53 protein-coding genes (1 of these 53 only partly in view) are annotated in these 55,567 nt (G+C 66.6%); 17 read left to right on the forward strand and 36 right to left on the reverse strand.

The annotated features are described in order from the left end of the window. The 6 genes from V5F77_RS03680 to V5F77_RS03705 all read right to left on the reverse strand — a co-directional run. Window positions 1-65, reverse strand: the 5' end (the start) of a protein-coding gene (locus tag V5F77_RS03680) for an LLM class flavin-dependent oxidoreductase (RefSeq protein ID WP_429003966.1). It extends 1,279 nt beyond the left edge of the window; only the first 65 of its 1,344 coding nucleotides appear in the window; the start codon lies at window positions 63-65; its stop codon lies beyond the left edge, outside the window. Between the two features lie 101 nt (window positions 66-166). Continuing rightward, window positions 167-448 carry a hypothetical protein gene (locus V5F77_RS03685; protein WP_429003967.1) on the reverse strand — a complete coding sequence of 94 codons (282 nt, stop codon included), beginning with the start codon at window positions 446-448 and terminating at the stop codon, window positions 167-169. Between the two features lie 3 nt (window positions 449-451). Beyond that, entirely contained in the window at window positions 452-1,222 is a 771-nt protein-coding gene (locus tag V5F77_RS03690; protein WP_429003968.1) for an ABC transporter substrate-binding protein, read from the reverse strand. 48 nt (window positions 1,223-1,270) lie between these two features. Beyond that, entirely contained in the window at window positions 1,271-2,101 is an 831-nt protein-coding gene (locus V5F77_RS03695) for an ABC transporter permease (protein ID WP_429003969.1), read from the reverse strand. 166 nt (window positions 2,102-2,267) lie between these two features. Next, window positions 2,268-3,095: an ABC transporter ATP-binding protein gene (locus V5F77_RS03700; protein ID WP_429003970.1), complete on the reverse strand. Its 828-nt coding sequence runs from the start codon at window positions 3,093-3,095 to the stop codon at window positions 2,268-2,270. Window positions 3,096-3,227: 132 nt separating this feature from the next. Next, entirely contained in the window at window positions 3,228-3,902 is a 675-nt protein-coding gene (locus V5F77_RS03705; RefSeq protein WP_429003971.1) for a GntR family transcriptional regulator, read from the reverse strand. 599 nt (window positions 3,903-4,501) lie between these two features. On the opposite strand from V5F77_RS03705, the gene V5F77_RS03710 reads away from it, so the two are divergent. Beyond that, entirely contained in the window at window positions 4,502-5,140 is a 639-nt protein-coding gene (locus V5F77_RS03710; RefSeq protein ID WP_429003972.1) for a MarC family protein, read from the forward strand. Window positions 5,141-5,266: 126 nt separating this feature from the next. Further along, window positions 5,267-6,271, forward strand: a complete 1,005-nt coding sequence (gene speB / locus V5F77_RS03715) for an agmatinase (RefSeq protein WP_429003973.1) — start codon at window positions 5,267-5,269, stop codon at window positions 6,269-6,271. Window positions 6,272-6,315: 44 nt separating this feature from the next. On the opposite strand, the gene V5F77_RS03720 is transcribed toward speB, so the two are convergent. The 7 genes from V5F77_RS03720 to V5F77_RS03750 form a co-directional block, all read right to left on the reverse strand. Further along, a complete protein-coding gene (locus V5F77_RS03720; protein WP_429003974.1) occupies window positions 6,316-7,644 on the reverse strand; it encodes an LLM class flavin-dependent oxidoreductase in 1,329 nt (442 codons plus the stop codon). 185 nt (window positions 7,645-7,829) lie between these two features. Further along, window positions 7,830-9,053, reverse strand: coding sequence for an ABC transporter substrate-binding protein (locus V5F77_RS03725; protein WP_429003975.1), 1,224 nt, complete (start codon window positions 9,051-9,053; stop codon window positions 7,830-7,832). After that, the gene (locus V5F77_RS03730) at window positions 9,050-9,634 is read right to left on the reverse strand and encodes a carboxymuconolactone decarboxylase family protein (protein WP_429003976.1); all 585 of its coding nucleotides are present in this window, start codon (window positions 9,632-9,634) and stop codon (window positions 9,050-9,052) included. The genes V5F77_RS03725 and V5F77_RS03730 overlap by 4 nt, the downstream gene beginning before the upstream one ends. Further along, window positions 9,634-10,554, reverse strand: a complete 921-nt coding sequence (locus V5F77_RS03735) for a branched-chain amino acid ABC transporter permease (RefSeq protein WP_429003977.1) — start codon at window positions 10,552-10,554, stop codon at window positions 9,634-9,636. The genes V5F77_RS03730 and V5F77_RS03735 overlap by 1 nt, the downstream gene beginning before the upstream one ends. Next, complete coding sequence (locus V5F77_RS03740; RefSeq protein ID WP_429003978.1) at window positions 10,551-11,411, reverse strand: branched-chain amino acid ABC transporter permease; 861 nt, start codon at window positions 11,409-11,411, stop codon at window positions 10,551-10,553. The genes V5F77_RS03735 and V5F77_RS03740 overlap by 4 nt, the downstream gene beginning before the upstream one ends. 1 nt (window position 11,412) lies before the next feature. Beyond that, window positions 11,413-12,147 carry a branched-chain amino acid ABC transporter ATP-binding protein gene (locus tag V5F77_RS03745; RefSeq protein WP_429004039.1) on the reverse strand — a complete coding sequence of 245 codons (735 nt, stop codon included), beginning with the start codon at window positions 12,145-12,147 and terminating at the stop codon, window positions 11,413-11,415. Beyond that, window positions 12,147-12,914, reverse strand: coding sequence for an ABC transporter ATP-binding protein (locus tag V5F77_RS03750; RefSeq protein WP_429003979.1), 768 nt, complete (start codon window positions 12,912-12,914; stop codon window positions 12,147-12,149). Before V5F77_RS03750 ends, V5F77_RS03745 begins: the two co-directional genes overlap by 1 nt. Window positions 12,915-13,133: 219 nt before the next feature. Here V5F77_RS03750 and V5F77_RS03755 point away from each other — a divergent pair, with 219 nt between their 5' ends. Both V5F77_RS03755 and V5F77_RS03760 read left to right on the forward strand, forming a co-directional pair. Beyond that, a complete protein-coding gene (locus tag V5F77_RS03755; RefSeq protein WP_429003980.1) occupies window positions 13,134-14,021 on the forward strand; it encodes a LysR substrate-binding domain-containing protein in 888 nt (295 codons plus the stop codon). 137 nt (window positions 14,022-14,158) lie between these two features. Next, window positions 14,159-14,554, forward strand: a complete 396-nt coding sequence (locus V5F77_RS03760) for a DUF983 domain-containing protein (RefSeq protein WP_429003981.1) — start codon at window positions 14,159-14,161, stop codon at window positions 14,552-14,554. A 27-nt stretch (window positions 14,555-14,581) separates the two neighbouring features. Here the strand turns inward: V5F77_RS03760 and V5F77_RS03765 are convergent, their stop codons facing one another. Further along, entirely contained in the window at window positions 14,582-15,076 is a 495-nt protein-coding gene (locus V5F77_RS03765) for a cupin domain-containing protein (RefSeq protein ID WP_429003982.1), read from the reverse strand. Between the two features lie 71 nt (window positions 15,077-15,147). Here V5F77_RS03765 and V5F77_RS03770 point away from each other — a divergent pair, with 71 nt between their 5' ends. Beyond that, window positions 15,148-15,744, forward strand: coding sequence for a TetR family transcriptional regulator (locus V5F77_RS03770; protein ID WP_429003983.1), 597 nt, complete (start codon window positions 15,148-15,150; stop codon window positions 15,742-15,744). Between the two features lie 36 nt (window positions 15,745-15,780). On the opposite strand, the gene V5F77_RS03775 is transcribed toward V5F77_RS03770, so the two are convergent. From V5F77_RS03775 to V5F77_RS03820, 10 genes are all read right to left on the reverse strand, one after another. Continuing rightward, on the reverse strand, window positions 15,781-16,881 hold the full coding sequence (locus V5F77_RS03775; RefSeq protein ID WP_429003984.1) for a 5-(carboxyamino)imidazole ribonucleotide synthase: 1,101 nt from the start codon (window positions 16,879-16,881) through the stop codon (window positions 15,781-15,783). Window positions 16,882-16,884: 3 nt separating this feature from the next. Beyond that, window positions 16,885-17,367, reverse strand: a complete 483-nt coding sequence (purE, locus tag V5F77_RS03780) for a 5-(carboxyamino)imidazole ribonucleotide mutase (RefSeq protein ID WP_429003985.1) — start codon at window positions 17,365-17,367, stop codon at window positions 16,885-16,887. Window positions 17,368-17,462: 95 nt separating this feature from the next. After that, window positions 17,463-18,389, reverse strand: a complete 927-nt coding sequence (locus V5F77_RS03785; RefSeq protein WP_429004040.1) for a lipid A biosynthesis lauroyl acyltransferase — start codon at window positions 18,387-18,389, stop codon at window positions 17,463-17,465. A gap of 33 nt (window positions 18,390-18,422) precedes the next feature. Further along, window positions 18,423-19,445: a zinc-binding dehydrogenase gene (locus tag V5F77_RS03790; protein ID WP_429003986.1), complete on the reverse strand. Its 1,023-nt coding sequence runs from the start codon at window positions 19,443-19,445 to the stop codon at window positions 18,423-18,425. 14 nt (window positions 19,446-19,459) lie between these two features. After that, window positions 19,460-20,224 carry an SDR family oxidoreductase gene (locus tag V5F77_RS03795; protein ID WP_429003987.1) on the reverse strand — a complete coding sequence of 255 codons (765 nt, stop codon included), beginning with the start codon at window positions 20,222-20,224 and terminating at the stop codon, window positions 19,460-19,462. Between the two features lie 40 nt (window positions 20,225-20,264). Next, entirely contained in the window at window positions 20,265-21,548 is a 1,284-nt protein-coding gene (locus tag V5F77_RS03800) for a beta-ketoacyl-ACP synthase (protein ID WP_429003988.1), read from the reverse strand. A gap of 195 nt (window positions 21,549-21,743) precedes the next feature. Next, window positions 21,744-22,940 carry a beta-ketoacyl-ACP synthase gene (locus V5F77_RS03805; protein WP_429003989.1) on the reverse strand — a complete coding sequence of 399 codons (1,197 nt, stop codon included), beginning with the start codon at window positions 22,938-22,940 and terminating at the stop codon, window positions 21,744-21,746. After that, window positions 22,933-23,406, reverse strand: coding sequence for a 3-hydroxyacyl-ACP dehydratase FabZ family protein (locus V5F77_RS03810; protein WP_429003990.1), 474 nt, complete (start codon window positions 23,404-23,406; stop codon window positions 22,933-22,935). The genes V5F77_RS03805 and V5F77_RS03810 overlap by 8 nt, the downstream gene beginning before the upstream one ends. A gap of 15 nt (window positions 23,407-23,421) precedes the next feature. Then, window positions 23,422-23,703 (reverse strand): acyl carrier protein, encoded by a 282-nt coding sequence (locus V5F77_RS03815; RefSeq protein WP_348844761.1) that lies wholly within the window; start codon window positions 23,701-23,703, stop codon window positions 23,422-23,424. 181 nt (window positions 23,704-23,884) lie between these two features. Continuing rightward, the gene (locus V5F77_RS03820; RefSeq protein ID WP_429003991.1) at window positions 23,885-25,492 is read right to left on the reverse strand and encodes an acyl-CoA dehydrogenase family protein; all 1,608 of its coding nucleotides are present in this window, start codon (window positions 25,490-25,492) and stop codon (window positions 23,885-23,887) included. 84 nt (window positions 25,493-25,576) lie between these two features. Here V5F77_RS03820 and V5F77_RS03825 point away from each other — a divergent pair, with 84 nt between their 5' ends. Further along, window positions 25,577-26,377, forward strand: coding sequence for an HXXEE domain-containing protein (locus tag V5F77_RS03825; RefSeq protein ID WP_429003992.1), 801 nt, complete (start codon window positions 25,577-25,579; stop codon window positions 26,375-26,377). A 160-nt stretch (window positions 26,378-26,537) separates the two neighbouring features. Here V5F77_RS03825 and moaB read toward each other — a convergent pair whose 3' ends face one another. Continuing rightward, complete coding sequence (moaB, locus tag V5F77_RS03830; protein WP_429003993.1) at window positions 26,538-27,101, reverse strand: molybdenum cofactor biosynthesis protein B; 564 nt, start codon at window positions 27,099-27,101, stop codon at window positions 26,538-26,540. Further along, window positions 27,101-27,994, reverse strand: a complete 894-nt coding sequence (gene ypfJ / locus V5F77_RS03835) for a KPN_02809 family neutral zinc metallopeptidase (RefSeq protein ID WP_429003994.1) — start codon at window positions 27,992-27,994, stop codon at window positions 27,101-27,103. Before ypfJ ends, moaB begins: the two co-directional genes overlap by 1 nt. Window positions 27,995-28,315: 321 nt before the next feature. Between ypfJ and V5F77_RS03840 the strand changes: the two genes are divergently transcribed. Then, window positions 28,316-29,014, forward strand: a complete 699-nt coding sequence (locus V5F77_RS03840; RefSeq protein WP_429003995.1) for a ribonuclease HII — start codon at window positions 28,316-28,318, stop codon at window positions 29,012-29,014. Between the two features lie 36 nt (window positions 29,015-29,050). Here V5F77_RS03840 and V5F77_RS03845 read toward each other — a convergent pair whose 3' ends face one another. The 6 genes from V5F77_RS03845 to V5F77_RS03870 form a co-directional block, all read right to left on the reverse strand. Beyond that, window positions 29,051-29,941 carry an MBL fold metallo-hydrolase gene (locus V5F77_RS03845; protein WP_429003996.1) on the reverse strand — a complete coding sequence of 297 codons (891 nt, stop codon included), beginning with the start codon at window positions 29,939-29,941 and terminating at the stop codon, window positions 29,051-29,053. Between the two features lie 32 nt (window positions 29,942-29,973). Next, the gene (gene scpA, locus V5F77_RS03850; protein ID WP_429003997.1) at window positions 29,974-32,130 is read right to left on the reverse strand and encodes a methylmalonyl-CoA mutase; all 2,157 of its coding nucleotides are present in this window, start codon (window positions 32,128-32,130) and stop codon (window positions 29,974-29,976) included. Window positions 32,131-32,191: 61 nt separating this feature from the next. Continuing rightward, window positions 32,192-34,027, reverse strand: coding sequence for a methylmalonyl-CoA mutase family protein (locus tag V5F77_RS03855; RefSeq protein WP_429003998.1), 1,836 nt, complete (start codon window positions 34,025-34,027; stop codon window positions 32,192-32,194). Further along, window positions 34,024-35,289 carry a class I SAM-dependent methyltransferase gene (locus V5F77_RS03860; protein WP_429003999.1) on the reverse strand — a complete coding sequence of 422 codons (1,266 nt, stop codon included), beginning with the start codon at window positions 35,287-35,289 and terminating at the stop codon, window positions 34,024-34,026. Before V5F77_RS03860 ends, V5F77_RS03855 begins: the two co-directional genes overlap by 4 nt. Window positions 35,290-35,458: 169 nt before the next feature. After that, the gene (locus tag V5F77_RS03865; RefSeq protein WP_429004000.1) at window positions 35,459-37,486 is read right to left on the reverse strand and encodes an acetyl-CoA carboxylase biotin carboxylase subunit; all 2,028 of its coding nucleotides are present in this window, start codon (window positions 37,484-37,486) and stop codon (window positions 35,459-35,461) included. A gap of 171 nt (window positions 37,487-37,657) precedes the next feature. Then, entirely contained in the window at window positions 37,658-39,190 is a 1,533-nt protein-coding gene (locus tag V5F77_RS03870) for an acyl-CoA carboxylase subunit beta (RefSeq protein WP_429004001.1), read from the reverse strand. 198 nt (window positions 39,191-39,388) lie between these two features. Between V5F77_RS03870 and V5F77_RS03875 the strand changes: the two genes are divergently transcribed. The 8 genes from V5F77_RS03875 (at window position 39,389) to V5F77_RS03910 (ending at window position 49,174) form a co-directional block, all read left to right on the forward strand. After that, window positions 39,389-40,804: a short-chain fatty acyl-CoA regulator family protein gene (locus V5F77_RS03875; RefSeq protein ID WP_429004041.1), complete on the forward strand. Its 1,416-nt coding sequence runs from the start codon at window positions 39,389-39,391 to the stop codon at window positions 40,802-40,804. A gap of 208 nt (window positions 40,805-41,012) precedes the next feature. Continuing rightward, window positions 41,013-41,840, forward strand: a complete 828-nt coding sequence (locus V5F77_RS03880; protein ID WP_429004002.1) for an SH3 domain-containing protein — start codon at window positions 41,013-41,015, stop codon at window positions 41,838-41,840. A gap of 137 nt (window positions 41,841-41,977) precedes the next feature. Then, window positions 41,978-43,357, forward strand: a complete 1,380-nt coding sequence (locus tag V5F77_RS03885) for a glutamate--tRNA ligase (RefSeq protein ID WP_429004003.1) — start codon at window positions 41,978-41,980, stop codon at window positions 43,355-43,357. A gap of 88 nt (window positions 43,358-43,445) precedes the next feature. Beyond that, the gene (locus V5F77_RS03890) at window positions 43,446-43,865 is read left to right on the forward strand and encodes a lysozyme inhibitor LprI family protein (protein WP_429004004.1); all 420 of its coding nucleotides are present in this window, start codon (window positions 43,446-43,448) and stop codon (window positions 43,863-43,865) included. 62 nt (window positions 43,866-43,927) lie between these two features. Next, window positions 43,928-46,621 carry an excinuclease ABC subunit UvrB gene (uvrB, locus tag V5F77_RS03895; RefSeq protein ID WP_429004005.1) on the forward strand — a complete coding sequence of 898 codons (2,694 nt, stop codon included), beginning with the start codon at window positions 43,928-43,930 and terminating at the stop codon, window positions 46,619-46,621. A gap of 66 nt (window positions 46,622-46,687) precedes the next feature. After that, window positions 46,688-47,698, forward strand: coding sequence for a linear amide C-N hydrolase (locus tag V5F77_RS03900; protein ID WP_429004006.1), 1,011 nt, complete (start codon window positions 46,688-46,690; stop codon window positions 47,696-47,698). A 123-nt stretch (window positions 47,699-47,821) separates the two neighbouring features. Then, window positions 47,822-48,154 (forward strand): ATP-dependent Clp protease adapter ClpS, encoded by a 333-nt coding sequence (gene clpS / locus V5F77_RS03905; RefSeq protein WP_394081562.1) that lies wholly within the window; start codon window positions 47,822-47,824, stop codon window positions 48,152-48,154. A 222-nt stretch (window positions 48,155-48,376) separates the two neighbouring features. Continuing rightward, complete coding sequence (locus V5F77_RS03910; RefSeq protein WP_429004007.1) at window positions 48,377-49,174, forward strand: DUF3313 domain-containing protein; 798 nt, start codon at window positions 48,377-48,379, stop codon at window positions 49,172-49,174. Between the two features lie 152 nt (window positions 49,175-49,326). On the opposite strand, the gene V5F77_RS03915 is transcribed toward V5F77_RS03910, so the two are convergent. The 3 genes from V5F77_RS03915 to V5F77_RS03925 all read right to left on the reverse strand — a co-directional run bounded on the left by V5F77_RS03915 (window position 49,327) and on the right by V5F77_RS03925 (window position 52,048). After that, window positions 49,327-49,758, reverse strand: a complete 432-nt coding sequence (locus V5F77_RS03915) for a DUF930 domain-containing protein (RefSeq protein ID WP_429004008.1) — start codon at window positions 49,756-49,758, stop codon at window positions 49,327-49,329. A gap of 124 nt (window positions 49,759-49,882) precedes the next feature. Next, the gene (locus V5F77_RS03920) at window positions 49,883-50,134 is read right to left on the reverse strand and encodes a PepSY domain-containing protein (protein ID WP_429004009.1); all 252 of its coding nucleotides are present in this window, start codon (window positions 50,132-50,134) and stop codon (window positions 49,883-49,885) included. A gap of 51 nt (window positions 50,135-50,185) precedes the next feature. Further along, window positions 50,186-52,048: a DEAD/DEAH box helicase gene (locus V5F77_RS03925; RefSeq protein ID WP_429004010.1), complete on the reverse strand. Its 1,863-nt coding sequence runs from the start codon at window positions 52,046-52,048 to the stop codon at window positions 50,186-50,188. A gap of 373 nt (window positions 52,049-52,421) precedes the next feature. On the opposite strand from V5F77_RS03925, the gene V5F77_RS03930 reads away from it, so the two are divergent. Next, window positions 52,422-53,144, forward strand: coding sequence for a superoxide dismutase (locus tag V5F77_RS03930; RefSeq protein WP_429004011.1), 723 nt, complete (start codon window positions 52,422-52,424; stop codon window positions 53,142-53,144). 54 nt (window positions 53,145-53,198) lie between these two features. On the opposite strand, the gene V5F77_RS03935 is transcribed toward V5F77_RS03930, so the two are convergent. Beyond that, a complete protein-coding gene (locus V5F77_RS03935) occupies window positions 53,199-54,683 on the reverse strand; it encodes an MFS transporter (RefSeq protein WP_429004012.1) in 1,485 nt (494 codons plus the stop codon). Between the two features lie 120 nt (window positions 54,684-54,803). Between V5F77_RS03935 and V5F77_RS03940 the strand changes: the two genes are divergently transcribed. After that, window positions 54,804-55,523: a hypothetical protein gene (locus V5F77_RS03940; RefSeq protein WP_429004013.1), complete on the forward strand. Its 720-nt coding sequence runs from the start codon at window positions 54,804-54,806 to the stop codon at window positions 55,521-55,523. Window positions 55,524-55,567 lie beyond the last annotated feature (44 nt).

Consider the following 55,567-nt stretch of genomic DNA (forward strand, 5'->3'; position numbering starts at 1 on the left):
ACGTGATTGCCCGTCGGATGGAAGAAGCCACCCAGCCTCATCTGATCTTTGCGTCGTTCGGTCATTTCTTGTTCTCCTCGCGCGTCGCCGGAGCGCAGCGCTGACGTTTCTTTTGAAGGGAAGGGTGAAACGGACGGATCACGTGGCGCGCCGGCTCAGCCGCGCGTCACCAGGTCGAAGCCTTGGCCATCGCCTCGATCTTCTTGGCGTCGAAGGTGTTGATCTCGGGAATGAACTGATTGGTGTAGGCGGCCTTGACGTCGAAGTCCTTGGGGATCAGGCCTTCCTCGATGCTGATGTCGGCCATGCGCTTCCATTGGGCTGGCATGTTCTCGCCCCACTTCACGCCCGGTTCGAGCTTGGTGAGATTGAAGCGAGAGTCAAAGATGCGGCGGGCCTGGCGGAAGGTTTCGTCGTTCACCGTCTGCGGCTTGGTCTCGGGATACATTTTCTAATGGTTGCGCAGTGCCGCGTCGGGATTGGTGAGGCCATAGACCGAGGCCTCGGCGATGCCGCGCGCCACCTTCACGACCAGCTCGGGCTTCTTCTCGATGGTGTCCTCGCGGGCGATGATCACGTTGCCCACCACTTCGTCGATCCACGGCGGGTCGATCACGCGGAACTTGAAGCCATTGTTCTCCAGCCCGGCGATCACCGTGTCCCAGGAGGCCCAGGCGTCGATCACGTTCTGGCGGAAGGCGTTCGCGGCCTGGCCGCCGATGCCGACCGAGAGCCACTTCACGTCGCTCTGCGGGTTCACGCCGGCCGAGGAGAGGACGGCGCGGGAGAACGGCACCGAGCCGGCGGACATATCGGGCACGCCGATGGTCTTGCCCTTGAGGTCCGCCACCGTCTTGATGGGGCTGTCCTGCGGCACGACGATGCTGTAGATCGACTTGCGGGCGTAGGTATAGACCGCCTTCACCTTCACGCCCTTGGACCGGGCGATGAGCAACGCGTCGCCGCCGACGGTGGCGAAATCCACCTGTCCGCTGGCCACCTGCTGCACCCCGGCCGTGGCGCCGGAAAGCCCGATCACCTCGACGTCGAGCCCTTCCTGTTTCCAGAATTCCGCCGCCAGCGGGATCGAGGATTGCGCGGCATGGCCGACCGAGATGTTCGAGGTTGTGACCGCGTAGACCACCTTCTCCGCGGCACCGGCCGGGCCGGCGAAGGCAAATGCCGCCGCCAGGGTACATAATGATAAACGTATGCTTCGCATGATCAAACTCCGCCTCTGGTTATTTTAGCTTTGCTTTTGGCGTCGCCTTCAGGTGAGCGACTTGTTCCAAAACAGGAAGTGGCTCTGGGCGATGCGCATGATCAGGCTGAGCACCACGCCGAACACGCCCAGCACCACCAGCACCGCGAAGATGCGCGCCACGTCGAACTGGAAATTCGCTTCCAGGATGAGATTGCCGAGCCCGGCCTTGGAGCCGACGAACTCGCCGACGATGGAGCCGAGGATGGCCAGCACGATCGCCACGTTCAGGCCGGCGAAGATGAAGGGCATCGCGTTCGGCAGCCGCACGGTGCGGAAGGTTTCCCAGCGTCCGGCACCCAGCGAGCGCATGAGGTCGAGTTTGCCCTGGTCGCAGGATTTCAGCCCCATGATGGTGTTCACCAGCACCGGGAAGATGGCCACCAGCGCGACGATGATGATCTTCGAGCCGATGCCGTAGCCGGCCCAGATGATGATCAGCGGGGCGATGGCGATCTTCGGCAGGGTCTGCAGCGCTACCAGCCAGGGATAGACGATGCGCTCGATGATCTTGAACTGCGCCACCACCGCGCCGATGGCGGTGCCGATGACCGCGGCCAGCAGGAAGCCGGCGATGGTCTGGAACGCCGTGACCAGGAAGTTGGTGACGAACAGGCCCGAGGCGATCCCGCTATAGAGCGAGACGGCGATGGCCGACGGCGCGGGCAGGATGAAGTCGGGAACCTTGAACAGGTTCACCGAGACTTCCCAGATCAGCACCAGCATCGCGAAGCCGCCGAACGAGATCAGGGAATCGGTGCTGGAGACGGAAAGCCACCGCAGGCGTTCGCGCTTGCGCGAGGCGATGATTTCGGCCGCAGCCGTAGCGTCGAGGGACATGGCGAGGACTCTCGGATGGAGGTGGCGCGGAGCGCGCGAGCCGGACGAGGCGGCCAGCGCGGGCCTGGAGAGGAGTGCCGTTCCACAGAGACGGAAAACCGCTCCAACGTGTTGACTGAACGCACATTCTTCACGCGAGGCGGGAGCCGCCGCGCGCGACGGGCTGTTAGTCGGTGCCGAGGTCGAGCAGCCGGCGCAGCTTGCCGGTATAGGTGCCGAACTTCTCCTCGCTCAGCATGGCGATGTGCCGGGGCCGGGGCAGGGCGATATCGACCTCTGCGATCACCCGGCCGGGGCGTGGCGACATGACGATCACCCGGTCGCTCATGAACACCGCCTCAGAGATGGAATGGGTGATCATGAAGACGGTCTTCTTGGTCGCGTCCCAGATCTTCAGCACTTCGGCATTCATGGTTTCCCGCGTCAGCGCATCGAGCGCGCCGAACGGCTCGTCCATGAGCAGCACCGAGGGATCGTGGACCAGCGCGCGGGCGATCGAGACGCGCTGGCGCATGCCGCCGGACAGCTCGAAGGGATATTTGTCCTCGAACCCCTTGAGGCCCACCAGCTCGATCAGTTCGTGCGCGCGGGTCAGCGAGGCGCGCTTGTCGAGCCGCAGCACCTGCGCCGGCAGCAGCACGTTCTGCAGGATCGTGCGCCAGGGCAGCAGGTTGGCGTCCTGGAACACGATCCCGACGTCGCGGCTCGGCCCGCCGCCCTTGCGGCCGGAAAGCAGAAGCTCGCCGCCGAACCCGTCCTCGAGGCCGCCGATGATCCGCAGCAAGGTGGTCTTGCCGCAGCCGGACGCGCCGATGACCGAGACGAATTCCGCGTTGCGGATCTCGAGATTGATCTTGCTCAGCGCATGCACCGTCCCGCCCGACGCGGTCTCGTAAACCTTCGTCACGTCGTTGAGCGTGACAACGGCCGGAGACGTCGGCTTTTGGGCATGCGTGTTGACAATGAAGGGTGTCACACCCGCCATGGCTGCCATGTGCTTATGTTCTCCTCTGGATGTTCGGTCGCGCTTGGGCGCAATTCTCGAACCAACTTGAAACTGACTTGAAACAGACTTGGAAAGGACACTCCTGACCGGGGAAGAGAGGAACAACGCCGCCGCGTGCGCTTACGGCGCGCCCTGCTTCAGGATCGAAATCTCTTCGAGCCGCTCGCAGAAGGCGGCGGCGCTCTTCACATGGTCGCGCATGGCCTTGGCCGCGCGGTCGGAATCGCGCCGCTCCAGCGCGGCGAGGATGCCTTCGAGCTCGGCGAAGCCGTCCTGCACCCGCTCCTGGGAGACCGCGCACACCCGGCGGATCCATTGCACCTTGTCGCGCAGGTCGAGCAGGGTCTGGCGCACCAGGGAATTGTCGGCGGCGTCATAGATGGCGGCGTGGAGGCGATTGTCGAGGGCGATGAAGGGTTCCGCCTCGCCCTGCGCGATGCGCGGCGCCTGGGCGCGAAAATCCGCCCGCAGGGTCTTCAGCATGGGCTCCGACATGCGCGGCGCGGCGGCGCCGGCGGCGTGCATCTCCAGCAGCATGCGCAGTTCGGTGACCTCGCGGATCTCGCGCGGCGTCAGCGCCTTGATATAGGTGCCGCTCTGCGGGGAGATGGCGATCCACCCCTCGCTCTTGAGCCGCGACAAGGCGGTGCGGATGGGCGAGCGGCCGACCCCCAGCTCTTCCGAAAGGCGGGCCTCCGAGAGACGCTCGCCGACACCGTAATACAGATCCACGATGCGCCTCTTGATTTCGCGATAGGTCACGAATGCGGCATTCGCCTCGTCGATATTGAGCATTTTCTACTCTCTTCTTGTTCTCGCCCGATCCCGCGCGGTCCCCGCGCCTGGCACCTGCCGCCGCCGCTTCCTCCCGCCCTGGCACCGCGACGCGCGGCCTTTTTGCTTTCTGCGGCGACAGCCGTCGCATGGCCGCAGGGCGTAACCCGCTTGAAGTCCTGCGATTTCGCTGAGTGCGTAGCGTTCTAGTCGACTAGCGAAGTGGTCAACTAATTTGGAACATGATGTCGCAGGGGAGTCAAGCGCATCCGCTGGGCAGTTGGGGAAACCGTGCGCGGCACCGGGCGTGTCGCATCTGGCAGAGCAAGGTTCGTGCCGGCGAACCGATCTGCTGGCAGAACGGATGATGGGATCACTAGTCCTTGGCATGGTTGCGGGCGTGCCCGTTGGAAGGTCGTCTTGCGCGGCTCCCAAATGCCTGATGTGGCGGTTATTCCGCTTGGCGGAGCCGACGGGCGCGTCTGCGGGGTGCGTGCCGTTTTTCGGAGATGGCCCCTCGCAATGGCGCAGCACCGGAAGTGGCAGTCGGGAAAGGTATCGGAAAGCAAGAAAATGGGGCACACCCTTCCGGTAGGTGGGATGGGCAAAGGGGTGCTGGAATGATCGACTTCTCATTGTCCGCAAAACTGTTCGCGGCCCTGTTCGCCATCATGGGTCCGCTCAGCATTGCGCCGATTTTTCTGGCGCTGACGGCGGATGCCACGCCCGCCACGCGGCGCAGCACCTTGATCGCCATGATTGCCACCGTGAGCATCGGCGCGCTGGTCTGCGCGCTCGCCGGGCATGCGCTCTTGGGGCTGTTCGGCATCAGCGTCTCGCATTTCCGCCTCGCTGGCGGGTTGATCGTGCTGTTGATCGCCCTCTCGATGCTCAGCGGCGACGACCACCCCTCGCATCATGGGGCCGCTGCGGAACAGGAGCAGTTCAAGTCGGCTGAGAATGCCGGCGTCTATCCGCTCGGCCTCCCGATCGCGCTCGGGCCGGGTGCGATGGCGACGATCATCATCTTCGCGCAGTCCGCGCACGAGCCGAGCGATATCGCCGCCTTCTACATCGGCCTGATCGGCTATCTGATCTTCTTCGCCGGCGCGATGGCGCTCACGCCGTGGCTCGGCGCGCGGCTCACGCCGACCGCGCTCTCCATCTCCAAGCGCTTGATGGGCATCATCCTCGCCGCTATCGCCATGGAAATGATCGCGGGCGGGCTGGGCGCGATATTTCCCGGCTGGCTGAAATGATACCCGGCGCCTCGCGCCCGAAAAAGCGTCGCTGGATCCGAGCGCGCGGATCCGGCAAGCCCATGGGCTCTTGGTGCGATGCACGCGGCATCCTAGGCTGAGACTTGTCTTGCTCACGGATTCCCCATGCCCGACCGCCCCCGCCACCTTCCGCTCAGCGGCAACGACATGCCCCGCTTCGGCGGCATCGCCACCATGATGCGCCTGCCGCACATTCCCGATCCCGCCCAGCTCGATGCCGGCTTCATCGGCGTGCCGCTGGATGTCGGGACGTCCAACCGCGCCGGCACCCGCTTCGGGCCGCGCCAGATCCGCACCGAATCCGTGTTCGTGCGGCCCTATAACGTCGCGACGCGGGCGGCGCCGTTCGACAGCCTCGCCATCGCCGATCTCGGCGACGTGGCGACCAATCCCTACAGCCTGGAGCGCTCGGTCGCGCTGATCGAGGCGCATTTCGCCGATATCTTTGCCAGCGGCTGCCGCCCCATGGCGCTGGGCGGCGATCACACCATGACGCTGCCGATCCTGCGCGCAGCCGCCAAGAGGCACGGCCCGGTGGCCCTGGTGCATGTGGATGCCCATGCCGACGTCAACGACACCATGTTCGGCGAGCGCATCGCCCACGGCACGCCCATGCGCCGCGCGCTGGAGGAGGGGCTGGTCGATCCCCGCTGCATGGTCCAGGTCGGGCTGCGCGGCTCGGGCTATGCGGCCGACGATTTCGATTGGCAGCGCGGCCTTGGCGTGTGGGTGGTGCCGGCGGAACGCTGCTGGCACCGTTCGCTGGCCGATCTCGCCCGTGAGATCCGCACCCGCTTCATGGGACGGCCGACCTATATCTCGTTCGACATCGACAGCCTCGACCCCTCCATCGCCCCCGGCACCGGAACCATCGAGCCGGCCGGCCTCACCTTGCCGCAGGCGCTGGAACTGATCCGGGGCCTGAATGGCCTCGACATCGTCGGGTTCGACTTGGTGGAGGTTTCCCCGCCCTATGACACGACCGGCAACACCGCCTTGATCGGGGCGAACCTGCTGTTCGAGATGCTGTGCATCCTGCCGGGCGTCACCTATCGCGACGCCCCGCATCCGCTCTCCTTCCGTGCCGACCTGCCGCCCGACTGGGTGTAGCGGCAGGGCGCGCGGGTTCGCGCGGGCCGGTGGGGTGTCGGGTCTCAGCGACCCACCCCGTTCGCCAGCATGTCGCGCAAGGTGCCGCCGGCATAATCCTGCCGCAGCGCGCCGCGCGCCTGCAGCAGCGGCACCACCTGGTCGACGAAATCGTCGAACGTGTCGGGCAGGAAGGCCGGGGAGATCACGAACCCGTCCGCCAGCCCGGACGCGACGATCTCCGACAATTCATCCGCCACGTCCTGCGCCGTGCCGACGATGCGCGGGCACATCACGCCGCGCCCGTACACTCCGCCCGCCTCGGCGATGGTCATGGAGCCGTCCGGCGTGATCGAGCGCAGGGCGGCGAAATTGCCCTGGCTGCCGGAGACCGCGATCTCGTCCACCCGCGCGTCCAGCGGCAGGCCGGAGAAATCCGCATTGGCATGGGCCGCCAGCGTAGAGAGGCCGACGCGCGGATCGATGAGGGAATCGTGCAGGTCCCGCTTGGCCTCCGCCTCGGCGCGGGTGGCGCCGATGAACGGCATCACCGCCATCAGCACCTTGCTGGCGTCCGGCGCCCGCCCGGCCGCCTCCAGCGCGGCGCGCACATCCTGCGTGAAGCGGCCCATGCGCTCGCGGTTGGGCTGCAGGGCGAAGATGACCTCGGACCAGCGCGCCGCGAACGCCTTGCCCCGGCCGGACGATCCCGCCTGGATGATCACCGGGCGGCCCTGCGGGCTGCGCGGGATGTTCAGCGGCCCGCGCGACTGGAACCATTTGCCCTGGTGGTTCACGTAATGGACCTTGTCCGGGTCGGCATAGATGCCGTTGGCCCGGTCCAGCACCAGCGCGCCTTCCTCCCAGCTGTCCCAGAGCTTGAACGCGACGTCCATGAATTCGTCGGCGCGATCGTAGCGCTCGTCGTGGCTGAGGTGCGGCACCGAGCCGAAGTTCAGCGCCTCCCCGTCGTTCATCGAGGTGACCACGTTCCATGCCGCCCGCCCGCCCGAGAGATGGTCGAGGGTCGCGAACTCGCGGGCGATGTTGTAGGGCGCGTCATAGGTGGTGGAGCGGGTGGCGCCGAGGCCGATATGCCGGGTCACCGCCGCCATGGCGCCGAGTACGGGGATCGGGTCCATGCGGGTTGCATCCTGGTCGCCGAGGCGGATGCCGGTCTCCAGGCTCTCGCCATAGCGGTCGGCGATGGCGAGGCGGTCGGCGAAGAACAGGAAGTCGAACTTCCCGCGCTCCAGGGTGCGGGCGATATGGGCATAGTGGCCGAGGCTGAGAAAGGCGGTCTCGTGCGCTGGATTGCGCCACACCGCGTGGCTGTGCACCACCGGGCCGGCGATCAGGAAGCCGCACAGATGCATATGCTTGGGTTGGGTCATCGGATGTCTCCCCGCGGCCTTGCAGGCGCGTGTTCTCGTTGCGCGCGGAAGGGAGCCGCGCGCTTGTTCGGTTCGGATTGGGACTGTGCCGGAGCGATGCACCGGTTCAGGAAAACGGTGAACGGCTCCCGCTTGGTGGCGCGCCCTTCAGGCGGGCAGAGCCCCGCCTGAAGGGCGCAGGTGGATCAGGAGATCACGCCGACCACGGTGTTCTTGCCGCCCTTGACGACCTGCACCAGGAACGAGCGGTTGATCTGGTCGCCCTTGGCGTCGAAATCGCAGCTCGCCCCGGCGCCGACGAACTTGATCTTCTTGCCGGCGCGGATCAGCTCCAGGCCCTTGACCACGTCGTCCACTTCCTCGCCGGGCGGATTGCAGACCTCGGGAATGGATTTGGCCCACACCAGCGCGTCGGAGGATTTCGCGTGCTCCATGGCCAGCGCGGTGACGCAGATCTGGTCGTGGGCGTTGCCGGCGAACAGGAACACGGTGCCGGCGGGGGCGCCCATCTCCTTGACGAACTTCTTGTAGGAGGGGGAATCGAGCGGCGGGGCGGGCTGGAGATGATAGATCCCTTCGGCCACTTCCGGTCCGACCGCCTGGAGGAACTTGCCCTCCGCATCCGCGCCGATGGAGAGCGCGACGATCTTGGACTTGAAGCCGCCGCGATAGACTTCCTTGGCGATGGAGACGAAATCGGTGAGCAGCGAGAGGCAGAACACCGCGTCGGGATCGCCGCCGAACGCCTTCTCCACTTCGGCGCGGTAGGACGGCTGGTCGGGATTGTACATCACCACGTCCAGCACCGTGCCGCCGAGCTTGGCCATCTCGGCCTTGAAGGGCTCGATCATCGCCACCACGAACGGGTTTTGCTGGGCAAGGACCACAACCTTCTTGGCGCCGATGGACTTCATCACCTTGGCGCCGGCCGGGCCCCACGAGGTGCTCTTGGCCTGGAACCGCCACACCAGGCCCTTGGTGTCGCCGTCGGTCACCGCATTGGCGGCGCAGGAGACCATCTGCACCTTGTTGGCGGCGAGGATGATGGGCTTGGCGGCAAGCGCGATCGGGCTGCCCCAGAACCCGCCCACCAGTTCCACCTTGTTGACTTCCAGCAGCTTCTTGGTGGCGGTCACGCCCACCGTGGGATTGGTCTCGGAATCCTCGATGAACAGCTTGAACTTGCGCCCGCCGAGCACGCCGCCGCCGTCATTGACCTGCTGCACCACGAGTTCGGCGGCCTTCTTCATGTCCGGTCCGTAGGGGCCGGTGGCGCCGGAGAACGGCAGCACCATGCCGAGCGGCACTTCCGCGGCCTGGGCGAAGGCGGGCCGGATCGCGCCGGCGAAGGGAAGGGCGCCGAGGCCGGCGACAACCTGGCGGCGGGTGAGACGCGTCGACTGGCTCATGGCTGTTCTCCTGAGGTGGCGGGTTCTTCTTTTGGATGAAGGTTGAGCAAGGTTTCGGCGACGCCGTCGTCGATCTGCAAGGCGTCGTTGAAGCGGTTGAAAAAGCCGCAGAGCGCGATGCGCAGCGTCAGCTCGACGATCTGGGCCTCGGTGAAATGCGCCCGCAATTGGGTGAACACGCCGGATCGGATGCCCCAGGCGCGTTCGGTGACGAGGCGGGCATAGGCGATCACCAGCCGGTCCACTTCGTCGAATGCCTCATGCTCCGCGTCGGGCAGGCTCTCCACGGCGTCGGCGGGAATGCCCTCCACCTCCAGCAAGGGGGTGTGGTGGGACACGCAATAGGGGCAGGCATTGAGCTTGGAGACCACCACCACCGCCAGCTCGACATAGCGAAACGCAATGCCCTCGCGGCTGCGCAGCTCCATCAGCATGCGGTAGATGTGGTCGAGGGCGGGCGGCACATGGGCGAGCACCGCCGCCTGATCGGCGAAATTGGCATAGCCGCCGGCGAATTGCTCGTAGACCTTGGCGATCTCCGACGGCAGGGCACTCGGCGGCAGGGGGGTTACGCGGGGCATCAGCCTTCTCCCTTCGCGTCGGAAAAGAATTCGCCGGCACGCCGGCGCGGCTCGGCCACCAGGCCCTGCGGCCGCAGGATCAGCAGCAGCACGATGCCGATGCCGATCATGCCCAGCCGCAGCGCCGAGAGCTGGGCGCCGTCGATGGACGGAACGAGATCCTTGAGGAAGCGGGTGGCTTCCAGCAGCGTCATGATCGAGCCGGCGCCGAGCAGCAGTCCGAGATTGGAGCCGCGCCCCCCGGCGATCACCGCCATGAAGGCATAGGCGGTGATGATGGGGGTGAACTGGCTCGGGTCGATATAGGTGAGGTAGAAGGCATGAAGCGCTCCGGCGATCCCCATCACCGCCCCGCCGACCGCGAACGCGCGCACCCGCAGGGACAGCACCGGCTTGCCCAGCGCCGAAGCGACCGTCGGATCGTCGCGCACCGCCCGCAGCACCCGGCCGAAGGGCGAGCGCACCAGCAGTTCCAGCAGCACGAACACCACGGCGACCAGGCCGACGGCGAACGCGAGGATCACCCCGTCGCCCCCGCCCGGCGGCGTGATGTCGGCGAACGGGCGCGGGATATCGGCGATGCCGAGCGCGCCGCCGGTGAGCCAGCCTTCGTTCAGCAGCAGGATGCGCACCACTTCGCCGAAGCCGATGGTGACGATGGCGAGGTAATTCTCCTCCAGGCGGATGGAGAGCAAGGCGAGCGCCATGCTGATGGCGGCGCACAGCGCGGCGGAGACCAGCATCGCCGGCAGCCAGCCGATATGAGGCGCGGTGATCGCGACCCCATAGGCGCCGAGGGCGACGAAGCCGGAGACGCCGAAATTCACCAGCCCGGCGAGGCCCCATTGCAGGTTCAAGGCGAGGCCGACCAGCGCCGCGACGCTGACCAGGATGACGAGGGTGACGAGATAAGCGCTCATTTGCGCACCGCCTTTGCGCCGAACAGGCCGTTGGTGCGGAACAGGAGCAGCAGCAGGATCACGGTGAAGCTCACCGCCTGCCGGTAGTTGGTGGGCAGGATGAGGGCTGACATCTCTTCCGCGATGCCGATCATCAGCGCGCCGGCGACCGCGCCGAGCGGGCTGCCGAGGCCGCCCAGGATGGCGGCGGCAAAGATCGGGATCTGATAGTTCCAGCCCATCAGCGGATCGATGGCGCGATCGAGGCCGGCGAGCACGCCGGAGACCCCCAGCAGCGCGCCGGTGAGGGCCCAGGTGATGCGGGCGACGGTGCGCCGCTCCACCCCGCGCACTGCGGCAAGGGAGGGATTGTCGGCCACCGCCCGCATGGCGCGCCCCAGCGGCGAGGCGGTGAGCAGCAGGTGCACCAGGATCAGCGCGACAATGACGACGCTCGCCGTGACGATCTGCTCGTGGTTGATGCGCACGCCCTGCCAGCGGATCGGCCGGGCGAGCGTCACATCGAAGCTGCGCGCGGCATTGCCGAAGAAGAAGCGGCAGATGTTCTCCACCACCAAGGAGACCCCCATGGAGGCCACCAGCAAGGTGATGGAGCCGCGTTCGCGCAGCCGCTCGAACACCAGCATGTCGCAGAGGATGGAGGCGAGCGCCACGCTCAGCGCCGCGAAGGCGGCGGCGAGCGGCAGCGGCCAGCCGAACAGCACGTTGGCGACATAACCGGCATAGGCGCCGAAGGTGAGCAGCGCGCCGACCGCGAAATTCGCGAATTTCAGGATGCCGAACACCAAGGTCAGCGCCAGGGCGGGCAGGGCGAGCAGCAGGCCGGTGACCAGGCCGTTGAGGAAAAGCTGTGCCATCTCAAGCCGCCTTTCCGAAGAACAGGCCGGCAAGGTCGTGCGGCTTCACGTCTCCCGCCGGCGCGCGCAGGCTGAGGCGCCCGGCCACCAGCACCACCACCTCGTCGGCGATCCGAAGCGCGGCGGCCACATTCTGCTCCACCAGCACGATGGTCACGCCGGCCTCCCGCACGCGGGCGATGGCTTCCATGGTCTCCTGCACGATCTTGGGGGAGAGGCCGGCGGAGGGCTCGTCCAGCAGCAGCACCTCGGGATTGGCCAAAAGGGCGCAGGCGAATGCCAGCATCTGGCGCTGCCCGCCGGAGAGATTGCCCGCGAGCGTGCGTGGGCGGGCGGCGATCTCGGGAAACAGCGCCAGCACCCGTTCTTCCTGCTCCTTGCCGATGCCGGGCCGGCCGCGCAGGAATTCGGTGGCGAGCTTCAGGTTTTCGCGGATCGACAGGGAGCGGAAGACATTGGCTTCCTGCGGCACATAGGCGAGGCCGGAGAACACGCGCTTTGCCGGCGAGAGCTGGGTGACATCGCGGCCGGTTACCGCGATCGCGCCGGCGCGGACCTTCAAGAGCCCGGCGATGGTCTTGATGAAGCTGGATTTTCCCGAACCATTGGGGCCGATGACGGCGACGATGGTTTCCGGCTTCTGGGCGAAATCGATACCGCACACGATATCGCCGCCGCGCCCGTAGCCGGCGCGCAGGCCTTCGACCTGGAGGGCGTTTGTGGGGCTGGTTTCCATCACGCGGCGAGCCCGAGATAGGCTTCGACGACGCGCGGATCGGCGGTCGCCTCGGCGAAGGTGCCGGAGACAAGCGTGCGTCCCTCGGCCAGCACATGGACATGGTCGCACACCTCGCCCACGAGGTGCATGTCGTGCTCGACGATGCCGAAGGAGAGGCCCTCGGCCTTCAATTCGCGCACCAGGCGGATGATCTCTTCCCGCAGCGGCGGGGAGACGCCGGCGCCGGGCTCGTCCAGCAGGATCATGCGCGGCTCCAGCAGCAGCGCGCGGGCCACCTCCAGCAGCTTCTTCTGTCCGCCGGAGAGGGCGGAGGAGGACTGGTCGGCGAGCTTCCACAGCCCGACCCGCTCCAGAAGGGTGCGGGCGCGGGCGGCGTTCTCCTGCTCCTGCGCCCACCATTTGCGGCGGGCGACGATGGCGCCCAGCAGGCTCTCGCCGGTCTGGTGCGGCGGGGCGAGCAGCAGGTTCTCGAACACGGTCAGGCTGGAGAGTTCACGCACGATCTGGAAGCTGCGGACCACGCCGCGCGCTGCCATCAGATGCGCCTGAAGGCCGGTGACGTCGGCGCCGTCGAAGGTCACCGATCCGGCATCGGGCTTGGCGAGGCCGGTCAGGGCGTTCAGCAAGGTGGTCTTGCCGGCGCCGTTGGGACCGATGAGGCCGGTGATCTCACCCTTCGCCAGCGACAGGCTGCACCCGTCGAGGGCCGCCACGCCGCCATAATGCTTCACAAGCCCGGACACTTCCAGGAACGCACCCGACATTCAATTATCCCCTATTTCCATCGATTTTATTAATTATTTTATCGCCGCGTGTCGACTGCCCTTTTTGGTTGCACATCGGTGTTTGATTCAGATCAAATTTTGCGCAGTTGCCTATGCGGTAAGCAATATTGGCGAAGTTGTTATAAATTAAACCCTGGATGAGTGAAGTAATCAAATTTATATTGCTTTGCGAAAAGCCAAATAATATTTATGCAAAGAATGACCCGTCCCCTCGAAATCACCCTGTTGCGCACCTTCGTGATGCTCGTCCAGGAACAGAGCGTGACCCGTGTCGCCCGCAAGCTGAACCGCACCCAGCCGGCCATCAGCCTGCAGGTGAAGCGGCTTGAGGAGGCGGCGGGCCGCGCTTTGTTCGAGCCGGATTTGCGGCACCTGCGGCTGTCGCGCCATGGCGAGATGCTGCTGCCCTACGCGCGCACCGTGCTGCGCATGCATGAGGAGGCGTGCCTGCGCCTCGCGGCCGAGGAGATCGAGGGGCGCGTCACGCTCGGCTGTCCCGATCTCTATGCCGCCTTCCTGCTGCCCGAGACCCTGGCGAGCTTCCGTGCCAGCTATCCCGGCGTGGAGGTGACGGTGCGCTGCGCGCTGTCGCGGCAATTGGCGCAGGACATGAGCGATGGCGTGATCGACATCGCGATCGCCACCCGCATGCCGGGCGTGGCGCCGAACGTGGGGCGTGGCACGGTTCTGCGGGCGGAGCCGCTGGTCTGGCTCGGCGCGGCCGACGGGAACGCCCATCTCGACGACCCGCTGCCGCTCGCCATGCTGCCGGAGGGCAATCTCTATCGCGATTATGCCCTGGCGGGACTGAACGAGCAGGGACGGCCCTGGCGCATCGCCTGCGTCTCGGAAAGCATTGCCGGTCTCCAGGCCATGGCGCTGGCGGATGCCGCCATCATCGTGCTCGCCGATTCGGTGCGCTCCACCGGGCTGGTGCGCCTCGGCGCGGCGGACGGACTGCCGGCGCTGCCCTCGGTGGATCTGATCCTCTGGGAGCGCCAGCCCGGCCTGCTTCAGGCGGCGGATTATCTCGCCGCCCACATCGCGCGCAACGTCAGCGCCGAGCGCTCGCGCGTGCGGGCCTGACGCCTCAATTTTTCCGTTGATGCAGGGATCGCCACGCGGGCGGTGACCGGGGATGATGCGACATCTCCCCTCATTGTCCGGGTGAATTGAATGTATATTATGTGCAGTCAAGTACGGCTTAATGACTGGATATAATCATGTCCACCCAATCCTGGCCCCCGCTGTCCCCGCTTCAGACCGGCTTGCGGGGCCGGTGCCCGCGCTGCGGGCAGGGGCATTTGTTCAAGGGCTTCCTCACGCTGGCGCCGAAGTGCGAGGTCTGCGGGCTCGACTATTCCTTCGCCGATCCCGCCGACGGTCCCGCCTTCTTCGTCATCATCTTCGGCTGCCTGCCCTCGACCCTGTTCGCCATCTGGCTGGAAATGGTCTATCAGGCGCCCTATTGGGTGCATCTGGTGACCACCCTGCCGCTGCTCCTGCTCACCTGCATTCCGCCCCTGCGGCCGCTGAAGGGCTGGCTGGTGGCCAGCCAATATTTCTACAAGGCCGAGGAGGGCAGGCTCATCCCGCTGCCCAAGGCGCCTGCCGAGTGATCGTATTGCGCGGCTTTATTGACTGCATCATGCGGCAGGCGGCAGCAAAGTGATTCCATAGCGCTCCGCGACTTCCACCAGCTTCGGCACGTCCGGGGGCGCGGGCGGCGGAAAGGCGAGGGGACCGGATACCGGCTCGCCCGCCGCCAGGAAGAATTGCTCGTGCAGGCCGCCCGGCACGTTGATGATCAGCATGCGCGCCGTTTCGGCCCCGGCATTTCGGAACCCGTGGGCGGTGCCGCGCGGCATATAGACGAAAGAGCCCGGTCCATGCCGGGCGGTCGCGCCGTCGCGGAACACCTCGTATTCCCCTTCCAGAACATAAAACGCCTCCGCGTCCTCGCTGTGGACATGAGGCGGCGTGAACGCACCCGGCGCGGTCGCGGCTTCGACAAGGGAATAGTTTCCCTCGGTCTGCGCCGCGATGCCTTTGAAGGTGACGATCGTGCCGAGCAGATGAATGGACGACCCAACGCGCGGGGGCGCCGCAGTGGCAAGCGCGGCTGGAGATAGAAGTGTCACGCCTTGTGCCCTTTCCCAAATTTTGATACAAAAATCTCATAACGAGACAATCGTCTCATAAGAGGTTTGATTTGGATCGTCAACCGTCCGGCGAACGGGTCGCGCAGAAGCAGCGGACGCGCGCCGCCCTTCTGGCCGCCGCGCGTCGTCTCCTGGCCGAGGGCCGCTCCCCCACCGTGGGCGAGGCCGCCGATGCCGCAGCGATTTCGCGCGCCACGGCCTATCGCTATTTCTCAACGCCCGAGGCCTTGGCGCAGGAGGCCTTGCTCGATGCCATCGCCGCCGAAATGGAGGGCGTGATGCTCGATCCCAGCCTCACGGCCCTGCCGGCTGCCCGCCAGGCGGAGGAGGTGGTGGCGAGCGTGCTGGCCATGGTGCTGCGGCACGAGGCGCTGTTCCGCAGCTACCTCGCGCTGGCGGCCCCCGGCGAAGGGGCGAGCCGGGGCGGAAGGCGGGTGCGCTGGCTCTCGGACGCTTTGGCCGGCATCGCCGCCGCCATGCCGGCACTGGCCTTCGCCCGGCTGGTGAATGCCCTGTCGCTGCTGGCGGGCATCGAAACGGTGGTGGTCCTGAAGGATGTGTGCGGCCTCGACGACGCGCAGATCACCGACACCGCGCGCTGGATGGCGCGGCTGCTGGTGGCGGGCTCCCTGCCGCCCGAGACATAACCGCCCCGGCGTCAGGTCGGCGGGCGGGGCGTGACGTCAGCAGTTGGGGACGGGCGTGACGCGGCCGTCGAGGCGCAGGCGGTTCACATGGCCCATCTTGCGGCCGGGGCGTGCCTCGTCCTTGCCATAGAGATGCAGATGGGCGCCCGGCTCCGCCAGGATCTTCGCCCAGTCGTCCGCGTCGGCGCCGATGAGGTTCCGCATCTGCACTTCGCCGAGGCGGGCGGGATCGCCGAGCGGCCAGCCGGCGATGGCGCGCACATGCTGCTCGAACTGGCTGGTGACGGCGCCGTCCTGCGTCCAATGCCCGGAATTGTGCACGCGCGGGGCGATCTCATTGACGATCACCCGCTCGCCCGAGGCGCTGGAGGTGATGAACAATTCCACCGCGAACACGCCGACATAGGAGAGCGCGCCGGCGATCTTGCAGGCGATGGCGTGGGCGTGCTCCGATGCCTGCCGGGTCATGGCGGCGGGCACGGTCGAGGTGTGCAGAATGTGGTCGCGGTGCACATTCTCGGTCACGTCATAGGCCGCGAACGCATCGTCCACGCAGCGCGCCGCGATCACGGAGACCTCGCGCTCGAAGGTGACGAAGCCTTCCAGGATCGCGCTCTGCGCCCCGATGGCGTGCCAGGCGGCGCGCAGATCATCGCCGGGGCGGAGCGTCACCTGTCCCTTGCCGTCATAGCCGAAGCGGCGGGTCTTCAGCACCGCCGGCAGGCCGATGGCGACAACCGCCGCTTCCAGGCCGGCGAAATCGTCCACGGCGGCGAAGGGCGCGGTCTCGATGCCGAGGTCGCGCACGAAGCTCTTTTCCAGCAGGCGGTCCTGGGTGATCGCCAGCGCCTTGGTGCCCGGCCGCACCGGCACGCGGGCGGCCAGGAATTCGGCGGTGGCCAGCGGCACATTTTCGAATTCATAGGTGACGACATCGCTCACCCGCGCCAGTTCGGCGAGGGCGGCCTCGTCGTCATAGCCGGCGCAGATATGGCCGGCGGCCACCTGAAAGGCGGGGCTGTCCGTATCGGGGCACAGGATCTGGGTCTTGAGGCCGAGCTGGGCCGCCGAAAGGGCGATCATGCGGCCGAGCTGTCCCCCGCCGAGGATGCCGATGGTGGAACCGGGCTTGAGCATGGATCAGACCGGCCGTTCCGTGACTGCGGCGGTGCGTGCGGCGCGATAGGCATCGAGCCGCGCCGCGAGGGCTTCGTCGCTGAGCGCCAGTACGGCGGCGGCGAGCAAGGCGGCGTTGGTGGCCCCGGCCTTGCCGATGGCGAGCGTGCCCACGGGAACCCCGGCCGGCATCTGGACGATGGAATGCAGGCTGTCCATGCCCGACATGGCTTTCGATTCCACCGGCACGCCGAACACCGGCAGCGGGGTCAGCGCCGCCACCATGCCCGGCAGATGGGCCGCGCCGCCCGCGCCCGCGATGATCACCTTGAAGCCTTCCGCTTTCGCCCCCTTGGCGAAGGCGAACATGCGCTCAGGCGTGCGGTGCGCGGAGACGATGCGCACATCATTGCCGATCTCGAGTGCTGCGAGCGTTTCCACAGCGTGCCGCATGGTCTCCCAGTCCGACTGGCTGCCCATGATGACGGCCACCGGCCGCGAACCCATATCGTTCATCCCCGAAAAAAGGAAAGCGCGGCTTTATAGGATAAGGGATCGAGGGGCAAGGGCATGGGGCGAGCGACGCCGCCTCGGCGCAGGCATTATCGCCAGCGCCGGTGCAGCCAGAGCCATTGGCCGGGATATTCGCGCACCCAGTCCTCGATCACATCCGTGACCGCCTGCATGGCCCCCTGTACGTCGATACGCCCATCGGCATCGCGCGGCAGGATGACCTCTTCGGTGATCTCGATGCGGAACCGCCCCTTGGGCAGGCGGATCACGCGCATGCCGTGCACCGGGCATTCGAACTGCCGCGCGAGGCGCGCGAGCGTCGGATTGGTGGGGCAGGGGCGGCCGAAGAAATCCACGCTCACGCCCTGGCCCCAATATTGATCCACCAGCATGCCGATATGCTGGCCTTCTTCCAGCATGCGCGCCATCTGGCGGCCGGCATTGCGGTTGGCGCGGATCAGGCCGGGCATGGTTTCCGCCCGCATGTCCTCGATCAGCTTGGCCGCCTTCTTGATGTTGGGCGCGCGATACAGCACGCCCCCCTTCACCCCGAGCTTGCCGCCGGTGATGGCGTTCAATTCCCAATTGCCGGTGTGGGAGGTGAAGAACAGGGCCGGCTTGCCGTCGTCCCGCAGGCGGGCCATCACCTCGGTGCCGACGATCTCGATGCGTCCGTTGCCGGGATGCACCGGGTCGTAATCCCAGATCCGGTCGAGATGGGCGAATTCCGCCGACATGCGGCCGAGATTGTCCCACACCCCATCCAGGATGCGGCGGATCTCGGCGTCGCTCTTGTGGGGGAAGGCGCGGCGCAGGTTGTCCCGCGCCACCCGGCTCACCAGGAAGAACGGGCCCAGCAGGCGGGCGAGCGTGCTCACCACCGCCGAGGACCAGGAGATGGGAAAAAGGCGGGACCACCACACCAGCACCCGCACGAAGCCGACGATGATGCTCTCGGCGATGGGGGCAAGCGCGCGGCGAATGCGCCGCAGGAAGCGGCCCCACAAGATCTTCAGCGGCGACACGGCCGGTTTCCTCGCGGTGGGTCTTTAGAAGCGCACGACGATCTTGCCGAACACCTTGCGGCTCTCCAGGCGCTCCAGGCCCTCGTTGAAGCGCTCCAGCGGCACCACGGTGTCGATCACCGGCTTCACGCCCCGGCCCATCTTCTCCAGGCCGGTGGACACGTTGCGGATGGTGGCGCCGAACGAGCCGAAAATCTTGTATTGGCGCTGGAACAGCTGCATCAGGTTCATCTGCACGCTCACCCCCGAGGTGGAGCCGCAGGTGACCAGGCGCGCGCCCGGCTTCATGGACAGCAGCGAGGCGTTCCAGGTGTCGGCGCCCACATGCTCGAACACCACGTCCACGCCCACCTTCTTGGTGATCTTGCGGACCTCGTGCTCGAACCGGTCGACGCGATAATTGATCACATGGTCGGCGCCCAGCGCCTTGGCCTTCTCCATCTTCTCGTCGTCGCCGACCGTGGTGATGACGGTGGCGCCGATATCCTTGGCGAGGCGGATGGCGGCGGAGCCGATGCCCGAGCCGCCGGCATGCACCAGCACGGTCTCACCCGCTTCCAGCTTGGCATTGTCGAACAGCATATGCTCGACGGTAGAGAAGGTGATGCCGGCGCAGCCCGCCTCCTCGAAGGAAACGCCCTCGGGGGCGGGAATCACCAGCCGCTCGGGCATGTTGACGACGTCGCGGGCAAAGCCGTCGATGTGGAAGCCCAGCACGCCGCCGACGCTTTCGCACAGATTGTCGCGGCCCTTGAGGCATTGCTTGCAATGGCCGCAGGTCATGGCGCCGTACATGGCGACCGTCTGCCCCACCCTCAGCCCGCGCACGTCGGCGCCCAGCGCCACCACTTCACCGGCGGCTTCCGCGCCCACCACCAGCGGCATCTTGCGCTTGGCGAACGCCATGCCGCGCCAGCCCCACACGTCGATATGGTTGAGGGCGAGCGCCTTGACGCGGACCTGCACCTCGCCCGCGCCGGGGGCGTCGGGTTCGGGCATGTCGACGATCTGGAGATTGCGGTCGGAGACGAGCTGAAGGGCGCGCATTTTGGTCCTGAAGGTCAGCGATGGACGGCAAGCTGGGCCGAGAGGCCCCCATCCACCGGGATCACGGCCCCGGTGATATAGCTTGCTCCCGGCGAGAAGAGAAACCCGACCAGCGCGGCGACCTCATCCACCTGTGCGAAACGCCCGGCGGGGATCTGCGCCGCCATGCGCTCGCGGTAATCGGCGAACTTCGCCAGCATGGCCGTGTCGATGAAGCCGGGGGCGACATAATTCACCGTGACGCCGCGCTTGGCGCTCTCCACGGCGAGGCCCCTCACATGGGCCAGCAAAGCCGCCTTGGAGGCGGCATAGGCGACATTGCCCTGGTTGGCCTGCAACGCCGCCACCGAGCCGATGGCGACGATCCTGCCCACCCGTGCGCGGATCATGGGGCGCACCAGCGCCCGCGTGAGCCGCACGAAGGCATGGTGATTGACCTGCATCACCTGCTCGGCCTTGTCCTGGTCCACCATCGCGGCGAGCGTGTCGTAGGCGGCGCCGGCATTGTGGCAGAAGCCGTAATAGGCCGCGTCCGCCTCGATCTCCTGCGCCAGGGCCTCGACGGCGGCGCGGTCCGCCAGATCCACCGCCTTGGCGCTGATCGCGGCATCGGGATGGGCGGCGCGGAGCTCCTCCAGCAGCGTTTCGGCCTCGGGGCCGGCGCTGCGATAGGTGAAGGTCACGTCATAGCCGGCACCGGCCAGGGCGCGCACGATCGCCGCGCCGAGGCCTCGCCCGCCGCCGGTGACGAGAACGCGCTTGGTCCCGTCGAGGCTCATGCCGCCGGCGCCTCAGCGTGCGAGGGTAGGCAAGCCTGCCTCACGCCGGCTCCCCCGTCAGCACCAGGCACACATTCTGCCCGCCGAAGCCGAAGGAATTGGAGATGACGCGGTTCACCGTTGCGTCGCGCGCGACGTTCGGCACCACGTCCAGCGGGATCGCCGGGTCGGGGATGTTATAATTGATGGTCGGCGGGATGCGGCCGTTGGCGATGGTCAGCAGCGAGACCGCAGCTTCAATGGCGCCGGCTGCGGTCAGGGTGTGGCCGATCATCGATTTGTTGGACGAGATGGGAATGCCCGCCAGGGCCTCCTCGCCGAACACGGCTTTCATGCCGACATATTCCATCCGGTCATTCTCGGGCGTCGAGGTGCCGTGGGCGTTGATGTAATCCACGTCGCCGGGGGTGATGCCGGCATCCTTCAGCGCATTCATCATGCAGCCGATGATGGGTTTGCCGTCCGGGCTGGAACGGGTGCGGTGGAAATTGTCGGACATCTCCCCGCAGCCTTCCAGCACGCCGAGGATCTTGGCGCCACGGGCTGTGGCATGTTCCAGGCTTTCCAGCACCAGGGCGGCGGCGCCTTCCGCCATCACGAAGCCGTCCCGATTTTTGGCGAACGGGCGCGCCGCCTCGCCCGGCTTGTCGTTGGCGGTGGTCAGCGCCGAGAGCAGGGAGAAGCGGATCAGCGCCTCGGGATGCACCGAGCCGTCGGTGCCGAGCGAGAGCGCGACGTCACATTCCCCGCGCCGGATCGCCTCGACGCCGAGCTGGATCGCCGTGCCGCCGGAGGCGCAGGCGGTGGAAAGGGAGATCGGCTGGCCCTGGGTGCCGAAATGATCGGCGAGCCGGTCGGCCACCGAGCCGAACAGGAAGCGTTCGTGCCAGGCGGAGAATTTGCCCGTCTCCGCCGCATCCAGAAGATCGTGATAGACCAGGGGCTTATGGGGCACGACTTCCGCCAGCGCGCGCTTCTCCGGCCATTCCAGCTCGACCGGAGGAACGGCGGCGAACAGCGGGCCGGGGAAATTGCCCTTGGTGCCGATGCCGGCCTCCGCGATGGCTTCTTCCGCCGCCAGCGTGGCGAGGCGCTGGGACAGGTCGGGCGCGGGCACGCGGCCGTCGAACAGGAAGTCCACGGTGCCGGCGATGGTGGTGCGCATGCCCTCAAGGGGAAAGCGGGTGATGGTGTGGATGCCGGATTCGCCCGCCGTGAGGCGGCGCCAATTGTCGGCCTTGCCCTGTCCGAGCGAGGTGACGATGCCGATGCCGGTTACCACCACGATCGGGCGGCCGAACTTGTCCGTATATGCCTGCGCCACGGGCGCCTCCTTCCAAGGACGGCACCAAAGGTGGCCGTCCGCACGTCCTGGAGCCGCATCCGCAAAATGACGGCGGGGCGGCGAGGGGAGGGGGACGACGCGCCTCACCCCCGCGTCGGCGGATGGTGAAGGATTTGCCGGCGCGCCCCGCGCCCGTGCCGATCCTCGTCCGCCGTCAAGATGCAGATATAGGGCTCAACCCACCCGTTCCACCAGTCCCGCGCCTTCGCCGCGCCAATGGCCAACGGCGGTGACGATGACACGGGAGACCGCGCCTTCGCCGTTCTCCAGGCCATCGCCGGCCAAGGCGGGAAACAGCGTGCCGTGCTCGACGCTCAGCGCCGCGAGCGCGAGGCCGGCGGCGAACTGGGCTTCGAAGCCGTGGCCGATGCGATTGGCCAGCGCGCGCACCGGCAGCCCGGCCGCGCGCAGGGCCTCGGCCTCGGCCTCGGTCGCGCCCCGTGCGCCGGTGGCGCCGGAGAAGACCGCGGTTCCTGCTGTCGTGCCGGCTTTCGCCAGAAGCTGCGAGACCTTCTCGCTCACGCTGCCGTCGACGTTGCGCTGCGCCCGTTCGGACCAGACGCCGGAGAGCTTGGCCAGCGGCTTGGCGCCGCGCGCGGTGGCGTGCTCCGGCGATTCCAGCACCAAAAACGCGCCCATGGAGCCGGAAGGGATGCCCGGCACGCCATTGGGCCCGAAGATCGGCCGAAAGCCGTTCTTCATGCAGAAATCATTGAGCGCATAGAGGAGCAGCATGTCCTCGCGCTCGGCATTATAGGCGCCGCCCACCAAGGCGATCTCGCTCTGCCGCGCGGCGATGCGCGAAAACGCGATGCGCGTCGCATCCACGCCCGCGCTTTCCTCGCCCATGAAGGTGCGCGACGAGCCGGTGACGCCGTGGACGATGGAGATGTTGCCCGCCAGCAGGTTGGACAATTGGGCCAGCGACAGGGTCGGCCGCAGGTCCGACAGCAGGCGCTCGTTCAGCAGGCGGCCTGTATCGTTGGACACCAGCATGTCGTTGAGGATGGCGGCATCCACCTGGAAGTCGCGCTCGCCCCCGCCGGCGGCGACGATCATGTCGGTCTCGCCGAGGATGTCCGCATTCTTGGCGATGCCGGCGCTGTCGAGCGCCAGTCCGGCGGCATAGGTGCCGATGCGCTGCCAGGGCTCCATCTGCCGCTGATCACCCTTCTTGGGGATCTGGCTGTCGTAATTCACCTTCACCAGCGGATGCACCACATAGGGCGCGAAGCGCTCAGCATCGGTGACCGGCGCGGCGCCGGCCGCGAGCGCCTGCCAATGGGCCTCCGGCCCCTCGCCCAGGGACGAGACGAGGCCGATGCCGGTAATCCAGACGTCGCGCTTGCCGCTCGGGCTCTGCTCAGGCATCGACATAATCCGCGACCGGGAATTCCACGCGTTCCGCCACCTTGAGCACCACATCCTTCATGCGGCCCTCGGGCCAGGGAAGGACGCGAAACACCAGCTCGGCATTGCAGATTGGCTTGCCTTCGCAGGTGCATTTGGTCTGCGCCACGACGAAGCCGGAGCCCTCGTGCAGGATCTTGGAATAGAGATCCAGATTTTGCCCGGGCACGACGAAGGTGCGCAGCTTGGCTTCCTTCACGGTAGCCAGGAACGGCATCTTCTCGAATCGATTGCGGGCGAGCACCAGCCAGCCGGTGGTCTGGGCCATGGCTTCGATCAGCAGCACGCCGGGCATCAGGGGATGGCCAGGAAAATGCCCCTCGAAGATGGAGCTTTCTTCCGGCACAAGGCCTTCGCAATGAATGGTCTCAAGGCCCGGATCGATCGCGACGACCCGGTCCACCATCTTGAAAACTTCAGGACGCATTCGCTCCGTCCGACCTCAGGCGGTCTTCGCCGCGACCAGATCGTCGATGCGAGCGCACAGGTTCTTGAGCACGAAATACTGCTCGGTGGTGGCCTTGCCGTCGTTCACTTCCTGCGTCCACTGTTCCAGCGGAAGCTTGATTCCGAAAGCCTTGTCGATGGCGAAGGCAATGTCGAGGAAGTCCAGGCTGTCGATACCCAGATCGTCGATGGCATGGCTTTCCGGCGTGATGGTGTCGCGCGGAATGTCGCACGTCTCGGCGATGATATTGGCGACGGTATCGAACGTCGAAGACATGAGTTCGCCTCTGTTGTGCTCGGCCGCCCGGGCCACCACCTGCTCGCTGCGGGCGAGAAAAGCGGCCACGGCCGAGGCTCGGCCTCTGCGGCCCCTCGGATAGTCGAAGTGCCCTATAGCGAACGCGGCCTGAGGTTTCAATGGGAACCGCGCGGCACCGGCGGCGCGGGGGCGTTTCGCATCACCCCTCGCTCAAGGCGCGCGCCAGCAGCAGTGCGGGTTCGCGGACCAGATTGGCGCCGTACAGCCTGCGGGGGTGGCAAAGGCGTGTCTCTGCGTAAGCCTGGGCCACCGCTGCAGGCGCTCCGCGCGCGAGTGCGGCTGCGGCGGCGAGGGTGGAGAGGCGCTCGGCGACGTGCCGGGCGCGGCCTTCCGCATCCGGCACGTTAAGCGAGTCGGCGATCTCGCCCGCCGCTTCGCGTGCGCCCGGCAGGTCGCGCGCCTCCTCGGCCAGCGCGGTGACCACGTCCCTCGCCGCCTCCCTGTCGCGCCCGGCGGCGCGCAGCAGGTCCAGCGCCATCACGGTGCCGGAGCCCTCCCAGATGGCGTTCACCGGCGCCTCGCGATAGAGGCGCGGCAGGGGGCTTTCCTCCACATAGGCGTTGCCGCCGAGCGCCTCCATCGCCTCATAGATGAAGCCGGGCGCGGCCTTGCAGATGGCGAACTTGGCCGCCGGCGTGAGCAGCCGCGCCCGCGCGGCTTCCAGCGGGTCCTGCGTGGCGCGGTCGAAGCTCAAGGCGAGGCGCAGGGCGAATGCGGTGGCGGCCTCGCTTTCAAGCGCAAGGTCGGCCAGCACGGCGGTCATGGCGGGCTGGTCCACCAGGCGTTTCTGAAACACCGTGCGGTGCCGCGCGTGATGCACCGCCAGGGCGAGCGCCATGCGCATCAGGCCGGCCGAGGAGACGGCGCAGTCGAGCCGCGTCAATTGCACCATCTGGATCACGGTGGGTACGCCGCGCCCCTCTTCCCCGACGCGCCAGCCGAAGGCGCGGGCGAACTCAACCTCCGAGGAGGCGTTGGAGCGATTGCCGAGCTTGTCCTTCAGCCGTTGCAGATGCAGCGCGTTCACCGCCCCGTCCGGGCGGAAGCGCGGGACCAGGAAGCAGGTGAGCCCGCCCTTCGCCTGCGCCAGAACGAGGAACGCATCGCTCATGGGCGCCGAGAAGAACCATTTGTGACCGGTGATTTCATATTCCGTCCCGCCGATCGCCTCGGCGCGGGTGATGTTGGCGCGCACGTCGGTGCCGCCCTGCTTCTCCGTCATGCCCATGCCGAGGGTGACGGCGGTCTTTTCCCAGAACGGCACGAAGCGCGAATCATAGGGGCCGGCGGCGATGCGCGGCAGCCACTCGCGCAGCAGGTCCGGCGCCGCCGCGAGCGCGGCCGGCGCCGCATGGGTCATGGTGAGCGGGCACACATGCCCGGCCTCCACCTGCGACACCAAGAACAGGCGCGCCGCCCGCGCCACATGGCTGCCGCCCGCCCAGGTGGAATGGCCGAGCCCCGCCGCGCTGCTGCGCGCCATCAAGGCGTGGTAGGCGGGATGGAATTCCACCAGATCGAGCCTGCGGCCCTGGGGATCGTGGGTGCGCAGGCGGGGCGGGTTCTCATTGGCCAGCCGGCCGAGGGCGAGACTGTCCTGTGATCCCCAATCGGCGCCGAAGGGCAGAAGCTCGCCCTCCACGAGGCCCGCCGCCTCCCGCAGGGGGGTATCGGCGGCGACGAGATTCACATCCGCGAACGGCGGCGGCTGATTGAAGACCTGGTCCTCGGCCACGGGGTCGCTCATGGGTCGCCCTCCCAGGCGGCGTGCCCGGTGCATTGCGGCGCCTTCGGCTGGACACGCGTTTTGTGCCCGTTAAGCTGCTCGCCCATGCCCCTGTTCGCAACCCTCTGGCCCTGGATCGGCCTCGGCGCCGCCGGCGCCCTGCTGAGTCTGCTGGCCGCCAGCGACGGCCTTCAGGCCGACCGGCGGATCTCGCGCTGGTTCGATCTGCAATGGCTGCTCTGGCTGACCGTGGCGGCCTATCTGCTGCACCAGTTCGAAGAGCATGGGGTGAGCCTGTTCGGCGCGCCCTATGCCTTTCGCGGCGCGCTCTGCGCCACGCTCGGCTATGGCGATGCCGTCGCCTGCCCGATCCCGCTCGCCTTCATCACCGCCGTGAACGTGTCCGCGGTCTGGGTCGCCGGGTTCGCCAGCGCCCTTGTGGCGCGGCGCTGGCCGCTGGTCGGGCTCTCCTTCCTGTCGGTGCCGCTGGTGAACGCCTTTGTCCACATTGTCCCGGCGGTGCTGGAGCGGCGCTACAATCCCGGTCTTGCCACGGCGGTCGTGCTGTTCCTGCCGCTGTGCCTGTGGACGCTGTCGGTGGCGGTGCGCCGCCATGGCGCCGGGCTGCGCGAGCTGGCGCTGCTGGTGCTGGCCGGCGTGCTGGTCCATGCGGTGCTGATGGGCTCGCTCATGGCCTATCTCAGAGGGTTCCTGGGCGTGGCGCCGCTGGTGGCGATCCAGATCCTCAATGCGGCGCTGCCGGCCGCGATCCTGATTGTGGGAACCCGAAGAACCGCCCGGCCGACCGCGCGGCCAATCTCCAACTCCGCCCCATCGCCCAATCCCGCGATCCCGCCGCGCGCCCCGCGCCGGCCCCGCCGTGCCGCCGAATCCGGGCGTCCGTGAGGGGGCCGCCGCGTTGTAGAACTTCGTCGAAACACTGCAGAATTTATGGGTCAAAGCCACGGAGGAACACAAGTTCCACCCGGTTCTTCTCAGCTAAGACAATGTTTCACATGAAACATTTTTTTCGAGTTTCGCCCCGTGGCGGGTTTCTGGCGCGTGTCTAGACACTCGCCCCCTGCGCCTTCGCCCGCTTCAAATGCTCATCCAGGCGCGGCAGGATTTCGACGAAATTGCAGGGGCGGTACCGGACGTCCAACTGGTTGACGAGAATCTCGTCCCACCCGTCCTTGCAGGCTCCCGGCGATCCCGGCAGGCAGAAGATATAAGTGGAATGGGCCACCCCGGCCGTTGCCCGGCTCTGCAAGGTGGAGGTGCCGATCTTCGCGAACGAGATCATGTGGAACACCGTGGAAAAGCCTTCCATGCGCTTCTCGAACAGCGGCTCGATCGCCTCCGGCGTCACGTCCCGACCGGTGAAGCCGGTGCCGCCGGTGGTGATCACCACATCGATGGCGGGATCGGCGATCCAGCCTTTGACCACCGCGCGGATCTCCTCCACGTCGTCCGGCACGATCCGTCGGTCGGCCAGGACATGGCCGGCGGCTTCGATCCGCTCCGCCAGCACCGTCCCGGACCGGTCATCGGCGAGGGCGCGGGTATCGGACATTGTGAGCACGGCGATTTTCAAGGCCACGAAAGGGCGCGCTTCGTCGATCCCGGGCATCAGATGGCTCCCTGCAAGGTGTTGCATTGCTGCATGGAACCGCTCTTAAGCCCGCGCGTGAACCACGTGACCCTCTGCTGCGAGGTGCCGTGGGTGAAGCTGTCCGGCACCACCACACCCTGCGACTGGCGCTGCAGGCGATCGTCGCCGATGGCGGTCGCGGCGGCCAGCGCCTCCTGCACGTCGCCGGGCTCCAGGATGCGGAAGCGCTCGTTGGCGTGATAGGCCCAGACTCCGGCGAGGCAATCGGCCATCAACTCGGCCCGCACGGAGAGCGCATTGGCTTCCGCCTTGGAGCCGGCATTGCGTTGCGCCGCCTGGATCTTCGGCAGAATGCCGGTGAGATTCTGCACGTGATGACCGACCTCGTGGGCGATCACATAGGCAGCGGCGAAGTCACCCTGAACCTTGAAACGGGTCTTCATCTCCTGGAAGAAGGTGAGGTCGAGATAGACCTTCTGATCGGTCGGGCAATAGAACGGCCCCATCTCGGCCGAGGCGCCGCCGCACGCCGAGCGGGTCTGGCCGGAGAACAGCACCATCTTCGGGTCCACATAGGTGCGGCCCTGGGCGCGGAACAATTCGGTCCACACATCCTCGGTCTGCGCCAGGACGGCCGCGGCAAAGCGCCCAAGCTCATCGCTCGGCGGCCCCTGGCGCGTGGTCTGGGACGGCGCGGTCTGTTGGGAGGAGCTTCCGCCGCCCTGGATCGCGTCGAGACCGCTCAATAGCACCAAGGGGTTGATTCCCAACGCCCAGCCCACCAGCCCGACGATGATGATGGTGCCGATGCCCATTCCGCCGCGTCCGCCCGGCATCTGGAATCCGCCGCCACCACCCGAGCCGCGCCGGTCCTCCACATTGCCGCTGGAGCGGAAATCCTCCCACCGCATGCCCAAAACCTCCTGCCGACCGGCGCGCGCATAAAGAGCGCGACCTTGGCCCCATCGCCGCCGCCGCGCAGACAACGTTTCAGCGCCCGCGCGGTTCGATCTCCATCCGCATAAAGCACAGCTTTGCGGCGAAATCCTTCTGCGAACCGCCCACAGCGCCCGGCGCCGGCCTGCGACACCGCGTCTCTGCCGGGATTAAATTTTCCTTCAGGAAAAGTCTTGGGCGCGCTTTCGGTCCTGCTTGCGACTTGCGTTCGGTTTTTCCGCGCCTCACCCTTTGTCCATCTGCGCCACTGCGAATCGGCGCGTCGGAGCACTTTCATGGCCGTGACCGCCGCCCGGTCGGTACGTAACGCGAAGCCGAAGACCGGCCTCGATTTCAAGCGCGAGCGCGCCGCCTACAAGGCCGGCGCCCGACCGGTGGCTGGGGCGGATGAGGCCGGGCGGGGCCCGCTCGCCGGGCCGGTGGTCGCCGCCGCCGTGGTGCTGGATCCCAAGCGCATTCCTGTGGGGCTCAACGATTCCAAGAAGCTGACGCGCGAGGTGCGCGAGCGCCTGTTCGCCGAAATCTGCGCCACTGCCGAGGTTTCCGTTTGCCTCGCGCCGCCCGCGCGGATCGACCGCGACAATATCCGCCAGGCGACATTATGGGCGCTCGCCAATGCCGTGCGCGGCCTGCCGTGCGCGCCCGCTCTGGTCTTTGTCGATGGAAACGATCGCCCGCCTTTATCCTGCATGGTGGAAATGATCATCGGCGGCGACGGGCTTGTCGCCTCGATCGCGGCCGCCTCCATCGTCGCCAAGGTGACGCGGGACCGGCTGATGACCGGCCTCGGCCTTGCTTTTCCCGCCTACGGATTCCAGCGCCACATGGGCTATGGCACGGCGGAACATGGGAACGCCCTGCGCACCCACGGCCCGTGCCGGCACCACCGCCAGTCGTTCGCCCCGGTGCGCGAGCAGCAATTGCTGCTGTTTGGAACGCCTGAAGCTCCAGCCGAGCTGGTGGCGGCCGAATAGGTCCGGGGCGCGAGGGCGAATCGCGAAACCGAGGACCTATGAGGCTTGCGCGGCCACCTGCATCACCCTTTCCACATTGTGACGGTGCACGGCCTCATAGGGCTCAAAGTAAGTGATGGCGCCGGTCGCCAGCGCTTCGGCGGCGAAGGTGGAGAGGTCCTGTGCGGCCAGTTCCGGCTCGCTTGCGAGGCGCAGAAGCTTTTCCACATAAAGGCGGGTGGCCTTTATGAAGGCCGGCGGATAGCCGCCCGCCAGGATCTGCGCCTTGGAACCGTGATTGGGCAGGATGGTGGAGATGTCCCAGCCCGCCATGCGGTCGAGATCGCGCAGATGGATCGCGAGACGGTCGGCCTCGTCCACATAGGTGATGGGGTCTTCCAGCGTATCCCCCGCCAGCACCACGCCGCCGGGCAGCAGAGCGACCGTTCCGTCGCGGCTATGGATGTCGAGCTGGCGCAATTGAACCGGGATCTGGCCGACCATCAGCTCCAGCGTACCGGAGAACAAGCTGTTGGGGAGGATCAGCGGCTTGATGGGCGGATCGCCGCTTTCCAGCGCATCCTTGTGGGCCGCGAGGATTTCGGCGGTGTCCCGATTGGCGATGATCTCGCAATCGGCGAACACCTCGGTGCCGGCCACATGGTCGTCGTGCCAATGGCTCAGAACGAGGCGCATGTGGCGCGCGCCCAAATCCTCCAACGTGCGGCGGATGATGCGGGCGTGGGGCACGGAGATGTGCGGGTCGTAAACCAGCGCGTCCGCACCATCGATGACCGCATAAGTGCAGATGCCGAGCGCGAAGGCCCCGTCGTCCAGCCAATTGGGCTGCTCGGAATAGAGTCGGACGCCAGGAATGCGCCCGTCATAGAAACCAAGCAGGTTTGGCCCGAGGCGCAACACCTCCAGCGTCGCGCCATAGGCCGGCATAAGATTTTCCTCGCGGACGGGAACGGCGGGGTCTATTCCGCCGCTTCCTTGGAATGGCCGAGACGCTGGGACAGCGTCACCAGAAGATCGCGCGCGGCGTCCGCGATCACGGTCCCGGGCGGGAAGATGGCTTCCGCGCCGGCCGCGCGCAGCGCCTCGTAATCCTGCGGCGGCACGACGCCGCCCACCACCACCATGATGTCGCCGCGCCCTTCCGCCTCCAGCGCCTGCTTCAGCGCCGGCACGAGGGTGAGATGTCCGGCGGCAAGCGAGGAGATGCCCACCACATGGACGTCATTCTCCACCGCCTGCCGGGCGGCCTCTTCCGGGGTCGCGAACAGGGGGCCGATGTCCACGTCGAAGCCGAGGTCGGCGAAGGCGGAGGCGATCACCTTCTGCCCGCGATCGTGCCCGTCCTGGCCCACCTTGGCCACCAGGATGCGCGGGCGGCGGCCCTCGGCATGCTCGAATTCTTCCACCTGGCGCTGCACCTTGCCCACCTTGTCGGTCATGGCGCCGGCCTCCCGCTTGTAGACGCCGGAAATGGCGCGGATCTCGGCGCGATGGCGGCCGAACACCTTCTCCAGCGCATCGGAGATTTCGCCCACCGTCGCCTTGGCGCGGGCGGCGTTGACGGCGAGTTCCAGCAGGTTCGCGCCCTGGCTCGCGCCATTGGTGAGGGCGGTGAGCGCGCTTTCCACCTCGGCATCGCTGCGCTCGGCCTTGAGGCGCTTGAGCTTTTCGATCTGCGCCGCGCGCACGGCGGAATTGTCGACCTTCAGCACGTCGATCTGGGCTTCCGTCAGCGGCTTGTATTTGTTGACGCCCACCACAGTCTGCGCGCCGCCATCGATGCGCGCTTGCGTGGTGGCAGCGGCCTCCTCGATGCGCAGCTTGGGAATGCCGGCCTCGATCGCCTTCGCCATGCCGCCGAGGGCTTCCACTTCCTGGATATGGGCCCAGGCCTTGGCGGCAAGATCAGCGGTGAGCCGCTCGACGAAGAAGGAGCCGCCCCAGGGGTCGATCTGGCGCGTGGTGCCGCTTTCCTGCTGCAGCAGGATTTGCGTGTTGCGGGCGATGCGGGCGGAAAAGTCGGTCGGCAGCGCGAGCGCTTCGTCCAGCGCATTGGTGTGCAGAGACTGGGTGTGGCCCTGGGTGGCCGCCATGGCTTCCACGGCGGTGCGCATCACATTGTTGAACACGTCCTGCGCGGTCAGGCTCCAGCCCGAGGTCTGGGAATGGGTCCGCAGCGGCAAGGACTTGGGGTTCTTCGCCCCGAGATCGGTCATCAGGCGGGTCCACAGGAGGCGGGCGGCGCGCAGCTTGGCCACCTCCATGAAGAAATTCATGCCGATGGCCCAGAAGAAGCTGAGGCGCGGCGCGAAGACGTCGATGGGTAGGCCCGCGGCAGCACCCGCCCGGCCGTATTCGACGCCGTCCGCCAGCGTATAGGCGAGTTCGAGATCCTGCGTCGCCCCGGCCTCCTGCATGTGGTAGCCGGAAATGGAGATCGAGTTGAAGCGCGGCATCTCCTTGGACGTGTAGGAGAAAATGTCCGAGATGATGCGCATGCTCGGCAAGGGCGGATAGATATAGGTATTCCGCACCATGAATTCTTTGAGGATGTCGTTCTGGATCGTGCCCGAGAGCTTGGCGTGGGGCACGCCCTGTTCTTCGCCCGCGACGATGAACAGGGCCAGGATCGGCAGCACCGCGCCGTTCATGGTCATGGACACGCTCATCTGGTCCAGCGGGATACCGGAAAACAGCGTGCGCATGTCGTAAATGGAATCGATGGCCACCCCGGCCATGCCCACGTCGCCGGCGACGCGCGGGTGGTCGCTGTCATAGCCGCGGTGGGTCGCGAGATCGAAGGCGACCGAAAGCCCCTTCTGCCCGGCGGCGAGGTTGCGGCGGTAGAAGGCGTTGGAATCCTCGGCCGTGGAGAAGCCGGCATATTGCCGGATGGTCCAGGGCTGGTTCGCATACATGGTGGGGTAGGGGCCGCGCAGAAACGGCGCGATGCCGGGATAGGTGTCGATGAAATCAAGCCCGGCCACGTCTGACGGGCCATAGAGCGGCTTCACCGCAATCCCCTCGGGCGTCACCCAGGGTGCGAACTTGGCCGGCGGGGGCGCCAATTCCGGCGCGCGCCAATCGATATCGGCGAAGGCGGGCAAGCGGCTCATGGTCTCATCCTAACTCAGTTCGGTGCACCGCGCGAGCAAGCGCGCGGCAGGCATGTTCAGTTCAGGCACTCAATTGCCGCTGCGCGCGGCCGAGCACATCCAGCACGTCGCATCCGGCGAACAGGAAGCCATCCACACCGGCGGCGCGCCATGCCGCCTCATGCGCCCCCGGCCGGCCGGCGAGCCAGACCGCCTTCGCGCCGGCTGCCTTGAGCGCGCGCGCCGCGGCTTCCGCCTGCTCGGCATAAACCTCGTCCGAGGAGCACAAGCACGCGATGCGCGTGCCGGAGACGGCGAACGCCGCAATGAGGTCATCCAGCGAGGCAAACCCATCCGGCACCGGCGCGGCGATGCCGCCGGCCTCGAACAAATTGCGGGCATAGGTGGCGCGTGCCGTGAAGGCGGCGATGGGGCCAAGGGTCGCGAGGAAGGCGGTCGGCGCCTCGGCCTCGGCGGCATCGCGCAGGGCCTCGAACGGCTCGGCAAGGCGGTGGGGCGCCAGCGCGCCTTCCACCGGCGGCACCGGAAGCGTGGGAATGGGCGCGAGCACCGCCGGCATCGCCTGCCCCAGCAGGGGGAATTCGGAGGTTCCTGTGATGGGTTCCTTGCGGGTCGCCACATCCTTCGCGCGGCGCGCCCGCACTTCGCCGACCTGCTTCTGCCACCAGCCGGTGGTGAGGGCCTGCGCCATGCCGCCTTGGCCCTCGATGGCGCGGAAGATCTCCCAGGCGGTCGCGGCGAGGCCTTCCGTCTGGGTCTCCATGGCGCCGGCACCGGCGGAGGGGTCGGCGACGCGGTGCAGGTTGGATTCCTCCAGCAGCACCAATTGCGTATTGCGGGCGAGGCGCCGGGCGAACGCATCGGGCAGGCCGAGCGCCTGGGTGAAGGGCAGCACCGTGACGCTGTCCGCCCCGCCCACGCCGGCCGAGAATGCGGCCACGGTCGCCCGCAGAAGGTTCACATAGGGGTCGCGCCGCGTCAGCGAGCGCCAGGCCGTGGTGGCATGCACATGCGCCGGGCTGGGAGCGACACCGCTCTCACGCTGCACGGCGGCCCACAGCAGACGGAGTGCGCGGAACTTGGCGATTGTGGCGATCTGGTTCACATCGGCGGTCAGCGCCAGCTCGATCCGGGTGAATGCCGCTTCCAGCGGTACACCCGCCGCCTCCAGCGCTCGCAGATAGGCGACGCCGGTGGCAAGCACAGCTGCAAGCTCCTGTGCGTCCGAGGCACCGGCTGCATGATGCACGGCGCCGTCGGCGCGGCCGAACCGCGCCCTGAATCCTTTGCCGGCCAGGATGCCCGCCGTTTCGCCGAAGCGTTGGGCAAGATTGGCCCAGGGCAAGGGTGCCGATCCCACCGCTGCCAGATCGCCGATGGGATCGAGGCCGAACGATACGGACAGATCCGCCGGGCTGTGGCCGCGATCCTGCACCAGCTTGGCCAAGGCGAGCGCATTTTCTCGACCCTTGAAGCCACCGCTCTCCAGGCGCACGTCGATGAGGTCCAGCATCACCTCGTCCAGCACGCGGTCCAGCACCTCGCCGTCGGGCAGGCCGAAACCGTGGGCGTGGGGCGAGGAGGCATAGACGAGCGTGAGGCCGGAGGCGCCGCCGTCGAGGTCCTCCAGCGCCTGGGCATTGGCGGCATCCTTGTCCGCCTGGTCGACCCGCGCGCTGATGATCCAGGGCGCGCCGGCCGGACGCCCGGCGATGGGCGCGGCGTCGCGCTTGCGCGGCGGCAGGGGATCGAGTGACAGCCCCTCATAGGTGCGCGTCACCAGCTTCTTGTCATAGGGCGCGCCCTTGAGCACGCCTTCCACCAGCTTCAGCCAGTCCTCACGCGTCACGGGGGGCAGATCGGTCGTGAACGGCAAGGGGCCGGTTTCCTCGGTCATCGCGCACTCTCCTGGCTGGACGGGGTGGGCGGCAGGCGCAAATCCTGCGCGGCCAGGGCCTCTTCCCCCGTGAACATATAATCGCGCCGCACCGGCACGTCGTCGCGCCGGTCGGAAAGCAGAAGCTGGAACACCATGTTGGAGCCGTGCAGGAAGCCCAGCTCCACCGCCGCGAGATAGAATTCCCACATGCGGGTGAAGCGGGCGCCCATCATCGCCTCCACCTCGGAATGGCGAGCCTCGAACCTGTGGCGCCACGCGCGGATGGTCCAGTAATAATGCAGCCGCAGTACCTCCATGTCGGCGACCCACAGATGGGTGCGCTCGGTGGAGGCGAACACTTCCGACAAGGCCGGCACATAGCCGCCGGGGAAGATGTATTTGCGGATGAAGGGCGCGGTGGTGCCTGGCGGCGACATGCGGCCGATGGCGTGCACCAGCGCGAACCCGCCGGGGCCCAGCAAGTCGCGGATGGTGGTGAAATAGGCGTCGAAGTGATTCACGCCCACATGCTCCATCATGCCGATGGAGACCACGCGGTCGAACGGGCCCTTCAGGTCGCGATAATCCATCTCGCGGAAATCGATCTGGTCGGCGACGCCCGCCGCTTCGGCGAGCCGGCGCGATTCCGCCAGTTGCTCGGGCGAGACATTGATCGCGGTGACGTGCACGCCGCAATTCTTGGCGAGATAGATGGAGAGCCCGCCCCAGCCCGAGCCGATCTCCGCGGCCCGCATGCCGGGCGTGAGTTTCAGCTTCGCCGCGACATGGCGGAACTTGTTGCGCTGGGCGTCCGCCAGCGGTTCGTCCGGCTCGGAGAAATAGGCGCAGGAATAGGCCATGGTCTCGTCCAGCCACAGCCGGTAGAATTCGGCCGGGTGGTCATAATGGCTGGAGGCATTCTCCTTCGCCTTGGCGACCGGGTTCGCCTGGTGGAACCGGCGAAGCGCCCGCCATCCCTTGCGCAGCGCCTGCTGCACCGGGTGGGCGCCGAGGCCCTTGCGGTTCACCGAGAACAGATTGAGCAGGTCGAACACGCCCGCTCCGTCCTCGAAGGTGAGGCGGCCGTCCATATAAGCTTCGGCGGAGACCAGTTCGGGATTGAAGAAGAGGTCGCGCTCCAGCTTCTTGTCATGCATGCGCACCGTGACGCTCGGCCCATCCTTGCCGCTGCCGAAAACATGCCGCACGCCGTCCACGGTGATCACCGTGAGCTGGCCCTTCTCGACGAAACGCTTCAGCAGGTGCGAGAGCAGACGCATCAGAGGGTTCCTCTTTGGCCGGGCGTCCCGTGCTCCCTCTCCCGCTTGCGGGGGAGGGCCGGGGAGGGGGAGGACGGATGTGCGCCAGCCGGAAGGAGGCGCGAGCCGATGGCTTGCCCCCTCCCTAACCTTCCCCCGCAAGCGGGAGGGGGGATGGCGCACCCCTTCATCACGCGAATTCCAGGATCACTGCGTCCACCGCGAGGCTCTCGCCCGGCTTGGCGTGGACCGCCTTGATGATGCCGTCGCGCTCGGCGCGGAGCACGTTTTCCATCTTCATGGCCTCGACCACGGCCAGCGCTTCGCCAGCCTTCACGTCCTGGCCCGGCACGACGGCGATGGAAACCACCAGTCCAGGCATGGGGCAAAGCAATTCCTTGCCGCCGCCGGCCGCTGCCTTCTCCGGCATCAGCGTGGCAAGGGCCGCCTCGCGCTCGGTATAGACCTGCGCCTGCACCGCCACGCCCTTATAGGCCAGCGACACGCCATTCGGGATCGAGCGGACCTGGAGCGAGGCTTTCACCCCGTCCACGGTGCCGCTCCACACGATGTCGCCCGGCTTCCAACTGGTGACGAGCTGGTGGGAATGGATGGTCTCGCCCTTCCAGGTGAGCATATGGACGGTGAAGCCGTCCGCCGTCACGTCGATCTCGCACGGCAGAAGCTGCACGCCGCCCTGGCCGTTGAGGCGCACGATGCGGCGCCGGTCGAAGGTGACGGGGATGCCCGACATCTGGCCGGAAATCAGCCGCTTGCGGTCGTTCTGCACATGGTCGATGGCGGCCGCCACCGCGGCCAGCACATGGGCCAACTCGCCCACCGCCGCGCGGGCGTGGAAGCCGTCGGGATATTCCTCGGCGATAAAGCCGGTGGAGAGGCGGCCGTCCTTCCAGCGCTCATGCGCCATGAGGGCGGAGAGGAAGGGAATATTGTGGCCGATGCCGTCGATGGCGAAGGCGTCCAGCGCGTCCGCCTGGGCCTCGATGGCCTCGGCGCGAGTCGGCGCATGGGTCACGAGCTTGGCGATCATGGGATCGTAGAACAGCGAGATTTCCCCGCCCTCATAGACGCCCGTGTCGTTGCGCAGGGTGATGCCGTTGTGCACGCCTTCCGCCGGCGGGCGATAGCGCACCAGGCGGCCGGTGGAGGGCAGGAAGGAGCGGTAGGGATCTTCCGCATAGATGCGGCTTTCCACCGCCCAGCCGTTCAGCTTCACATCGGCCTGTGAGAAGGCGAGGGGCTCGCCGGCGGCGACGCGGATCATCTGCTCGACGAGGTCGATGCCGGTGATCAGCTCGGTGACGGGATGCTCCACCTGGAGGCGGGTGTTCATCTCCAGGAAGTAGAAGCTCTTGTCCTGCCCGGCGACGAATTCCACCGTGCCGGCGCTGTCGTAGCCCACGGCCTTGGCGAGGGCGACGGCCTGCTCACCCATCTTCTTGCGGGTTTCCTCGTCCAGCAGCGGGGAGGGGGCTTCCTCGACAACCTTTTGATTGCGGCGCTGGATCGAGCATTCGCGCTCGCCGAGATAGACCACGTTGCCGTGCTTGTCGCCCAGCACCTGGATCTCGATGTGGCGCGGATCGACGATGAACTTCTCCACGAACACCCGGTCGTCGCCGAATGAGGATTTCGCTTCGCTCTTGGCGCGGTCGAAGCCGTCCTGCACTTCCTCCCGGGAATAGGCGATGCGCATGCCCTTGCCGCCGCCGCCGGCGGAGGCCTTGATCATCACCGGATAGCCGATCTCGTCGGCGATCTTGGCGGCCTGGGTGCCGTCTTCCAGCACGCCGAGATAGCCCGGCACGGTGGAGACGTTGGCCGCCGCCGCCGCCTTCTTGGATTCGATCTTGTCGCCCATGGCGTCGATCGCGTGCGGATTGGGGCCGATGAAGACGATGCCGGCCTCGGCCAGTGCGCGCGGGAAGGCGGCGCGCTCGGAGAGGAAGCCGTAGCCGGGATGCACCGCCTCGGCGCCGGTCTGCTTGCAGGCGTCGATGATCTTTTCGATGATCAGATAGGATTGGGCGGCCTGCGGCGGGCCGATATGCACCGCCTCGTCCGCCATCTCGACGTGCAGGGCGTCCTTGTCGGCGTCCGAATAGACGGCCACGGTCTTGATGCCCATCTTGCGCGCCGTCTTGATGACGCGGCAGGCGATCTCACCCCGGTTTGCGATCAGGATTTTCGAGAACATTCAGTCAGTCCCCCGGCGCTTGGAAGCGCATTATTTGAATTTTACCTCTCCCCGAGGGGGAGAGGTCGGCGCCGCAGGCGACGGGTGAGGGGGCTCCGGCGTCTGGGGTGAGGATCGAACCCCCTCACCCCAGCCCTCTCCCCGCCGGGGAGAGGGGCCTTCCCTCTGTCCTTAAAGCGGCAGATTGTCGTGTTTCTTCGCCGGCTGCTCCACGGTCTTGGAGCGCAGCATGGCGAGCGCGCGGGCGATGCGCCGGCGGGTCGAATGCGGCATGATGACTTCGTCGATATAGCCGCGCTCGGCCGCCACGAAGGGCGAAAGGAAGCGCTGCTCGTAATTCTTGGTCTGGGCCGCGATCTTGTCCGGATCGCCCATGTCGGCGCGGAAGATGATCTCCACCGCCCCCTTGGCGCCCATGACAGCGATCTGCGCGGTCGGCCAGGCATAGTTCACATCGCCGCCCACGTGCTTGGAGGCCATCACGTCATAAGCGCCGCCGAACGCCTTGCGGGTGATGAGGGTGACTAGCGGGACGGTGGCCTGGGAATAGGCGAACAGCAGCTTGGCGCCGTGCTTGATGAGGCCGCCATATTCCTGCGCGGTACCGGGTAAAAATCCTGGCACGTCCACGAAGGTGACGATGGGGATCTCGAACGCATCGCAGAAGCGCACGAAGCGCGCGGCCTTGCGGGAGGCGTCGGCATCGAGCACGCCGGCCAGCACCATGGGCTGGTTGGCGACGAAGCCCACCGTGCGCCCCTCGATGCGGCCGAAGCCGGTGACGATGTTCTTGGCATAGGCGGCCTGGATTTCGAAGAAGTCCGCCTCGTCGACGGTCTTCAGGATCAGTTCCTTGATGTCGTAGGGCTTGTTGGGATTGTCCGGAATCAGCGTGTCGAGGCTCTCGTCGATCCGCAGCGGATCGTCGAAGGAGGGCCATTCCGGCACGCCGGCTGAATTGTTGGCGGGCAGGAAATCGATGAGGCGACGGGTCTGGAGCAGCATCTCCACGTCGTTCTCATAGGCGCCGTCGGCGACCGAGGACTTGGAGGTGTGTACCTTGGCGCCGCCCAGTTCCTCGGCGGTCACGGTCTCGTTGGTGACGGTCTTCACCACGTCCGGGCCGGTGACGAACATGTAGCTCGTGTCGCGCACCATGAAGATGAAGTCGGTCATGGCGGGGGAATAGACGTCGCCGCCGGCGCAGGGGCCCATGATCAGCGAGATCTGCGGGATCACGCCGGAGGCGGTGACATTGCGCTTGAACACCTCGCCATAGCCGCCGAGCGCCGCGACGCCTTCCTGGATGCGCGCGCCGCCGGCATCGAACAAGCCGATGATGGGCGCGCGGGTCTTCAGCGCCATGTCCTGGATCTTGGTAATCTTGCGGGCATGCTCTTCCGAAAGCGAGCCGCCGAACACGGTGAAGTCCTTGGCGAACACGAACACCTTGCGGCCGTTCACCGTGCCCCAGCCGGTCACCACGCCGTCGCCGGGGATCTTCTGGTTCTCCATGCCGAAATCGATGCAGCGATGTTGCACGAAGGTGTCGAACTCCTCGAAGGAGCTGCGATCCAGCAGAAGCTCGATGCGCTCGCGGGCGGTCAGCTTGCCGCGGGCGTGCTGCGCCTCGATGCGCTTTTCGCCCCCCCCCAAGCGTGCAACGCCGCGCCGGCTCTCAAGCTCTTCCAGGATTTCCTTCATGCGCCCAAGTCCCTTGCCGGAATGCCCAGTCTTGTAACCAGTCTAATGGTGCCGAACGCCCGAGGGAAAGGGTTCACATCCCCTGATGCCAAGCGAAATGCGGCGCCGAACCTCACGCGCTAGCAAATGCAGCGCCAAATTTGAATATGTAAAAAATTCATGTTGTAATGTGTGAATAATTTACAATTCGGAGCCATGATGCGCCAGAAGGTTTTTGCCGGTCATGCGGTTCGCCGTCTGCGCGAGAAACTCGGCCTTAAGCAGAGCGAACTGGCGCATCGCCTCGGCGTGTCGCCCTCCTATATCAACCAGATCGAGAGCAATCAGCGGCCTTTGACCGCCTCGGTGCTGATCGCCATCTCCCGCACCTTTTCGGTCGATATCACCTCGTTCGGCGCGGAGGATCTCGACCGGCTCGTGGCCGATCTGCGCGAGGCGACCGCCGATCCCCTGTTCCGCGATCTCGACCTTGGCTTGCAGGACATGAAAGCGGTGGCGAACCTCTCGCCGGCCTTCGCCCATGCCTTCCTGCGCACAACCGCCGCGCTGCGGCGCACGGCCGAGTGGCGTGCCTCCATGGACGATATGCTCACTGCGGGTGTGGGCGATGAGGCAAAGCTCATCCCCTATGAGGAGGTGCGCGACTATTTCCATTACATCGACAATTACGTCGATGCTCTGGACCGCGCGGCGGAGGATTGCGCCAGCCGGCTGTCTTTGCTCGCCGGGGCCGAGCCGATCTCGGCTCTGTCCACCCACCTCTCCGACCGCTTCAATGTGCGCACGGAACTTGCCCCCCCCGATCCGGCGCTGCCGCTGTCGCGCTACGACGTGCGCAACCGCCTGCTCACCTTGTCCGGGGTGCTCTCCCCTTCGAGCCGGGCGTTTCGGCTCGGCGTGACCATCGCACAACTGGAGCATGGTCCGCTGGTGGACCGGCTGGTGGCGGGAGCCGGATTCCGCAGCCAGACCGCCGGGGAGATCTGCCGGCTCGCCCTCAACAATTACTTCGCCGGCGCCCTGGTGCTGCCCTACGGCCGCTTCCTGGATCTCGCCCGCGCTCGCCGTCATGACCTTGACCGTCTGGTCTTGGAGACCGGTGCCAGCCTGGAGCAGGTGTGCCACCGCCTCTCCACTCTCCAGCGCCCCGGCGCGAAGGGTGTGCCATTCTATTTCGCCAAGGTGGATCGGGCTGGAAACATCACCAAGCGCCACAGCGCCACGCGCTTCCAGTTCGCTCGTCACGGCGGGGCCTGCGCCGTGTGGAACGTGCATGAAGCCTTCGAGGCTCAAGGCCGCACGCTGGTGCAACTCGGCGAAATGCCTGACGGGGTGCGCTATATTTGCCTTGCGCGATCTCTCCAAGTGCCAAGCTTGCGCTACGGCCAGCCGCAGCGCGCCTATGCGCTGGGACTCGGCTGCGAAATTTCCTTCGCCGACGACATGGTCTATGCGGATGGCTTGGACCTCAAGGCGGCGCCGGTGGCGCGGCTCGGCGTATCGTGCCGCATCTGCCCGCGTCGGGACTGCGATTTCAGGGCTTTCCCTCCCTTGGACCGTGAAATCCACACCGATCCCCATGTGCGCGACGTGGTGCCTTTCGTCATCTCTTGAATAAGCCTGCGCTGTGTCGCAATGCCGCCGCGATGACGCACAGGAAACGCCATGGAAACACGGCACGACTCCCTCTAACGGTAGTGTTTCCGTGGAAGTGAGGATGGGTATGTCAGGGGCTTTTCGGATCGCAGGGTTGGCGCTCGCCTTCGCCTGCCTTGCTGGCGCTGCGCAGGCGTCGCCCGGCTTTACTACGTCGGATGTCAATATGCGCGCCGGTCCTGATACCCAGTATCCCAGGGTGGCGGTTTTGCCGGAGGGGGCGCCGGTGGAGATTTTCGGCTGCCTCTCCAACCAATCCTGGTGCGATGTCGCCTGGGGACCCAATCGCGGCTGGGTCTATGGGGATTATCTCGCGTTCGTTTATCGCGGCGAGCGGGTTTTGGTGCCGGAGTACGCGCCCGTCGTGGGCATCCCGGTGATCGGATTCAACTTCGGCAATTATTGGGGCAACTATTATCGCGGGTCGCCCTGGTGGAATCAGCGCTCCCGTTGGCAGGGCTACGCACCTCGGCCGCGCCCCGGGTGGGGCGCTCCCCCTCCAGGTCCGGGCCCGCGCCCGCCGGGCTGGTGGAATCAACCCGGCCGTCCTGGCAATCCGGGATATCCTGGCAATCCCGGCGGTCCCGGCCGGCCGGGAAACCCCGGATATCCTGGCAACCCTGGTTACCCCGGCAATCCCGGGCATCCCGGAGGTCCCGGCTACCCGAACCAAGGCGCTCAACCTGGGCGACCACCCGGAAATTATGGTGGGCCGCCTCCGGGAAATCAGGGGCGTCAGCCCGGTGTTTATCCCAACCAGCAGGGGCAATATCCCGGGGGAAATCCCGGTCGGCAACCCGGTCCGCCGCCGGGCCAACAGGGCGGCGGTCGACCCAGCCCGCAACCTGGCCAGCCCCCGCGTGGCCCGCAACCCGGAGCCGCTCCGCCGCAGGCCGGTGCCCCGCTCGGCAAGCCGGTGCTCCAGCAGAAGTGGAACGGCCCCGGCGGTCTGCCGGCCTGCGCTCCCGGCACCCCATGCCCTGCCCCCCAATGAGGGCGGGCTCGGCAGATTGACACAACTGAGGGGCGGAGCATGGAATGCTTCGCCCCTCAGCGCCGAACAGCCAGACGTCCCGGTCTCCACGCGGCGGGCCATCGACGCACGCGTGCCGTCGCGCTATGGGCTTGGCCATGTCGACTTCATCTTCCTCCTCGGCGGCCACCGGATCCAAGCCGGTCCTGCGCTTTGCTCCCTCGCCCACCGGCTTGATCCATGTGGGCAATGCCCGCACAGCGTTGCTCAACGCCCTGCTCGCGCGGCGCGAGGGCGGCACCTTTATCCTGCGCTTCGACGACACTGACGTCGGGCGCTCCCGCCCGGAATTCGCACAGGCCATTTCCGAGGATGTCGACTGGCTCGGCATTGTCCCTGATCGGGTTGTGCGCCAGTCAGACCGCCTTGCCCTGTATGATGCGGCGACGGCAACGTTGCGGGCTTCAGGGCGCCTGTATCCCGCTTATGAAACCGAAGCCGAGCTGGACCTGAAGCGAGGCTTGCAGCGCGCCCGTGGCCTTCCGCCGGTCTATGATCGGGCTGCGCTCGCCCTGACCGCCGAGGATCGCGCCCGCTTGGAAGCCGAAGGCCGCATGCCTCATTGGCGCTTTCTTCTGGATCACCGCACCGTCACCTGGGATGACGGCGTGCGGGGGCCGCAGCATCTGGATACGGCAACTCTGTCCGATCCGGTGCTCGTACGGGCGGATGGCAGCTACCTCTACACTTTGACTTCAGTGGTGGACGATCTCGACATGGGCGTCACCTGCATCGTGCGCGGGGAAGACCATGTGACCAACACAGCGGTGCAGATTGAGCTGTTCGAGGCATTGGGCGGAGCTGCTCCGCGCTTTGCCCACCATAATCTCTTGACCCTGCCGAGTGGCGAGGGGCTTTCCAAGCGGCTCGGCCATCTCTCGCTGCGGGCTTTGAGGGAAGAGGGGCAGGAAGCACTGGCGGTGGCCGCGGCAGCGGTACTTGTCGGCACGTCCGAAGCATTGGCGCCGGTCGAGAGCCTGGATGCCCTTGCGGCGAAGATTGACCTGTCGCACATTTCCCGCGCACCGGCGCGGTTCGATCCGGCGGATCTTGCCGTGCTCACTGCCCGCACGCTGCATCATTTGCCGTTCGAGGCCGTGGCGGATCGTCTTGCCGCTGCTGGGGTTTCCGGTGGTGCTCCGTTCTGGCTCGCCGTGCGCGGCAATCTCTCTACCTTTGCCGATGCGGCGCAGTGGTGGCGCATCTGCAGGGAGGATGGCGTCGGAATAATTGTGGATGGCGACAGCGATTTTCTTGCTGAAGCCGGACGCTTGCTGCCGCAAGAGCCTTGGGACACCTCCACTTATGCGCCCTGGATCGCGGCGCTGAAGGCGCAGAGTGGACGGGCTGGAAAAGCCTTGTTCCGGCCGCTGAGGCTGGCCCTGACCGGACAGGAGACCGGCCCCGAGCTGGCGGCCCTGCTGCTGTTGATCGGACGCACCCGCGTTCTTGCGCGGCTCGGTGTCACCGGCGCGTGACCGCCGCTCTGTCGGGCTAGCTCTCGCGCGCCGTGTGTCTATTCTCGCGTCGTCGAAGCACAATCAGGAGTCGGGGATGGGCAAAGGCATGAAGCGGAGAGCCGTCGCGGGGCGCGCAGCGAGTTTCGCAACAACGGGGCTTGCTTGTCTCGTGCTGATGGCGGGGGTGCTGCCCGCCCGCTCCGCCGAGCCTACCGCCTGGTATTCCGGCGAGTACAAGAGCTGCGATCAGGATACGACGCCGGAGATCGTGCGCTGCATCACCAGTTTAACGGCGGGCTGGGAAGCGCGTCTGGAAACGGCCCTTAAGGCTCTGCTGGCGCAGCAGACGGCAAAGCAGCAGGAGCGGCTGAAGGCGTCGCAGAAGGCCTGGACCGCCTTCCGCGATGCGGACTGCGCCTTCTATGTCAATGGCGAGGGCACCATCGCCCGCGTGGAGGGCGCCGAATGCCGGCGGGTGTTGACTCAACAGAGGGCACAGGAATTGGAGCAGGCGGGGCGGCCCTGATCGTCTCCTGATCCCGCCCGGGCCATCTTTTCTCCAGCGCCGATGCACCCCATATTGGCGCCATGGCCAAAGCATCCAGACCCGGCAAACTTGGTGAGCGCTCGCAGCGTCATTTCGAGCCTGCGCCCGCCCAACCCCTTGATCCTGAAGTCGCAAAGTCGCTCGGGCTGGCACCGGGGGATATGAGCGGCGATTTCGAATCCGCCGGCGCCTCGGCGACCGTGGCGGCTCTGTCGCGGTTGATCGAGGAGGGGCGCCCCGAGGTCACCGGCCAGACTTGGACGCCCCATCGCCCGCCGCGTCCAGACAAAAGTGAGGGGGGCGTACCCCTTGTGATCAAAAGCGAATTCGAACCCGCCGGCGACCAGCCGGCGGCCATTGCGGAACTGGTCGCCCAGGCCCGTGCGCATGAGCGGGATCAGGTGCTGCTGGGGGTAACCGGTTCCGGCAAGACCTTCACCATGGCCAAGGTGATCGAGACCTTGCAGCGTCCGGCGATCATTTTGGCGCCGAACAAGACGCTCGCAGCCCAGCTCTACGGCGAGTTCAAGTCGTTCTTTCCTGAGAATTCCGTAGAATATTTTGTTTCATACTACGACTATTATCAGCCCGAGGCCTACGTTCCCCGCACCGACACCTACATCGAGAAAGAATCGTCGGTGAACGAGCAGATCGATCGGATGCGGCACTCTGCTACCCGCGCGCTGCTGGAGCGGGATGATGTCATCATCGTCGCCTCGGTCTCCTGCATCTACGGCATCGGCTCGGTGGAGACCTATTCCTCCATGACCTTCAAACTGGAGGTGGGGGAGCGGATCGACCAGCGGCAGCTCATCGCCGATCTTGTTGCACTGCAATATAAGCGCATCCAGTCCGATTTCGCCCGCGGCACCTTCCGGGTGCGGGGCGACAGCGTGGAGATATTCCCCGCCCATTATGAGGATCGGGCCTGGCGGGTTTCGCTGTTCGGCGACGAGGTGGAGAGCATCGCCGAGTTCGACCCGCTCACCGGCCACAAGACCGGCGACATGAAGTCGATCAAGGTCTACGCCTCCTCCCATTATGTCACCCCGCGGCCGACGCTGATCCAGGCGATCGCCGGCATCAAGGCCGAGCTGAAGACCCGGCTCGACGAATTGTACAAGATGGGCCGGCTGCTGGAGGCCCAGCGGCTGGAGCAGCGCACCCGCTACGATCTGGAGATGATGGAGGCCACCGGCGCCTGCGCGGGCATCGAGAATTATTCCCGCTGGCTCACCGGTAGGAAGCCCGGCGAGCCGCCGCCGACCCTGTTCGAATATGTGCCCGACAATGCCCTTGTCTTCATCGACGAGAGCCACGTGACCATTCCGCAGATCGGCGCCATGTATCGCGGCGACTTTCGCCGCAAGGCGACGCTAGCGGAATATGGCTTCCGCCTGCCGAGCTGCATGGACAACCGGCCGCTGCGGTTCGAGGAATGGGAGGCCATGCGCCCGCAGACGGTGCATGTCTCCGCCACCCCCGGCCCGTGGGAGATGGACCGCACCGGCGGCGTGTTCGTGGAGCAGGTGATCCGCCCCACCGGCCTCATCGACCCGCCGGTGGAAATCCGCCCCGCGCGCACCCAGGTGGACGACCTCCTCGGCGAGGTGCGGGCCGTGGCGGCGAAGGGCTATCGCACCCTCGTCACCGTGCTCACCAAGCGCATGGCCGAGGATCTCACCGAATATCTGCACGAGAACGGCATCCGCGTGCGTTACATGCATTCGGACATCGACACCATCGAGCGCATCGAGATCATCCGCGACCTGCGGCTCGGCGCCTTCGACGTGCTGATCGGCATCAACCTGCTGCGCGAGGGGCTGGATATTCCCGAATGCGCGCTGGTCGCCATTCTCGATGCGGACAAGGAAGGGTTTCTGCGCTCGGAAACTTCCCTGGTGCAGACCATCGGCCGCGCCGCGCGAAATGTGGACGGGCGCGTCATCCTCTATGCCGACCACGAGACCGGCTCCATGCAGCGCGCCATGGCGGAGACCACCCGCCGGCGCGAAAAGCAGGTGGCCTATAATACCGAGCACGGCATCACGCCCGAGAGCGTGAAGAAGGCCATCGGCGATATCCTCAACTCGGTCTATGAGCGCGACCACGTGCAGGTGGATGCGGGCCTGGCGGAGGAGGGGGCGGCCTTCGGCCATAATCTCAAGGCGGTGATGGCGGATTTGGAAAAGCGCATGCGCGCCGCCGCCGCCGACCTGGACTTCGAGACCGCCGCCCGCCTGCGCGACGAGATCAAGCGCCTGCAGGCGACCGAGCTTGCAGTGTCCGACGATCCCATGGCACGGCAGGAGGCGGTGGACGACAAGACCGGCGGCTTCCGGGGCGAGCGCAAATATGGCCGCGCCGCCAATGAGCCGCCGAAAGCAGCGGGAGCCGTCGCCAGTTCCGGCCGGGGCAAGCCCGCCAAGGCCAATGGCCGCGCCCGCGCCGACACCGGCACCGGCCATGCCCCCGCCCAACCCATCCTGCCGCCTGCCGCCGCCCCTGTTGCCGCCGGCAAGGTGCAGCCGGCGCCCACCCGGCGCGACCGCTCCCCCGACGAAATGCCGCTCTATGCGCCGCGCGTCGGCTCGAAGGTGGCCAAGCCCTCGCTGGACGACATGGGGCCGGGAAGCGACCGGGCCGAGCCCTTGTCGGCCTTGGATTATCAGCCGGGGCCACGCCCCGATCCGGGCACCAAGGGGTATCGCAAGGGCGGACGGCGCAAGGGATAGCGCTCCCGCCGCCGCGCCGGGGCGACTTAAGAAAAGGGCGACATAAGAAAAAAGGGGAGGGGCAGCATGTGCACGCGGACGCTTTATGTGGGGGACGACGGCTTTGCCGTCACCGGCCGCAACATGGATTGGAAGGAGGATATGCTCTCCAATCTATGGGTGTTCCCTGCGGGATGCGCGCGCACCGGTGCGGCAGGCGCGAATGCGCTGAGCTGGACCTCGAAATACGGCAGTCTTGCTGTTTCCGGCTATGAGGCGGGCACGCCCGACGGGCTGAACGAGAAGGGCCTTGCGGCCAACGCGCTCTATCTGGTGGAAAGCGATTACGGGGCGCCGCGCGACGACCGCCCCTCGCTCTCCATCGCGCTGTGGGCACAATATGTGCTGGATATGTTCGCGAGCGTCGCCGAGGCTGTGGCGGCGCTGCGCGCGGACCCGTTCAACATCCTCGCGCCGGTTCTGCCGAACGGCGCGCCGGCGGCGCTGCATCTGGCGGTGTCCGACACCAGCGGGGATTCCGCGATTTTCGAATATATCGGCGGGGTCCTCACAATCCATCACGACCGCAGCTATGCGGTGATGACCAATTCGCCGAGCTACGATCAGCAACTCGCGCTGGATGCTTATTGGAAACAGGTGGGCGGCCTCGTGTTCCTGCCCGGCACCAATCGCGCGGCGGACCGGTTCGCCCGCGCCTCCTTTCTGCTGGAGTCCCTGCCGCGCAAGGCGGACCCGCATTATATCAGGGGCATTCCAGGCCAATCCTATGAGCACCAGGCCATTGCCGCCGTGCTGAGCCTGCAGCGCGCGGTGAGCGTGCCGCTGGGCATCTCCACGGTGGACCAGCCCAATATTTCGTCCACCATCTGGCGCAGCATCTGCGACCACCGAAACCTGGTCTATTATTTCGACTCCGCCACGCGCCCCAACACCTTCTGGGTGGACCTCGCCAAGCTCGACTTCACCCCCGGCACGCCGATCCGCAAGTTGGTGCTGCAGAATGGCGAAGTCTATGCGGGCGAGGTCTCCGACAGCTTCGCGCCGGCCGAGGATTTGAAGTGGTTGATGGCGGGGTGAGGGAAGGGGCTGGGGCGACGGTAGGATTGGTTGCATCCATGTCTTCTCACCCTTGCCCCACCTCCGCACCTGCGGTAAAAGCCCGCCCATGGGCCGGGACCTCCAGCAGATGCGGGCCGCACCATGAGCGAACTCTTCAGCGCCGCCGATAAACCCTCGACCATCGAACGGCCGAAGGACGAGACGCGCCCCAAGCTCGCGCGGCCGCGCCTGCACAAGGTGATCCTGCTCAATGACGATTACACGCCGCGCGAATTCGTGGTGATGCTGCTGAAAGCTGAGTTTGGCATGAACGAGCCCCAGGCGCTCGGCGTCATGCTCACCGCCCACCGGCGCGGCGCCTGCGTGGTGGCGGTGTTTCCCCGCGATGTGGCGGAAACCAAGTCCGCCCGCGCCTCGGATGCCGCCCGCGCCAAGGGCTATCCCCTGATGTTCACCACCGAGCCCGAGGAATAGACCCTCCTTCGCACGGGGCCGTCATTTCATCGTCCATCGATTATTGCGGTACATAGATAAGCCCTAATCCACCGGTCGAATGTGTTTTGGGAATCGCAGCGAGGCCGCTCGCCGCGCGTTCTGGGGCGCGCGGAAACGAGGGCGGACATGACTGCAGCTTGGAAAAAAACCGGCGGACTCCTGAGCTTGACCTTGATGCCCTTTCTCACTGGGGGGTGCGCCATGGCGCCCCTGGATGAGGGCGGCTCTTTGGCCTCCTATTCGGATCTCACGCAGGCCGATGGCTTGCTGGCCAAGTCGAAACTGCGCATCGCCAAGGAAACCGTTCTTGCGGCGAAGACGGTTCGCCTGGTTCCGACCGTCTTTGCCGGCGCTGCGCGGCAGGACACGATCACCGAGGATCAACGCAAGCTTGTCGCCAATGCGGTGGACCGGTCGTTATGTGCCGGCCTCAGTGAACGGTTTCAGGTGGTCGGCGCTTCGGAAAGCGCGGACCTCACGGTACATGCCGTCGTCACCAATATGGTGGCCACCGACGAGAAGGCGGTTGCGGCAACGAAAGTCGCCTCCGTGGCGAAGACTATTTTTCTGCCGGGAATTCCGGTTCCCACCCCGCGCATCCCGATCGGCCTTGGAAGCCTTTCGATGGAGGCCGAGGCGCGGAACCACGAGGGCGCACAGGAAGCCGCCATGGTGTGGGGACGGGGGGCCAATTTCCTCTCGGGCTCGGCGCGGGTCTCCACCGCGGGGGATGCCTACGAACTCGCCAGCGCATTCGGGGACGATTTCAGCAAACTTCTCGTCACCGGTGAGAGCCCGTTCAAGAGCTTGTCCGGCCCCCCCTCCATGGAACGGCTCCAATCCCTGGCGGGAGGCGCGCCCAAATATTCGGCGTGCGAAATTTTTGGGCGAGAGCAAGGTGTTGCCGGGCTGGTCAGCGGCGCGGTCGGGTTGCCGCCAGAATGGACCGACAAGGGAACCGGCGGTGCCACGGCGGTGACGCAGACGGCGGCTCAATAAGGGACGCCGCAATAAGTTCTGCCGCAATAAGGCATCCTATGTGGCGCCGGCCCGGCAGGCGCCACAAGGCAAAGATCAACGGGCTCGGTCTTTGACCGGTTCCGAGCGGTCTATGCTCAGCCGCCACGCGGGCTTAACCGCCATCGCGCCTCTCAGGGCACGAGATAATGGGCCGACCAGTCCTTCTTCGGCACCGCGTTGCCCAGCGTATAATCAAATGAAAGCACGCTCATGCCATCGGCACTGGTGCGGCAGGAATAGGAGAGGCGATACCAGGTCTCGCCGCTGCGCACCGCCGCCCCCGGTGCCTTGATGGCGGTGCCGGACACCTGCGTGTCGCTAAACGCATAGGCCACCAGTTCGTCGGGGTGCAGGTCCTTGCGGGCTCGGCTGATTTCGCCCATGGCGCGGGCGTTGCAGCGCTGCTCCATGCGCGTGCCAGGGGCGAGGGAAAGCATTTCCTTGTCGTGCGCGCCGCTGGTGAAGCTCTGCTGGCTATGGGAGGCGGCTAAGGCGCCGCTCGCATCCAGCAGCGCCAGCGCGAACGCGGCACGGGCACAGAAAATGGAGAGAGGAGTGGTCACGGGGGCGGGTCCTCGCCGATGCCTGTTCCGAAGGTCGAGGCGCAGCCTCACGCGATTCCCATGGCCAAGATGAGGCAAAGTATCATCAAATCGCGCATGACCTAAGGCGAAGCCTCATCAAACCTCAGTGCTCCAGATCCTTGTCGATGAGCTTGAAGGCGGGATCGAACTTGAGATCGTAGACGCGGCCGTCGCCGCATGTGGCATCGTCCACTTCGAAGATGCCATCATCGACATCGATGGTCCCGCCGGTGCAACCTTCCCGCGCCATGGCGGCAAGCACCTTGGCGCGATCGGAATCGGTCAGCGCGCCATCGGCCCATGCGGGCGCGGCAAGGAGCAGCAGACAAGCGCAGATCGGGGCGAGGCGTTGCATGATCGGTCCTTCCGGCTTCCGGCTCGGGTCACTGGGCGTTGCCGGCGCGATCTAGTCGCGCGGGCGGCCCTTGTTGGGCTTGGCCTTCCCACCCTTGCCGGCGCCGGGCGCCTTGGGGGGATATTTGGTCGCCGCCTTGGGCGGCTTGCCCTTGCCGAACGCGCCTTTCACATCCGTGCGGCCGGTGCCGGCGGGCCGCTCGATGGCCGCCGGATCGTAAGCCGGCTTTTTCGCCCGGAATGAGGGACGGCGGGCGGCGGGCGCCGGATCGCCGGTCAAGGGCTCGATCGGCACGTCGCCGCCCTCGGAGGCGCGGGCGTTGGCCAGAAAACTCTCGGCCAGATCCTCGGCGATCTCGAACACGGTCTCGCTGTCGAAGATGCGGATCGAGCCGATGTCCTGCTTGGTCACCACGCCGCGTCGGCAGATCAGCGGCAGCAGCCATTTGGGATCGGCATTCTTGCGCCGGCCCACCGGCATGCGGAACCACACGCTCGCTCCGCCCGGGCCACCGGCACCGCCCGCGCGGCTTTCGCGGGGCGCGCGCTCGGGGCGACGCTCCTCGCGGTCGCTGTCGCGCAGGCGCGCCGCGCCGCGCCCCTCGCCGGGGTCGAACACGTCTTCCGGCGCCGGCAGCCGGTCGCGATAGAGCCGCGCCAAGGCGGCCGCCACCTGCTCGGGCGAGCGCTCGGCGAGGATCGCCTGGGCAAGCACGAGATCCTCGGGCGAGGGCTCCTCGTTCAGCAGCGGGTCAGCGAGCATGCGCTCCTGGTCAAGCCGACGGATGTCCTCGGCGCTGGGCGGGCCGCTCCACACCGCGACCACATTGGCGAAATGCAGCAATTGCTCGGCCCGACGGCGGCGCGAGGGCGGTACGAGCAGGACACTGACCCCCTTGCGGCCTGCACGTCCCGTGCGGCCGGAGCGGTGTTGGAGGCTTTCCGCGTCGTGCGGCAGGTCGGCATGGATGACGAGGCCGAGATTGGGCAGGTCGATGCCGCGCGCGGCGACGTCGGTGGCTACGCATACGCGCGCACGCCCGTCGCGCAGGGCCTGCAGCGCCTGGTTGCGCTCGTTCTGGCCCATCTCGCCGGACAGCCCGACCCCGGCGAAGCCGCGCTCCTGGAGGATGGACAGCAGGTGGCGCACGCTCTCGCGGGTGTTGCAGAACACGATGGCCGAGGGGGATTCGAAATAGCGCAGCAGGTTGACCACCGCGTGCTCCATCTCCTTGGGCACGATGCGCACGGCGCGATATTCGATGTCCGCATGCCCGCCCTGGGTATTCGCCACCTCGATGCGCATGGCATCGTGCTGGTAGCGCTTGGCGAGGGCGACGATGCCGCGCGGCAGGGTGGCCGAGAACAGCAGGCTGCGGCGGCTTTCCGGCGCGGCGGAGAGGATGAATTCCAGATCCTCGCGGAAACCGAGGTCGAGCATCTCGTCGGCCTCGTCCAGCACCGCCACCTGAAGCGCCGAGAGGTCGAGCCCGTTGCGCTCGATATGATCGCGCAGCCGGCCTGGGGTGCCGACCACGATGTGCACGCCTTCCGACAGAAGCCGGCGCTCGCGGCGCGGGTCCATGCCGCCGACGCAGGCGACGATGCGCGCCCGCGCGTTCTCGTACAGCCATTCCAGCTCGCGGTGCACTTGCAGGGCGAGTTCGCGCGTGGGCGCGACGATCAAGGCCTGGGGGGCACCGGCGGCACCGAGGAACTCGGCTTCGCCGAGCAGGGTCTCGGCGATGGCAAGGCCATAGGCCACGGTCTTGCCGGAGCCCGTCTGCGCCGAAACCAGCAGATCGCGCCCGGCGGTTTCCGGGGCGAGCACGGCGGCTTGCACCGGCGTCGGCTCGTTATAATCGCGGGTCGCGAGTGCGCGGGCGATGGACGGGGAGGGGGTCGAGAAAGCCAAAGGCGAAACCTGTTTCGATAGGGCGCGAGCGCCGTGTGGCGCTCCGTTCGTGAAGCGCCGGATGTGAAGCGCAACGGCATTGGCATGCAGTCCTTGCGAGAAGGAACTGCCCCACGCGGCCGTCGCGCGAAAATGAAAATGCGCCCCCTTCTAGCCGAGGGCGTGGCGGGAAGCCATGGAAACCGTGCGCGCACCTGCCCCGCGTCGCGTGCGCGCCGGCCGAGGGTGGGGACTCGCGAGGGAACTGCGGGCACCTCCGGGCGGTTGCGGGCGGGACGCGTGGAGAGCGATGATGCGCCGGGGCGGGACGCAACCTCGCGCCTGTCGTGCGCGCCCATAAGCGCCGTGCACGGCATAATTCAGGAGACGTGCCATGATATCCGCCTCGCCATCCTCCCCCAACGCCACCGATACATCCAACGACGGACTGTCGCGTCGCGACGCGCTTGTGCTCGGCAGCGCGGCAATCGCCGCCAGCGTGTTCATGCCCCATGTGGCGCGGGCGGCCGCGCCCTTCGTCATGCCGCCCTTGCCCTATGCGGAAGATGCGCTCGCCCCCACCATTTCCGCGCGCACGGTCGGGCTGCACTACGGCAAGCACACCAAGGGCTATTACGACAAGGTCAACGTACTCTCGGCCGGCAAGCCTTATGCGGACATGACCCTCTCGGAGATCGTCGTCGCGTCGAAGAAGGCCGGCGACACCGCCATGTTCAACCAGTCCGCCCAGGCCTGGAACCACGATCTCTATTGGGCGAGTTTCAAGGGCGGTCCCGCGGCCCCCGCCGGCGCCTTCGCCAAGGCGGTGGAAGCCGATTTCAAGACGCTTGACGCCCTCAACACCAAGATGACCGAGACCGGCGACGGCGTGTTCGGCACCGGTTGGGTATGGCTGGTGCGCGAGGGCGACGGGCTCGCGGTTCTTGGTATGAAGGACGGGGCCAATCCCTTGCCGGACGGCAAGAAGGTACTCCTCGGCATCGACGTGTGGGAGCATGCCTATTATCTCGACTATGAAAACCGGCGCACCGCCCACGTCGCGGCGGTCCTTAAGGACCGCGTGAACTGGCAGGTCGTCAGCGATCGCTTCGGCTGACCCCCAGCGCCCGGCATCGCGAGGCCCGCACGTCGCGCGCGGGCCTCGCCCTTGCTAAATCCCAATATCTTCGAGCCGAACACCGGTGGTTTCGATGCGGAAGTGCCAGGTGACCCAGGCGCCGACGAGCGATGTGCCCACCAGGATGTAGAGCAGCGGCTTGGTGCCGAGATCCAGCAGCAGGATCGGGAACAGGAAGGCGGTCAAGACCGCGCCGATCTTTGCGAAGGCGGCGGCAAAGCCGGCGCCACGGCCCCGAATGTGGGTCGGGAAGACCTCCCCGGCCAGCAGATAGGTCTGCGCGTTCGGCCCCATGTTGGTCATGAAATTGAACAGCATGAACCCGGTGTAGATGAGGAAGATCTGCGCTCCGCCGGTGTAGTCGACTGAGAACGAGGCAATCAGCAGCCCGGCCGCGCAGCCGATGAAGCCGAACACCTGGAGCGGGATGCGCCCGACCTTGTCCGCCAGCATGACGGCGGCGCAGATGCCGACGATCAGCAGCAGGTCGATGAAGGCCGCGCCTTCCGCCGCCAGCATGTCGCTGGCGATGATGTCGGTCAGGTCGTGGTGCACACTGGTGTGCGAGCCGATGGCGGCAGCGAGAATGGTGGGGGTGAAGATGCCGATGCCGTAGGTGCCGAGATCCTGCAGGAACCAGGGCACCGAGGCGAGGATCGTCGCGCGCAGGTTCCTCGCCTTGAACAATGACCAAATGGTCCGCTCATGGTGCGCATGCGCGTGGGCGTGGCGCGGCTTCAGCTTGATCTGCTTGGGATAGTCGGGCCTGCGCTTGAGCAGCTTGTGCACTTCGCGCTCGGCCTCCGGCAGGCGGCCGTGGGCCACCAGCCAGTGTCCGCTCTCGGTCACGTAGAAACGGCCAACCAGCACCACGACTGCCGGGATGATGGCGCTCGCATACATCAGTCGCCAGGCGTTGAGGTCCGGCGCGAAGGTCAGGATGAGATAGCCCACCCCAGTGCCAACCAGCGCGCCCACCGCCTGGAAGCCGAACGCGCTGAGCACCAGTCGGCCGCGGGCGCTGGTGGGGATGCTTTCGGAAATCACGAGGTGGGCGGTGGGATAATCGCAGCCCAACGCCACGCCAACGCCGAACAGAAAGAACACCATCCAATAGAAGGTCGGCGCCACAGACAAGAGGATCAGAAACAGGATGAACAGCGCCATTTCGGCGATGAACATGAGTTTGCGGCCGAACTGATCGGCAAGACCGCCGAGGAACAGCGCACCGATCAATATTCCGAACAGGCTCGCCGCACCCACGAGGCCATGCTCGAACGCACCCATGGAATATTCGACCGCCATCAGCGGCATGGCCACGCCAGTCATGAACACGACCAGCCCCTCGAAGAACTTTCCCGCTGCCGCGAGTCCCCAGATGCGCCATTGCATGGCGGTCATGGGCGTGACGGATACTTCCGTCCCGTCGCGCCAAAGGGGGCGCTCGTCGATATATTCCTGAACGGAGCGCGCCTCCATCGTCGCTGGCGATGGCATAGGCACCTGCATGTCGTTCATCGTCATTCCCCCGCAGTTCTCGCACTGATGCGCAACGGCGATGAACACCATATGACAGCCCAGCCCTGGTCGCTGCGCGAACTCTCGGATATGAAAGGCTTTTACACGGGAGGCTCGGGGATGGCGGCGCGTTGCGAAGGGCTCAGTCGGCCCATCTTTGGCATGATGGGGCTGGTGCTGGCGGGTATGGCCGCCGGGTGTCAGGCTCCGGGGCCGAGTTGGGGCACGGGCACCGTCGTCGAGACCGGTCCGTTCGACAGCGTATCTGAGACGGTGGTTGGTATTCCTGCACCCACCGCAGCGCCGCGCGTATTTCAGTGCACCGGGCCATGGGCGCCAACCACCTCGGAAGTCAATCTGATCGCTGATTTCGGCGCGCAGGCCATCAGCCGCGCCGATGTTCAGGAGCCGGACGGCTCAACCGGGCCCGGCTCCGTGTTGCTGGCGGGCAATTCCAAGCTGCGGCTGGACGTAGCCTGGGCCGACGGTCTTGGATATACCGTGCCGACCCGCGTCGCCTTCACTGAGGAAAGCGCCTGGAGCGTCGCCGGGGTTCGCATCGGCTCTTCGCTCGCGGACGTGGAACGGGCCAACGGGCGCGCGTTCCGCATCCAGGGCTTCGGCGGCAATGGTAGCGGCGTGGTGGTGGACTGGCAGAAGGGCGCGCTCGCGAACATGCCCGGCCCGTGCCGTCTCGGCGTTCAGTTCGCACTTTCCGCCGCCGCTTCGGACGCGGCGCAGGCGAAGGTCTCTGGACCGAAGACCTATCTCTCCTCCGACCCAAATATCCGTGCGCTGAAGCCCACGGTCGGCCTGTTCTGGGTCAATTATCGCTGGTAGAACTCCACCGTTGCCCCGTCGATGGGTCGGGGAGCAATTGCGGA

Source organism: Roseixanthobacter psychrophilus (assembly GCF_043195195.1).
Taxonomy (GTDB): domain Bacteria; phylum Pseudomonadota; class Alphaproteobacteria; order Rhizobiales; family Xanthobacteraceae; genus NCEH01.

What these genes read in the sequence shown, in the direction of transcription:
- V5F77_RS03685 (WP_429003967.1), bottom strand. Translation starts at nt 448, where the DNA reads ATGTATCCCGAGACCAAGCCGCAGACGGTGAACGACGAAACCTTCCGC.
- V5F77_RS03690 (WP_429003968.1), bottom strand. Translation starts at nt 1,222, where the DNA reads ATGCGAAGCATACGTTTATCATTATGTACCCTGGCGGCGGCATTTGCC.
- V5F77_RS03695 (WP_429003969.1), bottom strand. Translation starts at nt 2,101, where the DNA reads ATGTCCCTCGACGCTACGGCTGCGGCCGAAATCATCGCCTCGCGCAAG.
- V5F77_RS03700 (WP_429003970.1), bottom strand. Translation starts at nt 3,095, where the DNA reads ATGGCAGCCATGGCGGGTGTGACACCCTTCATTGTCAACACGCATGCC.
- V5F77_RS03705 (WP_429003971.1), bottom strand. Translation starts at nt 3,902, where the DNA reads ATGCTCAATATCGACGAGGCGAATGCCGCATTCGTGACCTATCGCGAA.
- V5F77_RS03710 (WP_429003972.1), top strand. Translation starts at nt 4,502, where the DNA reads ATGATCGACTTCTCATTGTCCGCAAAACTGTTCGCGGCCCTGTTCGCC.
- speB (WP_429003973.1), top strand. Translation starts at nt 5,267, where the DNA reads ATGCCCGACCGCCCCCGCCACCTTCCGCTCAGCGGCAACGACATGCCC.
- V5F77_RS03720 (WP_429003974.1), bottom strand. Translation starts at nt 7,644, where the DNA reads ATGACCCAACCCAAGCATATGCATCTGTGCGGCTTCCTGATCGCCGGC.
- V5F77_RS03725 (WP_429003975.1), bottom strand. Translation starts at nt 9,053, where the DNA reads ATGAGCCAGTCGACGCGTCTCACCCGCCGCCAGGTTGTCGCCGGCCTC.
- V5F77_RS03730 (WP_429003976.1), bottom strand. Translation starts at nt 9,634, where the DNA reads ATGCCCCGCGTAACCCCCCTGCCGCCGAGTGCCCTGCCGTCGGAGATC.
- V5F77_RS03735 (WP_429003977.1), bottom strand. Translation starts at nt 10,554, where the DNA reads ATGAGCGCTTATCTCGTCACCCTCGTCATCCTGGTCAGCGTCGCGGCG.
- V5F77_RS03740 (WP_429003978.1), bottom strand. Translation starts at nt 11,411, where the DNA reads ATGGCACAGCTTTTCCTCAACGGCCTGGTCACCGGCCTGCTGCTCGCC.
- V5F77_RS03745 (WP_429004039.1), bottom strand. Translation starts at nt 12,147, where the DNA reads ATGGAAACCAGCCCCACAAACGCCCTCCAGGTCGAAGGCCTGCGCGCC.
- V5F77_RS03750 (WP_429003979.1), bottom strand. Translation starts at nt 12,914, where the DNA reads ATGTCGGGTGCGTTCCTGGAAGTGTCCGGGCTTGTGAAGCATTATGGC.
- V5F77_RS03755 (WP_429003980.1), top strand. Translation starts at nt 13,134, where the DNA reads ATGACCCGTCCCCTCGAAATCACCCTGTTGCGCACCTTCGTGATGCTC.
- V5F77_RS03760 (WP_429003981.1), top strand. Translation starts at nt 14,159, where the DNA reads ATGTCCACCCAATCCTGGCCCCCGCTGTCCCCGCTTCAGACCGGCTTG.
- V5F77_RS03775 (WP_429003984.1), bottom strand. Translation starts at nt 16,881, where the DNA reads ATGCTCAAGCCCGGTTCCACCATCGGCATCCTCGGCGGGGGACAGCTC.
- purE (WP_429003985.1), bottom strand. Translation starts at nt 17,367, where the DNA reads ATGGGTTCGCGGCCGGTGGCCGTCATCATGGGCAGCCAGTCGGACTGG.
- V5F77_RS03790 (WP_429003986.1), bottom strand. Translation starts at nt 19,445, where the DNA reads ATGCGCGCCCTTCAGCTCGTCTCCGACCGCAATCTCCAGATCGTCGAC.
- V5F77_RS03795 (WP_429003987.1), bottom strand. Translation starts at nt 20,224, where the DNA reads ATGAGCCTCGACGGGACCAAGCGCGTTCTCGTCACCGGCGGCGGGCGA.
- V5F77_RS03805 (WP_429003989.1), bottom strand. Translation starts at nt 22,940, where the DNA reads ATGCCTGAGCAGAGCCCGAGCGGCAAGCGCGACGTCTGGATTACCGGC.
- V5F77_RS03810 (WP_429003990.1), bottom strand. Translation starts at nt 23,406, where the DNA reads ATGCGTCCTGAAGTTTTCAAGATGGTGGACCGGGTCGTCGCGATCGAT.
- V5F77_RS03815 (WP_348844761.1), bottom strand. Translation starts at nt 23,703, where the DNA reads ATGTCTTCGACGTTCGATACCGTCGCCAATATCATCGCCGAGACGTGC.
- V5F77_RS03820 (WP_429003991.1), bottom strand. Translation starts at nt 25,492, where the DNA reads ATGAGCGACCCCGTGGCCGAGGACCAGGTCTTCAATCAGCCGCCGCCG.
- V5F77_RS03825 (WP_429003992.1), top strand. Translation starts at nt 25,577, where the DNA reads ATGCCCCTGTTCGCAACCCTCTGGCCCTGGATCGGCCTCGGCGCCGCC.
- moaB (WP_429003993.1), bottom strand. Translation starts at nt 27,101, where the DNA reads ATGCCCGGGATCGACGAAGCGCGCCCTTTCGTGGCCTTGAAAATCGCC.
- ypfJ (WP_429003994.1), bottom strand. Translation starts at nt 27,994, where the DNA reads ATGCGGTGGGAGGATTTCCGCTCCAGCGGCAATGTGGAGGACCGGCGC.
- V5F77_RS03840 (WP_429003995.1), top strand. Translation starts at nt 28,316, where the DNA reads ATGGCCGTGACCGCCGCCCGGTCGGTACGTAACGCGAAGCCGAAGACC.
- V5F77_RS03845 (WP_429003996.1), bottom strand. Translation starts at nt 29,941, where the DNA reads ATGCCGGCCTATGGCGCGACGCTGGAGGTGTTGCGCCTCGGGCCAAAC.
- scpA (WP_429003997.1), bottom strand. Translation starts at nt 32,130, where the DNA reads ATGAGCCGCTTGCCCGCCTTCGCCGATATCGATTGGCGCGCGCCGGAA.
- V5F77_RS03855 (WP_429003998.1), bottom strand. Translation starts at nt 34,027, where the DNA reads ATGACCGAGGAAACCGGCCCCTTGCCGTTCACGACCGATCTGCCCCCC.
- V5F77_RS03860 (WP_429003999.1), bottom strand. Translation starts at nt 35,289, where the DNA reads ATGCGTCTGCTCTCGCACCTGCTGAAGCGTTTCGTCGAGAAGGGCCAG.
- V5F77_RS03865 (WP_429004000.1), bottom strand. Translation starts at nt 37,486, where the DNA reads ATGTTCTCGAAAATCCTGATCGCAAACCGGGGTGAGATCGCCTGCCGC.
- V5F77_RS03870 (WP_429004001.1), bottom strand. Translation starts at nt 39,190, where the DNA reads ATGAAGGAAATCCTGGAAGAGCTTGAGAGCCGGCGCGGCGTTGCACGC.
- V5F77_RS03875 (WP_429004041.1), top strand. Translation starts at nt 39,389, where the DNA reads ATGCGCCAGAAGGTTTTTGCCGGTCATGCGGTTCGCCGTCTGCGCGAG.
- V5F77_RS03880 (WP_429004002.1), top strand. Translation starts at nt 41,013, where the DNA reads ATGCGCGCCGGTCCTGATACCCAGTATCCCAGGGTGGCGGTTTTGCCG.
- V5F77_RS03885 (WP_429004003.1), top strand. Translation starts at nt 41,978, where the DNA reads ATGTCGACTTCATCTTCCTCCTCGGCGGCCACCGGATCCAAGCCGGTC.
- V5F77_RS03890 (WP_429004004.1), top strand. Translation starts at nt 43,446, where the DNA reads ATGAAGCGGAGAGCCGTCGCGGGGCGCGCAGCGAGTTTCGCAACAACG.
- uvrB (WP_429004005.1), top strand. Translation starts at nt 43,928, where the DNA reads ATGGCCAAAGCATCCAGACCCGGCAAACTTGGTGAGCGCTCGCAGCGT.
- V5F77_RS03900 (WP_429004006.1), top strand. Translation starts at nt 46,688, where the DNA reads ATGTGCACGCGGACGCTTTATGTGGGGGACGACGGCTTTGCCGTCACC.
- clpS (WP_394081562.1), top strand. Translation starts at nt 47,822, where the DNA reads ATGAGCGAACTCTTCAGCGCCGCCGATAAACCCTCGACCATCGAACGG.
- V5F77_RS03910 (WP_429004007.1), top strand. Translation starts at nt 48,377, where the DNA reads ATGGCGCCCCTGGATGAGGGCGGCTCTTTGGCCTCCTATTCGGATCTC.
- V5F77_RS03920 (WP_429004009.1), bottom strand. Translation starts at nt 50,134, where the DNA reads ATGCAACGCCTCGCCCCGATCTGCGCTTGTCTGCTGCTCCTTGCCGCG.
- V5F77_RS03930 (WP_429004011.1), top strand. Translation starts at nt 52,422, where the DNA reads ATGATATCCGCCTCGCCATCCTCCCCCAACGCCACCGATACATCCAAC.
- V5F77_RS03935 (WP_429004012.1), bottom strand. Translation starts at nt 54,683, where the DNA reads ATGAACGACATGCAGGTGCCTATGCCATCGCCAGCGACGATGGAGGCG.
- V5F77_RS03940 (WP_429004013.1), top strand. Translation starts at nt 54,804, where the DNA reads ATGGCGGCGCGTTGCGAAGGGCTCAGTCGGCCCATCTTTGGCATGATG.